The sequence below is a fragment of the Collinsella aerofaciens genome (genome assembly GCF_028209395.1).
In the GTDB taxonomy this organism is placed as follows: domain Bacteria; phylum Actinomycetota; class Coriobacteriia; order Coriobacteriales; family Coriobacteriaceae; genus Collinsella; species Collinsella aerofaciens_AZ.
On sequence record NZ_JAQLDQ010000013.1, the window covers coordinates 1 to 56,688 of the forward strand.

55 protein-coding genes and 2 tRNA genes (1 of these 57 only partly in view) are annotated in these 56,688 nt (G+C 58.2%); 40 read left to right on the forward strand and 17 right to left on the reverse strand.

Annotation, left to right across the window (positions count from 1 at the left end; all coding sequences use genetic code 11):
* Positions 1-258: 258 nt before the first annotated feature.
* From PMW67_RS06165 to folB, 8 genes are all read left to right on the forward strand, one after another.
* On the forward strand, positions 259-1,992 hold the full coding sequence (locus tag PMW67_RS06165) for a glycoside hydrolase family 13 protein (RefSeq protein WP_271739126.1): 1,734 nt from the start codon (positions 259-261) through the stop codon (positions 1,990-1,992).
* A 143-nt stretch (positions 1,993-2,135) separates the two neighbouring features.
* Positions 2,136-2,211 (forward strand) — tRNA-Gly (locus PMW67_RS06170).
* 3 nt (positions 2,212-2,214) lie between these two features.
* Positions 2,215-2,289, forward strand: a tRNA-Val gene (locus tag PMW67_RS06175).
* A gap of 680 nt (positions 2,290-2,969) precedes the next feature.
* Positions 2,970-5,192, forward strand: a complete 2,223-nt coding sequence (gene nrdD / locus PMW67_RS06180; protein ID WP_117583876.1) for an anaerobic ribonucleoside-triphosphate reductase — start codon at positions 2,970-2,972, stop codon at positions 5,190-5,192.
* Between the two features lie 426 nt (positions 5,193-5,618).
* Positions 5,619-6,200, forward strand: coding sequence for an anaerobic ribonucleoside-triphosphate reductase activating protein (gene nrdG / locus PMW67_RS06185; protein ID WP_118256421.1), 582 nt, complete (start codon positions 5,619-5,621; stop codon positions 6,198-6,200).
* 66 nt (positions 6,201-6,266) lie between these two features.
* A complete protein-coding gene (gene folE, locus PMW67_RS06190) occupies positions 6,267-6,824 on the forward strand; it encodes a GTP cyclohydrolase I FolE (protein WP_118256422.1) in 558 nt (185 codons plus the stop codon).
* 2 nt (positions 6,825-6,826) lie between these two features.
* On the forward strand, positions 6,827-7,408 hold the full coding sequence (locus PMW67_RS06195) for an HD domain-containing protein (protein ID WP_271739131.1): 582 nt from the start codon (positions 6,827-6,829) through the stop codon (positions 7,406-7,408).
* A 43-nt stretch (positions 7,409-7,451) separates the two neighbouring features.
* A complete protein-coding gene (folB, locus tag PMW67_RS06200) occupies positions 7,452-7,937 on the forward strand; it encodes a dihydroneopterin aldolase (RefSeq protein WP_117758571.1) in 486 nt (161 codons plus the stop codon).
* Between the two features lie 6 nt (positions 7,938-7,943).
* Here the strand turns inward: folB and PMW67_RS06205 are convergent, their stop codons facing one another.
* Positions 7,944-8,672: a M48 family metallopeptidase gene (locus PMW67_RS06205; RefSeq protein ID WP_158566310.1), complete on the reverse strand. Its 729-nt coding sequence runs from the start codon at positions 8,670-8,672 to the stop codon at positions 7,944-7,946.
* A gap of 137 nt (positions 8,673-8,809) precedes the next feature.
* Positions 8,810-9,823 (reverse strand): dipeptidase, encoded by a 1,014-nt coding sequence (locus tag PMW67_RS06210; protein ID WP_117758569.1) that lies wholly within the window; start codon positions 9,821-9,823, stop codon positions 8,810-8,812.
* A 120-nt stretch (positions 9,824-9,943) separates the two neighbouring features.
* Between PMW67_RS06210 and PMW67_RS06215 the strand changes: the two genes are divergently transcribed.
* The 3 genes from PMW67_RS06215 to PMW67_RS06225 all read left to right on the forward strand — a co-directional run bounded on the left by PMW67_RS06215 (position 9,944) and on the right by PMW67_RS06225 (position 11,835).
* Complete coding sequence (locus tag PMW67_RS06215) at positions 9,944-10,372, forward strand: FKBP-type peptidyl-prolyl cis-trans isomerase (RefSeq protein WP_035138874.1); 429 nt, start codon at positions 9,944-9,946, stop codon at positions 10,370-10,372.
* 3 nt (positions 10,373-10,375) lie between these two features.
* Entirely contained in the window at positions 10,376-10,954 is a 579-nt protein-coding gene (locus tag PMW67_RS06220; protein WP_271739135.1) for an urease accessory protein UreE, read from the forward strand.
* An 83-nt stretch (positions 10,955-11,037) separates the two neighbouring features.
* Positions 11,038-11,835: an HAD-IIB family hydrolase gene (locus tag PMW67_RS06225; protein WP_118094503.1), complete on the forward strand. Its 798-nt coding sequence runs from the start codon at positions 11,038-11,040 to the stop codon at positions 11,833-11,835.
* Positions 11,836-11,850: 15 nt separating this feature from the next.
* Here PMW67_RS06225 and PMW67_RS06230 read toward each other — a convergent pair whose 3' ends face one another.
* The 5 genes from PMW67_RS06230 to PMW67_RS06250 form a co-directional block, all read right to left on the reverse strand.
* Positions 11,851-12,231 (reverse strand): Fur family transcriptional regulator, encoded by a 381-nt coding sequence (locus tag PMW67_RS06230; protein ID WP_099431458.1) that lies wholly within the window; start codon positions 12,229-12,231, stop codon positions 11,851-11,853.
* A 61-nt stretch (positions 12,232-12,292) separates the two neighbouring features.
* Positions 12,293-12,703, reverse strand: a complete 411-nt coding sequence (locus tag PMW67_RS06235; RefSeq protein ID WP_117564442.1) for an acylphosphatase — start codon at positions 12,701-12,703, stop codon at positions 12,293-12,295.
* Positions 12,704-12,705: 2 nt separating this feature from the next.
* On the reverse strand, positions 12,706-13,812 hold the full coding sequence (locus tag PMW67_RS06240; protein ID WP_118094504.1) for a Gfo/Idh/MocA family protein: 1,107 nt from the start codon (positions 13,810-13,812) through the stop codon (positions 12,706-12,708).
* A gap of 73 nt (positions 13,813-13,885) precedes the next feature.
* Positions 13,886-14,371 carry a ribonuclease HI gene (gene rnhA / locus PMW67_RS06245; RefSeq protein ID WP_117564440.1) on the reverse strand — a complete coding sequence of 162 codons (486 nt, stop codon included), beginning with the start codon at positions 14,369-14,371 and terminating at the stop codon, positions 13,886-13,888.
* 99 nt (positions 14,372-14,470) lie between these two features.
* Positions 14,471-15,373 carry a LysR family transcriptional regulator gene (locus tag PMW67_RS06250; RefSeq protein ID WP_118259081.1) on the reverse strand — a complete coding sequence of 301 codons (903 nt, stop codon included), beginning with the start codon at positions 15,371-15,373 and terminating at the stop codon, positions 14,471-14,473.
* Positions 15,374-15,645: 272 nt separating this feature from the next.
* On the opposite strand from PMW67_RS06250, the gene PMW67_RS06255 reads away from it, so the two are divergent.
* From PMW67_RS06255 to PMW67_RS06265, 3 genes are all read left to right on the forward strand, one after another.
* A complete protein-coding gene (locus PMW67_RS06255) occupies positions 15,646-16,956 on the forward strand; it encodes an O-acetylhomoserine aminocarboxypropyltransferase/cysteine synthase family protein (protein ID WP_117583889.1) in 1,311 nt (436 codons plus the stop codon).
* Between the two features lie 312 nt (positions 16,957-17,268).
* Positions 17,269-18,045: a hypothetical protein gene (locus PMW67_RS06260; protein ID WP_271739139.1), complete on the forward strand. Its 777-nt coding sequence runs from the start codon at positions 17,269-17,271 to the stop codon at positions 18,043-18,045.
* Between the two features lie 186 nt (positions 18,046-18,231).
* Positions 18,232-18,438 carry a hypothetical protein gene (locus tag PMW67_RS06265; protein WP_118376920.1) on the forward strand — a complete coding sequence of 69 codons (207 nt, stop codon included), beginning with the start codon at positions 18,232-18,234 and terminating at the stop codon, positions 18,436-18,438.
* 108 nt (positions 18,439-18,546) lie between these two features.
* Here PMW67_RS06265 and PMW67_RS06270 read toward each other — a convergent pair whose 3' ends face one another.
* Positions 18,547-19,461, reverse strand: a complete 915-nt coding sequence (locus PMW67_RS06270) for a ketopantoate reductase family protein (protein ID WP_271739140.1) — start codon at positions 19,459-19,461, stop codon at positions 18,547-18,549.
* Between the two features lie 122 nt (positions 19,462-19,583).
* Positions 19,584-20,354: a cyclase family protein gene (locus PMW67_RS06275; RefSeq protein WP_271739141.1), complete on the reverse strand. Its 771-nt coding sequence runs from the start codon at positions 20,352-20,354 to the stop codon at positions 19,584-19,586.
* 163 nt (positions 20,355-20,517) lie between these two features.
* On the opposite strand from PMW67_RS06275, the gene PMW67_RS06280 reads away from it, so the two are divergent.
* The 5 genes from PMW67_RS06280 to PMW67_RS06300 all read left to right on the forward strand — a co-directional run bounded on the left by PMW67_RS06280 (position 20,518) and on the right by PMW67_RS06300 (position 25,921).
* Positions 20,518-21,708 (forward strand): aldo/keto reductase, encoded by a 1,191-nt coding sequence (locus tag PMW67_RS06280; protein ID WP_271739142.1) that lies wholly within the window; start codon positions 20,518-20,520, stop codon positions 21,706-21,708.
* Positions 21,709-21,803: 95 nt separating this feature from the next.
* On the forward strand, positions 21,804-22,670 hold the full coding sequence (locus tag PMW67_RS06285; RefSeq protein ID WP_271739144.1) for a deoxyribonuclease IV: 867 nt from the start codon (positions 21,804-21,806) through the stop codon (positions 22,668-22,670).
* Between the two features lie 147 nt (positions 22,671-22,817).
* Entirely contained in the window at positions 22,818-23,678 is an 861-nt protein-coding gene (locus PMW67_RS06290) for an ABC transporter substrate-binding protein (RefSeq protein WP_117716549.1), read from the forward strand.
* A 116-nt stretch (positions 23,679-23,794) separates the two neighbouring features.
* A complete protein-coding gene (locus tag PMW67_RS06295) occupies positions 23,795-25,156 on the forward strand; it encodes an amino acid ABC transporter permease (protein ID WP_271739147.1) in 1,362 nt (453 codons plus the stop codon).
* A gap of 12 nt (positions 25,157-25,168) precedes the next feature.
* A complete protein-coding gene (locus PMW67_RS06300; protein ID WP_117629740.1) occupies positions 25,169-25,921 on the forward strand; it encodes an amino acid ABC transporter ATP-binding protein in 753 nt (250 codons plus the stop codon).
* 117 nt (positions 25,922-26,038) lie between these two features.
* Here the strand turns inward: PMW67_RS06300 and PMW67_RS06305 are convergent, their stop codons facing one another.
* Positions 26,039-26,458: a flavodoxin gene (locus PMW67_RS06305; RefSeq protein WP_271739149.1), complete on the reverse strand. Its 420-nt coding sequence runs from the start codon at positions 26,456-26,458 to the stop codon at positions 26,039-26,041.
* A 46-nt stretch (positions 26,459-26,504) separates the two neighbouring features.
* Entirely contained in the window at positions 26,505-27,209 is a 705-nt protein-coding gene (locus PMW67_RS06310; RefSeq protein ID WP_117716551.1) for a DUF3793 family protein, read from the reverse strand.
* Between the two features lie 174 nt (positions 27,210-27,383).
* Here PMW67_RS06310 and PMW67_RS06315 point away from each other — a divergent pair, with 174 nt between their 5' ends.
* The gene (locus tag PMW67_RS06315; protein WP_117716552.1) at positions 27,384-27,767 is read left to right on the forward strand and encodes a heavy-metal-associated domain-containing protein; all 384 of its coding nucleotides are present in this window, start codon (positions 27,384-27,386) and stop codon (positions 27,765-27,767) included.
* A 26-nt stretch (positions 27,768-27,793) separates the two neighbouring features.
* Here PMW67_RS06315 and PMW67_RS06320 read toward each other — a convergent pair whose 3' ends face one another.
* Positions 27,794-28,219 (reverse strand): hypothetical protein, encoded by a 426-nt coding sequence (locus PMW67_RS06320; protein ID WP_271739151.1) that lies wholly within the window; start codon positions 28,217-28,219, stop codon positions 27,794-27,796.
* On the reverse strand, positions 28,212-29,738 hold the full coding sequence (locus PMW67_RS06325; RefSeq protein WP_416378094.1) for a Y-family DNA polymerase: 1,527 nt from the start codon (positions 29,736-29,738) through the stop codon (positions 28,212-28,214). Before PMW67_RS06325 ends, PMW67_RS06320 begins: the two co-directional genes overlap by 8 nt.
* Before the next feature lie 200 nt (positions 29,739-29,938).
* Between PMW67_RS06325 and PMW67_RS06330 the strand changes: the two genes are divergently transcribed.
* The 10 genes from PMW67_RS06330 to PMW67_RS06375 all read left to right on the forward strand — a co-directional run bounded on the left by PMW67_RS06330 (position 29,939) and on the right by PMW67_RS06375 (position 41,093).
* Positions 29,939-30,466 carry an iron-containing alcohol dehydrogenase gene (locus tag PMW67_RS06330; RefSeq protein WP_161194847.1) on the forward strand — a complete coding sequence of 176 codons (528 nt, stop codon included), beginning with the start codon at positions 29,939-29,941 and terminating at the stop codon, positions 30,464-30,466.
* Between the two features lie 199 nt (positions 30,467-30,665).
* On the forward strand, positions 30,666-32,360 hold the full coding sequence (gene pgi / locus PMW67_RS06335; RefSeq protein ID WP_117564424.1) for a glucose-6-phosphate isomerase: 1,695 nt from the start codon (positions 30,666-30,668) through the stop codon (positions 32,358-32,360).
* Positions 32,361-32,597: 237 nt separating this feature from the next.
* Positions 32,598-33,440 carry a Cof-type HAD-IIB family hydrolase gene (locus PMW67_RS06340; RefSeq protein ID WP_271739154.1) on the forward strand — a complete coding sequence of 281 codons (843 nt, stop codon included), beginning with the start codon at positions 32,598-32,600 and terminating at the stop codon, positions 33,438-33,440.
* A 63-nt stretch (positions 33,441-33,503) separates the two neighbouring features.
* The gene (locus PMW67_RS06345) at positions 33,504-34,163 is read left to right on the forward strand and encodes an HAD family hydrolase (protein WP_334204046.1); all 660 of its coding nucleotides are present in this window, start codon (positions 33,504-33,506) and stop codon (positions 34,161-34,163) included.
* A 150-nt stretch (positions 34,164-34,313) separates the two neighbouring features.
* Positions 34,314-35,057, forward strand: a complete 744-nt coding sequence (locus tag PMW67_RS06350) for a GntR family transcriptional regulator (protein WP_271739156.1) — start codon at positions 34,314-34,316, stop codon at positions 35,055-35,057.
* A 218-nt stretch (positions 35,058-35,275) separates the two neighbouring features.
* Positions 35,276-36,739, forward strand: coding sequence for a YfcC family protein (locus PMW67_RS06355; RefSeq protein ID WP_117629750.1), 1,464 nt, complete (start codon positions 35,276-35,278; stop codon positions 36,737-36,739).
* Positions 36,740-36,748: 9 nt separating this feature from the next.
* Positions 36,749-38,332, forward strand: a complete 1,584-nt coding sequence (locus PMW67_RS06360; RefSeq protein WP_271739158.1) for an amidohydrolase — start codon at positions 36,749-36,751, stop codon at positions 38,330-38,332.
* Between the two features lies 1 nt (position 38,333).
* The gene (locus PMW67_RS06365) at positions 38,334-39,185 is read left to right on the forward strand and encodes a sugar phosphate isomerase/epimerase family protein (protein WP_271739159.1); all 852 of its coding nucleotides are present in this window, start codon (positions 38,334-38,336) and stop codon (positions 39,183-39,185) included.
* 61 nt (positions 39,186-39,246) lie between these two features.
* Positions 39,247-40,215, forward strand: coding sequence for an SIS domain-containing protein (locus PMW67_RS06370; RefSeq protein ID WP_117800382.1), 969 nt, complete (start codon positions 39,247-39,249; stop codon positions 40,213-40,215).
* Between the two features lie 14 nt (positions 40,216-40,229).
* Positions 40,230-41,093, forward strand: a complete 864-nt coding sequence (locus PMW67_RS06375; protein ID WP_271739160.1) for a PfkB family carbohydrate kinase — start codon at positions 40,230-40,232, stop codon at positions 41,091-41,093.
* Positions 41,094-41,372: 279 nt separating this feature from the next.
* On the opposite strand, the gene PMW67_RS06380 is transcribed toward PMW67_RS06375, so the two are convergent.
* Positions 41,373-42,155 (reverse strand): TatD family hydrolase, encoded by a 783-nt coding sequence (locus PMW67_RS06380; protein WP_271739162.1) that lies wholly within the window; start codon positions 42,153-42,155, stop codon positions 41,373-41,375.
* 14 nt (positions 42,156-42,169) lie between these two features.
* On the reverse strand, positions 42,170-42,967 hold the full coding sequence (locus tag PMW67_RS06385) for a tRNA threonylcarbamoyladenosine dehydratase (RefSeq protein ID WP_271739163.1): 798 nt from the start codon (positions 42,965-42,967) through the stop codon (positions 42,170-42,172).
* 179 nt (positions 42,968-43,146) lie between these two features.
* Between PMW67_RS06385 and PMW67_RS06390 the strand changes: the two genes are divergently transcribed.
* From PMW67_RS06390 to PMW67_RS06410, 5 genes are all read left to right on the forward strand, one after another.
* A complete protein-coding gene (locus tag PMW67_RS06390; RefSeq protein WP_271739165.1) occupies positions 43,147-43,425 on the forward strand; it encodes an autorepressor SdpR family transcription factor in 279 nt (92 codons plus the stop codon).
* Positions 43,418-44,122 (forward strand): SdpI family protein, encoded by a 705-nt coding sequence (locus tag PMW67_RS06395; RefSeq protein ID WP_271739167.1) that lies wholly within the window; start codon positions 43,418-43,420, stop codon positions 44,120-44,122. The genes PMW67_RS06390 and PMW67_RS06395 overlap by 8 nt, the downstream gene beginning before the upstream one ends.
* A gap of 184 nt (positions 44,123-44,306) precedes the next feature.
* Positions 44,307-45,986, forward strand: coding sequence for an energy-dependent translational throttle protein EttA (gene ettA / locus PMW67_RS06400; protein WP_055251458.1), 1,680 nt, complete (start codon positions 44,307-44,309; stop codon positions 45,984-45,986).
* A 279-nt stretch (positions 45,987-46,265) separates the two neighbouring features.
* Positions 46,266-47,393: a hypothetical protein gene (locus tag PMW67_RS06405; protein ID WP_148345610.1), complete on the forward strand. Its 1,128-nt coding sequence runs from the start codon at positions 46,266-46,268 to the stop codon at positions 47,391-47,393.
* Positions 47,371-47,763 (forward strand): hypothetical protein, encoded by a 393-nt coding sequence (locus PMW67_RS06410; protein ID WP_147327748.1) that lies wholly within the window; start codon positions 47,371-47,373, stop codon positions 47,761-47,763. Before PMW67_RS06405 ends, PMW67_RS06410 begins: the two co-directional genes overlap by 23 nt.
* Before the next feature lie 54 nt (positions 47,764-47,817).
* Here PMW67_RS06410 and PMW67_RS06415 read toward each other — a convergent pair whose 3' ends face one another.
* Complete coding sequence (locus PMW67_RS06415; protein ID WP_271739168.1) at positions 47,818-49,104, reverse strand: hypothetical protein; 1,287 nt, start codon at positions 49,102-49,104, stop codon at positions 47,818-47,820.
* Positions 49,105-49,240: 136 nt separating this feature from the next.
* Positions 49,241-50,191 carry a hypothetical protein gene (locus PMW67_RS06420; protein ID WP_271739169.1) on the reverse strand — a complete coding sequence of 317 codons (951 nt, stop codon included), beginning with the start codon at positions 50,189-50,191 and terminating at the stop codon, positions 49,241-49,243.
* 493 nt (positions 50,192-50,684) lie between these two features.
* Between PMW67_RS06420 and PMW67_RS06425 the strand changes: the two genes are divergently transcribed.
* The 5 genes from PMW67_RS06425 to PMW67_RS06445 all read left to right on the forward strand — a co-directional run.
* Positions 50,685-50,966 carry a DUF2087 domain-containing protein gene (locus tag PMW67_RS06425; RefSeq protein ID WP_271739170.1) on the forward strand — a complete coding sequence of 94 codons (282 nt, stop codon included), beginning with the start codon at positions 50,685-50,687 and terminating at the stop codon, positions 50,964-50,966.
* Positions 50,944-52,128 carry an MFS transporter gene (locus PMW67_RS06430; RefSeq protein ID WP_271739172.1) on the forward strand — a complete coding sequence of 395 codons (1,185 nt, stop codon included), beginning with the start codon at positions 50,944-50,946 and terminating at the stop codon, positions 52,126-52,128. Before PMW67_RS06425 ends, PMW67_RS06430 begins: the two co-directional genes overlap by 23 nt.
* Positions 52,129-52,281: 153 nt before the next feature.
* Complete coding sequence (locus PMW67_RS06435) at positions 52,282-54,282, forward strand: NAD(+) synthase (protein WP_271739174.1); 2,001 nt, start codon at positions 52,282-52,284, stop codon at positions 54,280-54,282.
* 118 nt (positions 54,283-54,400) lie between these two features.
* Positions 54,401-55,564 (forward strand): pyridoxal phosphate-dependent aminotransferase, encoded by a 1,164-nt coding sequence (locus PMW67_RS06440; protein WP_271739176.1) that lies wholly within the window; start codon positions 54,401-54,403, stop codon positions 55,562-55,564.
* Between the two features lie 201 nt (positions 55,565-55,765).
* A protein-coding gene (locus tag PMW67_RS06445) for an L-lactate dehydrogenase (RefSeq protein WP_055309775.1) crosses the window boundary here: on the forward strand, positions 55,766-56,688 show its 5' portion. It continues 28 nt past the right edge of the window; 923 of the gene's 951 nt are visible here — the first part of the coding sequence; the start codon lies at positions 55,766-55,768; its stop codon lies beyond the right edge, outside the window.

Consider the following 56,688-nt stretch of genomic DNA (forward strand, 5'->3'; position numbering starts at 1 on the left):
GTCGCAGCCCCGACCCGCGGTCACGAGCGGGGGCTCCTATCTTTTTAGTGCCCTCGGATTGGGTCATAGTGTCTGTCGTGGCCGGGGGAGTAAGTCTTCCGTTCTTTTCACTAATCGATCGATTCGTCCCAGGAGGCTCGAGCCCGAGAGGGGGCGAGCGTTTGGGGCGTGGCTGCGGCGTTGATTGCCGTGAATGTCAGCTTTGGGCGTATCATCGTGGGCATCTCACAAAACCTCGTTGCAAGGGAGACACACCCCATGGCTACAGAAAAGTCCTCCTCGCGCTCATGGATGTCCGATGCCGCGATCTATCAGATTTACCCGCGCTCGTTTAAGGACTCGACTGGTTCGGGTTTGGGCGATATCGCGGGCATTACCCAGCAGATGGACTATCTTGAGCGGCTGGGTATCGAGGCCATCTGGCTGAGCCCGTTTTACCCATCGCCTCTTGTCGATGGCGGCTATGACGTGGCGGACTACTGCGATGTCGACCAACGTCTCGGCTCGCTTGACGACTTCGATGACATGATCGCCGCGGCTCACGCGCGCGGCATCAAGGTCATCGTCGACATCGTGCCCAACCATTCGTCCAACCAGCACCCCTGGTTCAAAGCCGCTCTTGCCGCCGGCCCCGGATCGCCCGAGCGCGCCCGCTATATCTTCCGTGATGGTCGCGGCGAGCATGGCGAGCTGCCTCCCACCAATTGGAATGCCAACTTTGGCGGCCCCGCCTGGACGCGTGTTGCGGACGGTCAGTGGTATCTGCACATGTTTACGCCCGAGCAGCCGGACTTTGACTGGTCATGCCCCGAGGTTCGCGCGTTCTTTTGCGACGTCCTGGCGTTTTGGAGCGATCGAGGCGTCGATGGCTTTCGCATTGATGTGGCGCACGGTCTCGCCAAGGATCTCGACCGCGATGATCTCGACCAGTGGCATCTCGCCGAGGGCGATGACATGGTTGACGACGGCACCCATCCGCTGTGGGATCGCAACGAGGTTCACGAGATCTATCGCGAGTGGCGCCGCGTGTTCGACCGCTATAATCCGCCGCGCAGCGCTGTTGCCGAGGCGTGGGTGCTGCCCGAGCGCCAGTATCTCTACGCGCGCCCCAGCGAGCTTGGCCAGACATTTAACTTTGAGTTCGCCAAGGCCACTTGGGCCTATGATGACATGCACGCTGCAATCGAGGAGGGCTTGAAGGCAGCCATCGAATCCGATTCCGCCTCGACCTGGGTACTTTCCAACCACGACGTGCCTCGTGTGGCGACGCGCTTCGCCCTGCCGCAGATCAAGGCGACGCGCTACCACCAGATTGCGCTCGACTGGCTCTTACGCGACGGGTCGTCTTATGACGAGGACCGTGAACTCGGCGAGCGCCGCGCGCGGGCGGCCCTTTTGCTTGAGCTGGCGCTTCCGGGCTCGGCATACGTGTATCAGGGTGAGGAGCTCGGCCTTTTTGAGGTGGCTGACATCCCGTGGGCTGCACTCGAAGATCCCACTGCGACCAATACGCACGGATCGAAGCGCGAGAAGGGGCGCGACGGCTGTCGTGTGCCCCTGCCGTGGGTGGCGACGGACGATCCCGCGCAGGGCGGATCGTTTGGATTTTCGCCGATGGACGCCGATGCGGCGCCCCATCTGCCGCAGCCTGCATGGTTTTCCGATTACGCTGCCGATAGGGAAGAGGCGGACCCGACATCGATGCTTGCGCTCTATCGTGACGCCCTCTGGCTGCGGCGCAAGCTGCGCGGGTGCGCTAACGATCTTGCGTGGCTCGATCTTGACGGGCGCACCGGCCTTGCGGATGGTGCCGAGGGCGCTGAGGGCGGCGTCATCGCCTATCGCCGCGACAACGGCTGGGCGTGTGTGACGAACTTCGGTGCAGCACCCGTGGAGCTGCCGGCGGGCAAGGTCCTGCTCACCTCATCACCGCTTGCAGACGGCAGACTTGCGCAGGACAGCTCTGCCTGGATCATGCTCGCTGAGTTGTAGGGGGCCTCTTGCGGCGAGTTTGCGTTTGCTCGCGCTTTCCGTGGTGGCTGATGTCTTCGCGAGGTTCGAGAGGGCGTCGCAAAACTTTTCAAAAAAAAGTTCTTGCATAGGATGCGGGTATCACGTAAGATTAATCCTCGTAAGCGGACATGGCTCAGTTGGTAGAGCACAACCTTGCCAAGGTTGGGGTCGCGGGTTCGAGCCCCGTTGTCCGCTCCATTTGGGCGTTTAGCTCAGGGGGAGAGCGCTTCCCTGACACGGAAGAGGTCAGAAGTTCAAATCTTCTAACGCCCACCAAATGTTCGCAGCCCAGAGGCTTAGCCTCTGGGCTGTTTTGTTTTGCTCGCCAAATGGGTCGCCAAATACGTCACCAAATTTCGAGTTTTTTGATCTTCTGGGATGCTTCTCAGTAGTCATCCGAGAAAACTCTCATCTTCTCTGTTTGCATACACATATCTTTCAAGGATTCGTGCCGCGGTTACATGGGGCTCGGCAAGGCACGACCGCAACATGTTGGTCAAGCATAATCTTTTGGATTCTTTTGGCGTGAGCGGCTTGGTTTTGGTAGGATTTGTCAGCGGCTTGACTAAGGGGGTTTTATAACTGCCATGCAGGTAGCCGTGTTGGTAACGTTTTACCGACTTGCCAAGAACCCCTCATAATTAATGCGTCTGCAAAATGACCAATTGCTTTGACCTGCTGAAACACTATATGTTGTGTTTGAACTAAAAAAAGAATACAGGATATAGATGCCTCTTTGTCGTATGATAGATGGCGGACAGAGAACGAGGACCTTATTTGCCCCATTTGGATAGATCTTTGAGCCGCTTGATCGGCCGCGAGGATTGTCCGCATGAGGACCTATGGTTTATCGAGAACACAGATTGCGCGACGGCGCCGCAAGACAGGGGCAAGCCCTGCCGGGCATCGTTTGGCTCTGAAGCGCAATGAGACTACGACGCGAAAGAGGCAAGAGGATGAAGATCATCAAGCGCAGCGGCACCGAGGTTGTCTTTGACATCGATAAGATCGTCAATGCGATTCGCGCCGCAAACTTGGAGGTCGAGGAGAGCTCTCGTCTAACCGACCGCCAGGTGGTTTATGCGGCGCAAAACGTCGCCGAGGCATGCGAGAACGCGGGCCACACCGTTTCGGTCGAGGAGATCCAGGATTTGGTCGAGGACGAGATCATGCGTCTCGACTGCTACGAGGTCGCCCGCCACTACATCATCTATCGCTATGTTCAGAGCCTGAAGCGCCAGAAGAACACGACCGATGACAAGATCCTGTCGTTGATCGAGTGCAATAACGAAGAGGTCAAGCAGGAGAACTCTAACAAGAACCCGACCGTCAACTCCGTTCAGCGCGACTACATGGCCGGCGAGATTTCCAAGGACCTGACTCAGCGCGTGCTGCTGCCCCAGGAGATCGTGGATGCCCACAACGAGGGCCTGATCCACTTCCACGATTCCGACTACTTTGCCCAGCACATGCATAACTGCGACCTGGTGAACCTGGAGGATATGCTCCAGAACGGCACCGTTATCTCGGGCACGCTGATCGAGAAGCCGCATAGCTTCTCGACTGCCTGCAACATCGCGACGCAGATTATCGCCCAGGTTGCTTCTTCCCAGTACGGCGGCCAGTCTATTTCGCTGACCCATCTCGCCCCCTTTGTTGAGGTGAGCCGTCAAAAGATTCGCGGCGAGGTTGCCCGCGAGCTCGAGGAGCTCGGTGTTTCGGCATCTGCCGAAAAGGTCCGTGAGGTCGTTGAGGACCGTCTGCGTGACGAGATCCGTCGCGGCGTCCAGACGATTCAGTATCAGGTCGTGACCCTTATGACCACCAATGGCCAGGCGCCGTTCGTGACGGTCTTTATGTATCTCAATGAGGCCCGTACGCCCCAGGAGAAGCACGACCTTGCCATGATCGTGGAGGAGACGCTTCGTCAACGCTATGAGGGCGTTAAGAACGAAGCCGGTGTGTGGATTACCCCGGCATTCCCCAAGCTTATCTATGTACTCGAGGACGATAACGTTCACGAGAATTCCCCGTACTTCTACCTGACCCAGCTTGCTGCCAAGTGCACCGCCAAGCGCATGGTGCCCGACTACATCTCCGAGAAGAAGATGCGCGAGCTCAAGCTGTCGAAGGGCGAGACCGCCGGCAACGGCGATTGCTACACCTGCATGGGTTGCCGCAGCTTCTTGACGCCCGACCGCTCGGGCAACGGCTTTAACAATGTCGCCAACGCGCTGAACTATGACCCGACCAAACCCAAGTACTATGGCCGCTTTAACCAGGGTGTTGTGACCATCAACCTGCCCGATGTCGCGCTGAGCTCGCATCAGGACATGGACAAGTTCTGGAAGATCTTCGACGAGCGCCTTGAGCTGTGCCACCGTGCTCTGCTGTGCCGTCATGAGCGCCTGATGGGCACGCTTTCGGATGCCGCGCCGATTCTTTGGCAGTACGGTGCCCTAGCGCGTCTGAAGAAGGGCGAGACGATCGATAAGTTGCTCGTGGGCGGATACTCTACCATCAGCCTTGGCTATGCCGGCCTGTATGAGTGCGTCAAGTACATGACGGGCCACAGCCACACCGAGAAGGAAGGCACGCCGTTTGCCATGGCCGTCATGCAGCGCATGAACGACAAGTGCGCGGAGTGGAAGGCCGAAAGCGATATCGATTTCTCGCTGTACGGTACGCCGTTGGAGTCGACGACCTACAAGTTCGCCAAGTGCCTGCAGCGCCGTTTTGGTATTATCCCGGGCGTGACGGACAAGGGCTACATTACCAACAGCTATCACGTCCACGTGTCCGAGGAGATCGATGCCTTCGATAAGCTTAAGTTTGAGGGCATGTTCCAGCAGCTTTCGCCGGGCGGTGCTATCTCTTACGTTGAGGTTCCCAACATGCAGGACAACCTCAAGGCTGTCATTCGCGTGATGCAGTACATCTACGACAACATCATGTACGCCGAGCTCAACACCAAGAGCGACTACTGCCAGGTGTGCGGCTACGATGGCGAGATCAAGATTGTTGAGGACGATGGCAAGCTGGTGTGGGAGTGCCCCAACTGCGGCAACCGCGACCAGGAGAAAATGAACGTCGCTCGTCGTACGTGCGGCTACATCGGTACCCAGTTCTGGAACCAGGGCCGAACCGAGGAGATCCGCGACCGCGTGCTGCATCTCTAATAACCATCCCAGGCTGCCCTGTAGCGAGGCCCCGGACCTTTACTCGCTATTTCGGACAGTCCTGGCTCACGACGGAGGCGCCACTGGCGCCTCCTGTTCGTGCGGAACTCATATCGAGCAAAGGTCCGGGGCCTCGCTACGGGGCAGCCAAGTTGATGTAGCTGAGATGCAGCATGCGGTCTGCTCACTCTTCGAAGTTCTTAGCGGAAATGAGTTGACCTGCGACAACGGTCTGCTTGCGATAACGGTTGAGCTGCAGCATTGTTTTTATTGGACCTCGAACCCTATACTCGATGTTCGCTGAGTTCATTGAGTATCGCTCGCGAGGGGTCTGGAGTATATCGTCCCGCCCGCAGTTTCGCAGGCCGAAGGCCGAGAATGTTTGAGGACGGGATGATATACTCCAGACCCCCAGGAAGGTTACCTATGAACTACGCGAACATTAAGTATTTCGACATTGCTGATGGAGAAGGCGTTCGTACTTCTCTGTTTGTAAGCGGGTGCCGTCGTGGGTGCAAGAATTGCTTTAACTCTGTTGCGTGGGACTTTGCTGCGGGTGAGCCGTTCGATCGTGCCGTCGAGGACAAGATTATCAAGAGTCTCGATCATCCCTTTATCGATGGTCTGACGATTCTGGGCGGCGAGCCCATGGAGCCCGAGAATCAGGCGGGGCTCGTTGAGTTTGTCGAGCGTGTTCGCGCGGCCTATCCAGTGGGGTCGGGGAAGACCATTTGGTGCTTTACCGGTGACGTGCTCGAGGAGCTTATGCCGGGTGGTCGTCATCATACCGAGGTGACGGACCGCATCTTTGCCTGCCTCGACATGTTGGTGGACGGCCCGTTTGTTCAGGACCTGTACGATATCACGCTGCGCTTTAGGGGCTCGAGCAACCAGCGCGTGATCGATATGAACGCTACGCGCGCCCGTGCTGAGCGCGAGGGCGTTGCGCTTTGTGATGCGGTTGAACTTTGGCGCGATGATCCGGTCTATTCGACCCATACTATGTAGCTTGTGGTCGATGCCGGAGGGCGTGGTACCATAGTGCGAACGTGAAATCGGAAAAGTGAGGCCCAGATGGTCGATCAGGAAAAAGTCGAGGCCGCCATTAAGCTGTTGCTTGAGGGCATAGGCGAGGATCCAACTCGTGAGGGCCTGCTGGAGACCCCGGCGCGCGTTGCCCGTATGTATGGCGAGATCGCCGGCGGTGTGGACCAGAGTGCCGAGGAGCACCTGTCCAAAACCTTTGCCGTCGCTTCGAACGATTTGGTTATCGAGCGCGACATCACGTTCTACTCGCTGTGCGAACATCATCTGCTGCCGTTTTATGGCAAGGCCGCCATTGGTTATATCCCTAACGGTCGGGTGGCCGGGCTTTCCAAGCTTGCTCGCACGATTGAGGTTTATGCCCGCCGTCTGCAGCTGCAGGAGCAGCTGTGTGCGCAGGTTGCCGATGCCCTCATGGAGTATCTCGCTCCCCAGGGAGCGATTGTGTTGATGGAGGCCGAGCATATGTGCATGACGATGCGTGGCGTGCAAAAGCCCGGCACCAAGACCGTGACGCTCGCTCGCCGCGGCGTCTTTGAGACCGATCCCGCGCTCGAGGAGCGTTTCTTTAGGATGCTGGACCGCTAACCATGAGAGTCGTCAACGACTTTACATCGAAGACCGATGAGGGGACGTCGCGTCGCGGCTTTATGGCTTCGGGCCTGGCCCCCTTTGGCGCCATGCCTCGCATTGATTACATTTGTACCAACGGGCTGTTCCGGCGGCACCTGGGCAACATTGCACAGTTGGAATCGGGGCGCATCTTCTGCCGCCACGGTATTGACCATCTGCTCGATGTCGCTCGCATTATGTGGATCAAGAATCTCGAGGAGCAGCTCGAATTTGACCGCGAGGTCATCTACGCCACGGCACTTCTTCACGATATCGGCAAAGATGAACAGTATGAATCGGGTATATCCCATGATGTTGCAAGCGAACGCGTCGCTGATGCGATCCTCGGTGGCATGCCCGATGACATGGCGTTTGAGCCGGCCGATGCCGCAGCCATTAAGACGGCCATTCTGGGCCATCGAAAGCTGCGCGTGAGCAGCCAACCGCTTGAGCGTCTGCTCTATGCAGCCGACAAAGCGTCGCGCGCCTGCTTTGCATGCCCCGCGCGCAATGCTTGCAACTGGAGCGATGATAAAAAGAACCTGTCGATTCGCGTGTAGTTGATTTGCGCGGTCGGGGTTCTAAACGAAGGAGACGATCGCGATGAGTAACAAGAAACTGCCCGAGAATGCCACCAAGACTGAAGGCGCCGAGCTCGCTCGCCGTGGAAGGGGCGAAATATCCACCGCAACGGCGGTGCCTCACGTGAGCTATGACGATCTGCGCCATGCCGATCGTATTGCCATTGACGGCCTTGAGGTTTTTGCCAACCATGGCGTGTATCCCGAGGAGAACGCGCTGGGTCAGAAGTTCATCGTTTCTCTGGTGCTCTATGCCGACCTGCGCGCGGCGGGGGAGCACGATAACCTGGATGCCTCGATTGACTACGGCTCGGTGTGCCACGATGTTGATGGCTATCTGCGCGAGCATACGTTTAAACTCATCGAGGCGGCAGCCGAGGGGACGGCCCAGATGCTGCTGCGCCGTTATCCCTCGCTGCTTGGTGTGCGCATAAAGCTCGATAAACCGTGGGCGCCTGTCGGCTTGCCGCTGGCAAGCTGCGGCGTCGAGATCGAGCGCGTGCGCTAGTCGACGCTAGAGCTTGTTGAGGGGTGGCTGCTTGAGCCGCTGCGACAGAGCTCTATTGTTAGGGCAGTACGTGTCGAGCAGGGCGTGAAACCGCTGGTTGTGGCTTGGCTCGAGCAAGTGGACGAGCTCATGGGCGACAACCATGTCGAGGCATTCGACGGGGTAGGCGGCGAGCTCGCGCGCGATGCGAATGGCGCCGGTTTTGGGTGTGCAGGAGCCCCAACGCGTTTTCATGCTGCGCACGGAGACGCGGGCCACGGTGACGCCCATTGCGATTTCGTACGCGTGCACGATGTCGCGTAGCGCTGCGGTGACCTCGGACGCGTAGAGCTGGTCGATGTGGGCTTGGAGCTCGTCGGACGTTAGGCCGTCGAGGATTGCGCGCCGCTTGGCCTGTGGGCTTTCGTCCGATTCGTCGGTACCCATAAAACTTGCGAAGGTGGCCTGCTTGGGTCGCGGTGCGGGCGATGCAAAGTTGTGATCGAGTGCGTCCTGTACCGTGATGGGCTTGCCCCAAAGTGCAATGATGGACGATGGGCTGAGCGGCTCTCGCGCTGTCGCCTGACGTTGCTCACGTTGGGCAAGTCGGCTGATAATCCAGGCGCTGTTGCGCTTCACAAACGCTTCGATGCGCTCGCGACCGGCACCGAGCGGTGCGCTGGCGTGGACCTCACCGCTCGATGTGACGCGTAGGTTGAAGTTCTTGACGCGTTTTTTGGTAACGATGACGGGCAAGGCCGTCCCATCCGGTCGGGATACGGAAATCGTAAATTGCTGCGTCAAATGTGATCCTTCAGATTGGGGGGGGCGGGCCGGCATGTCGACCGCTCGGCATGCCGGCCCGCTCAAGGGATGCGAAAATAATTGCGCTCTTAATAACGCTCAAAGAAAGCAAGCGCGTTGTCGCTGCAGAGCTTCTGCATCACGGTCTTGCCAAAATGCTTGGAAAGCATGTTCTGGAATTCGGGCATCTTGCTGGCATCGGAGAGGAAAGCGGGCACCGTGGCGCCGTCCCAGTCGCCGCCGAGCGCGATGACGTCCTCGCCGCCCAGGTCGAGCCAGTGCTCGATATGTGCCGCCAGCTGGTCGAAGGTGACGTCTGCGGCGGTTTTGTCGGTTGCGTCGTTGGAAAGGAACTCGCTGCAGTAGTTGAGGCCGACGATGCCACCCATGTCGCGAATGGTGCGGAACTGGTCGTCGGTGAGGTTGCGCTTGACGCCGCAGACGGTGCGGGAGTTGGAGTGGCTGGCGACGAAGGGGCGCGTGGCATGGGCGACAACCTCGTCAAAGCACTCATCGTTGAGGTGGGAGACGTCGAGCACCATGCCGGCGTGCTCCATCTGCGTAAGCGCCTCGATACCGGCGGCGGTGAGACCGGCGTGGGTGTCGTGGCCGCTCGCGAGCGGTCCCTGCGCATTCCAGCTGAGTGACGACATGAGTACGCCCAGGCTCTTGAGCACCTCGATCAGCGCGGGGTCCTCGGCAAAGAACGTGGCGTTTTCGATGGTGTGGATGCAGGCGACCTTGCCGTCTTTGAGCGCGGGGCGAATGTCTGCGGCGTTGCGTACGTTGACCATGCGGTCGTGGTTGAGCATTGCTTGGCCGCTCATGTGTGCCATGATCTGCGCCTGGAAGCGCGCGGCGTGGGCGGTGGGAATCTCGTCGGGGACAAACGTGGCGAAGCACTGTGCCCACGGCGTGTTGCCGATCTTTGCGAGCGAGATGGCGCAGGCGTTGCCCTCGATGAGGTCGAAATCTTGCGGATGCGTTTCGTCGCCGGGGAAATAACCGTCGGTGCCGGCGGTAAAGCGCAGGTCGAGATCGAGCGTGGCCCAGCCGATGCGGTCGGCGGTGTCGCAGTGTAGGTCAAATACGGGATATGCCATGGTTCCTCCGGTTGCAGCGTTTCTTTGCAAACTGTCCTTGAATTGTATGACTAGGGTATAGTTAGCGCCATATGTTCACGGCGGCCCGCGTTGTGCGCCGCCCTTATCACGGAGGTTACCATGTCCAACCAGGGCAAGAAGGTCAAGACTCATTATCGCGGCACGCTCGACGACGGCACGCAGTTCGATAGCTCCTACGATCGCGGCGAGCCGCTGGAGTTCACCTGCGGCGCCGGCCAGATGATCAAGGGCTTCGACGCCGCTGTTGTCGACATGCAGGTGGGCGAGAAGAAGACCGTGCACATTCCTGCTGCCGATGCCTACGGCGAGCACAATCCCGAGATGGTTCTGACCTTCCCGGCCGAGCAGGTTCCCAACATCGAGCAGATCGAGAAGGGCATGAAGCTCTTCCTGTCCACGCCGAGCGGCATGCCCGTTCCCGCCGTCGTCATTGACGTGACGCCCGAGGCTGTGACGCTCGACGCCAACCACGAGTTGGCCGGCAAGGACCTCAACTTTGATATCGAGCTCGTTGAGGTCGAGGGTTAGAGTATGCCTGAACGCCTGGTTTCGACGACATGCTTGGGAAATCTCAACGATCCGTCCTATGAACTCCTGCTTCGCCGGAAGTCGGGCGGCGTCTTTGAAGTTGACGAGCTGCTGCTCGATTGGGACCAGGCCGATGTATGCGCGTTTGTGGGCGTGACGGAGCTGGGGCGCACGATTGATGTTCGGCTGGATGCTACCGACGGCGGTCGTCTTGCCGATGGCGACGTGCTCGCCATTGACCGTTCGGGCATGGTGCCCGTGGCGGTTGTCGTGCGCCTGCGCAGCGCCGAGGTTTATTTGGTCGAAGTCGACCGCATGGATCCGATTGCGCTCGCGCATGCGTGCTGGGAGATCGGCAACATGCATGCGCCGCTCTTCCGGGGCGACTCGGACGAGCATACCGTGCGCATGTATACGCCGGTGCAGCCTGTTTTGGGCCGTATGCTCCGGGGTGTCGAGAGTGTTCGGCTCTCGGTGGTTACCCGCGAACTCGATGCGGACCGACGCTTTGCATCGAGCGCGGCGGATGTCGTCGTGAGCATGGCTCCCGACTTTACCATCGTAAAAAAGACGCGCGGCTAAGCGCGCGTATGCGCAAGACGGGCTTTGAGGGGCGACCAATCAAAGTCCGTCTTGCTGTTGATAGGAGGCTTTGGGGGAAGCATATGGGTCTTGAGGGAATCAAGCTGATTGCATGCGATTTGGACGGCACGTTGCTGCATCCGGGGGAGCGCGAGCCGCGTTCCGAGGCCTTTGAGCTCATTGATGAGCTGCATCGTCGCGGTATCGTGTTTATGCCGGCGAGCGGCCGTCAATATGCGAGCTTGCGCTACCTGTTTGCCCCGGTGGCCGATGAACTCGCCTATGTATGCGAAAACGGAGCCCTGGTGATGAGCGAGGGGCGTGCCGTTGTCAAGCGTTCCATGGAGCGTAGCCTTGCTATGGATATCGCGAATGCCGTGGTTGCGTATCCCCATGCCGACGTGACCCTTTCGTGTGAGGGGCACCTCTACACCATGGGCGGCAACGATGCGTTTGTTGACCACCTGCGTTATGAGGTCCACTGCGATGTGGCGGTAGTCGACCGTCCCGAAGACATCGACGAGGACGTCATTAAGATTGCCTTCCAGACGCCCGAGGCGGAGCAGCAGGCGGCGCTGGAGTATTTCGAGCGCCACTTTAGCGATCGAGTCGATGTCATGACATCGGGAACCGAATGGACGGACTTTATCGGTTTCGATTCGGGCAAGGGCTCCGCGCTTGCCGATTACGGTCACGCCCTGGGGATTTCGCCCGATGAGATGATGGCGTTTGGCGACAATGAGAACGATCGTGACATGCTCAACGTGGTGGGCCATCCCTATCTGATGGAGAGCTGCAACCCCAGCATGCGCGGCATCAACGACCGCGTCCGCTACGCGCGCACGGTCGAAGAAGAACTGCGTCGTCTACTTGCTGTGTAGGCATGTCCCAAACATCTACCGGCAGTCGGGGCAGAGACCCTCGAAGATGGTGTAGTGCGATGTGACGTGCCAGCCGATTTGCTCGGATGCCTTGGCGTCGAGCTGGGCATCGAAGGGGAGCGGTACGTCGATGACGCGGCTGCACGAGGTGCAGATGATATGTGCGTGCGGCTCGATCGTGCGATCGAAGCGGCTGCCGCCCGGCGTCTTGATGGAGAGGATCTCGCCGGCGTCGGCCAAGAGATTGAGATTGCGGTAGACCGTACCACGGCTGATTTTGTCATCCTGCGCGCGCACGACGTTGTAAATTTCGTCGGCGGTGGGATGGTTATAGCTTTGGCGCACGGCGTCGAGAACCAGCTTTCGCTGCTTGGTATTCCTTCTTTGCACCGCCATGCGCCTCGCCTCTTTTCTATCAACGGTCGTAGGTAAATGATACCGTATTTAGCACACAATACTAATAACGAGGAATGAAACCGTCTTCATTGGCAAGTGGGGCTCGGGTCTGGGCGTCTACGAGGCGAAAACGCGTTCCCATGCGCTCGTAGGAGGCATGAAGCGCCTCGAGATGAGATAGGATGTTTGCCGGAGCCCCCTGTATCTCCATCTCGACTGAGCCGTCTTCCATGTTGCGCACCCAGCCGGTGAGTGCGCGTGCCTGCGCGAGGTTGGTGTTGGTAAAGCGAAAACCGACGCCCTGGACTTGCCCCTCCCAGCGCAGGAAATAGCGCAGGGGAGCGTCTTGAGTGGCCTCGTCGCTTGCGAGCACAGTAAGCCTGCGGCGCAGCTCGAGCTCGACGTTTGATGGTTTTTGAGGCTCTCGACTGCCACCGGTGACGCTGGAGAAGAACGTATCGAAGAGACCCATCGCTATGCCTGCTTGCCTGCATCGGCCGGGAAGGTTATGCCGGCCTGCTGGCGCACGGCATCCATGATGCGCAGTGAGACGAGCGTGACATCGCGGTAGTGGCCAAGCTCGTGGCGTCCCGCCGGGGTCTCCCAAATCTCTTCCTTAACGTTATCGATGCCGCCGATGGCGCTGATAAAGTCTGTGAGTTCGTATTCCATAGTGTTGCTCGATTCGGGCAGGTCGAGCACGCGGCCGTTGTCGCCCTGTTCGCGCGGTGCCTCGGTCGCCGAGCCACGTACGACGTCGCCGCGGTAGTCGATGCGGACGTTGCGGGGCGTGGACAGATGATCGATCTGGATAGTGCCACGCTCGCCTTCGATCTGCGAGGGCAGCAGGTCATTCGTAATTTTGGAGTGCGCGAGCTCGACGGAGATACGGCCACCGCCGTAGCTGGCGAGGATGGATCCGCAGCCGTCGATGGGGCCGTGCGTGAGCTGTCGCGTGGTGGGGTCGAGCAGAGTAATCATGCTCGTAAGGCCGGAGGGCATGCCGAAAATCTCGACCATGGGCTCGACGGTGTAGACGCCAATGTCCATGAGGGAACCCGATGCCATATTGCAGTCGAAGATATTGGTGGCGCGTCCCGCGAGAATCTCGTTGTAGCGCGAGGAATATTTGCCAAAGCGCAATGAGGCGCGGCGGATGGGGGCGATCTCGCCCAGGGCGTCCTCGATGGCGTGGAAGGCGGGATCGTGGAGGGGACGCATGGCCTCGAGGGCCACGACACCTGCTGCCTCGGCAGCGCGGAAGACTTCCAGCGCCTGCGCTTCGGTGGCGCAGAAGGGCTTCTCGACGATGACGTGCTTGCCACCGGCGATGCAGGCAAGGGCCTGCTCGTAGTGAAGTGCGTTGGGGCTGCCGATATAGACGGCGTCGACGTCGGCGGCTGCCGCAAGCTCATCGAGTGAGGTAAAGTTTCGCTCGCCATCGCGCTCGGCGGTAAAGGCAGCACCGCGATTGGCATCGCGTGAAAGCGTGCCCACAAACACGGCTTGGTCGTTGGCGTTGACGACTTGGATAAAGTCGTCGGTGATCATGGATGTGCCGATGGTCGCGATGCGCAGCATACGTCCCCCTTGCGTTGTTTGGTCTACAGGATGAGTGTAGCGCGTGGGGATATAAAGCTGTACGAAAACGCTATTACAGGTCGCTCTCGTTAAAGCCGGTGTCGATATCGAGGTTGCTGCCGTCGGCCGCCGTGGTGGCGAGCTCATCGCAGCGCTCGTTGAGCTCGTGGCCGGCGTGACCCTTAACCCAGATGAACTCAACCTTGTGCTTGCTTTTGGCGGTGAGTAGGCGCTCCCACAGGTCGCGGTTCTTGACGGGCTGCTTGTTGGCGGTTTTCCACCCGCGCTTTTTCCAGCCGTCGATCCAGTGCTTGTTAAAGGCGTTGACGACGTACTGCGAATCGGAATGGACTTCGACCTCGCAGGGGCGGTTGAGTGCCTCGAGCGCCACGATAACGGCCATGAGCTCCATGCGGTTGTTGGTGGTCTTGGCGTAGCCGCGCGAAAGCTCGGAGGTAAAGGTCTTGCCGGCGGGGTTGGTGTATTTGAGCACGGCGCCGTAGCCGCCGCGTCCCGGATTTGATCGGGCCGAGCCGTCGGTATAGATGATGACCTTCACGGGTTTCCTTTCTTTGAGTGCATTTCATGTGAGTGACCATTGTAGCGCCATGCCCGCCGGGGGCCAGCAATCTACGATTTCTGCCCCGTCTTCCGACTGTTAGCTGGCATGGATGATGCGGTTGAGCTCGTCGAGGTATTGCTGCAAGAGGAGAGAGGGCTTGCGCTCGTCGTGCATGATGTAGCCAACGTGCATCGTTGGGGCGTCTGCTAACGGGATCGATGCCATGCCCCATTGCATTTCATTGGAGAGGACACCGGTCGACAGGGTGTAACCGTTCGACGTGATAAGTAAGTTGGTAAGTGTTCCGCGGTCCGAGATTCGTATGTTGCGGTCGCAAGGGATATAGCTAAAGGGTTCCTCGGCGTAATAGAAGGAGTTTGAGGTTCCCTGCTCAAAGCTGTAGCGCGTATAGGGCGTGAGGTCGGCAAGGGACAGTTGAGGGCGGCGTGCGAGCGGATGGCGTTCGCTGACGAAGACGTGGACCGTCGCGTCGAAGAGGGGATGGAAGCTTGCGCGGGCATCGGCGAAGGCCTTCTGCAAGACACGGGTATTAAAGTCGTCCAGATAGAGGATGCCGATGTCGCTGCGAAACGCGCGCACGTCGTCGATGATCTGCGATGTGGTGGTCTCGCGCATGATGAACTCGAACTTGCTGTCGCGGCAGCGCTCGACTACGTTGACAAAGGCCTCGACCGAAAAGGCGTAGTGCTGGGCGGAAATGGCGAGGCGGGCTTGCGGGGTGCCGCCGTCCTCGTAGCGTGCCTCGAGCATGTCGGCCTGCTCTACGACCTGGCGCGCATAGCCCAAAAGCTCGGTGCCGTCGTTGGTGAGCGTGACGCCGCGGCTGGAGCGCGTAAAGATCTCCAGATGGAGCTCCTGTTCCAGGCTTTTGACGGCGTTTGAGATGTTGGACTGAGCAGTATAGAGGCGTTGAGCTGCGGCGTTGATTGAGCCGGACTCTGCCACGGTGATCAGAAAACGAAGCTGCTGAAGGGTCATCGACACCATCCTTTCGATAGTTATCTATAAAACAGATAACAAGTTAGCGCTTTTAAGTGATTGACCGAGGGGGACAATGCCCGTACTATTCAAAACACACAAAGGCGGTAGGTTATTAAGCCGACCACGGAATCGGGACGCGAAAGGAGGCCCGCATATGAATTGCTTACCAAGACGAATGCCGGGCTCCTGTTTGCGCCCGTCGGCGTGATCAGGAGACAGCGACTTACTTCTCTCTTTTTACTTACTTTCGTTCGATCAAGGAGATCATCATGAGCCAGTTCATCAACAACCCCGAGCACACCTTTGGTTTCGATACCCTGCAGCTGCACGTTGGCCAGGAGAGCGCCGATCCCGCATCCGACTCCCGTGCCGTGCCGATCTACCAGACCACGAGCTATGTGTTCCGCAACTCCCAGCACGCCGCCGACCGCTTTGGTCTTGCCGACGCCGGTAACATCTACGGCCGTCTGACCAACTCCACCCAGGGCGTCTTCGAGGACCGTATCGCCGCGCTCGAGGGCGGAGTGGCAGGTCTTGCCGTCGCCTCCGGCGCTGCTGCCATCACCTATACCCTGCAGGCTCTTGCCCAGGCTGGTGACCACGTGGTGGCTCAGAAGACCATCTACGGTGGCTCCTACAACCTGCTGGAGCATACGCTCTCCCAGTTTGGCGTCGAGACCACGTTTGTCGATGCCCATAACCTGGAAGAGGTTGAGGGTGCCATCAAGGACAGCACCACGGTCATCTATCTCGAGACGCTCGGCAACCCCAACTCCGACATCCCCAACATCGACGCCATCTCCGAGATTGCCAAGAAGCACGGTCTGCCGGTTGTCGTCGACAACACCTTCGGCACCCCGTATCTGTTCCGTCCGCTGGAGCACGGCGCCAACATCGTCGTCCACTCCGCAACTAAGTTCATCGGCGGCCACGGTACCTCGCTGGGCGGTGTGATCGTCGACGGCGGTAACTTCGATTGGAAGGCGAGTGGCAAGTACGCCCAGATCGCTGAGCCCAACCCCTCCTACCATGGTGTTTCGTTTGCCGAGGCTGCCGGTCCCACCGCCTTCGCAACCTATGTCCGCGCTATCCTGCTGCGTGACGAGGGCGCCTGCATCAGCCCGTTCAACGCCTGGGTCCTGCTCCAGGGCACCGAGACTCTGTCGCTGCGCGTCGACCGTCATGTCGAGAACACCAAGAAGGTCGTTGAGTTCCTGGCTGGCGACAGCCACGTCGCCAAGGTGAATCACCCGAGCCTGCCTGAGCACCCCGATCACGAGCTCTATCAGAAGTACTTCCCCCGTGGCGGTGCTTCGATCTTTACCTTTGAGATTAAGGGTGGCCAGGAGGCTGCATGGAAGTTCATCGATCATCTGCAGGTGTTCTCGCTGCTCGCCAACGTGGCCGACGTCAAGTCGCTCGTCGTGCACCCGGCTACCACCACGCACTCCCAGCTCTCTGCCGAGGAGCTCGCCGAGCAGAACATCACGCCCTCCACGATCCGTCTTTCCATCGGTACCGAGAACGCCGAGGATATCATTTGGGATCTGAAGCAGGCCTTCGCCGCGCTGGACGAGTAAGGCGACTTGTGCAAGGACCCCTTGCGACTCGATAGGTATAACTGCATAAAATGCCTGCTCAAGGCGCCTGTGCGAACAACGGCTGCACAGGCGCCTTTTTTGCATAGAGAGGGTGCAAAAACAGGGTTTTTGACACGCTTTATGCATTCGAGTTGTGGAAAACTCCTGTTGAGAGGATGTGAGTTTTACGCAATTGACGTGCGCCTTTTGAGTAAAACCGCAGGTCGCGATTTGCTTGGGGTACTATGCAGCGCGATCGAATCACACGCAGCTCAAACGCAGCAAAAACGCACTACGGAGGTTTCCAGCTACATGAGGATCGATTCACGAAAACCGAAAGCCGCCGCCCTTTCCGCCGCTCTGACCGTGGCACTTTTGGCGGGCGCCGGCGCAACTGATGCCCACGCGGCAACACTATCCGATACGGTCGGATCTACGCCGTCCGAGGCGACGCTGATGCAGCCCGTCGACTACCGCGGCGACGGTTATGGCTCTATGCAGGAGTGGAACGCCTCGATGGGGGCAAAGCGCGACTCCCTGGAGATGCGCGCTCAGATCATTATGAATATGTATGGCGACTATGCTACCGATGACGAGCGCGCTGTGTTGCAGAGTTGCATCGACGGTGCGGGTAGCCTGTTGACGATGGGGGAGGTCGACGCCAAGTCGACCGAGCTCGACGAGCTTCGCTCCACGCTTGAGGATGCCAAGCGCGAGGCGCTCGAGGCTGCCGCAGCCGAAGCCGAGGCCGCTGAAGCCGTTCAGGCTTCGTATTACAACGCCGGCTCCGGCTCGTCTTACGCGCCTGCTGCGTATTACGCGAACGGTTCGGGCCTGACGCGCTCGAGCGGCGTCAATAACTATAACGGTCGTCGTGAGACTTATTACAGCAGCAACGTGTTGTATCACCACCGCACGGGCGAGTGGACCCAGGATTCCGAGGGCTTTTGGCGCGATTCCGATGGCTACTACGTCGTTGCCGCGGGCGATAAAGCCCAAGGCTCCACGTTTACCGGATCCAAGGGCGAGTGCAAGGTCTATGACTCCGGCTGCGCAGCCGGAACCACCGACTACTACACTGGCTGGTAATTTTTCTGCAACACGGATATTTGGCGGATGGGCGTCTTTACCGAGCTTTAGGGCAACGTAAGGACGCCCGTTTTTTGTGCGTGCTTGAGTTAACAGAGCGCTTACCGTGGCAGTACGCCGCGCATATGGGCGCGGGGCACACTAAGTCATGAGAAGCAAGGTCTTTCCCGTGGAGGAAGTGGTCTTATGAACGCTCGAGATATCGCTATTGCCGCCGTCGCACTTGCACTTGGTTGTCTTGGTCCTACGGCCGCGCTTGTCGCGGGCATGCAGGGCTTGTGCGGAGCTGCTCCTATCGTTGTGGGGGCCCTGATTGCTGTCGCTGCGCTGGGAAGCGCCGGTGTCGTCCTTTGCCGTGATGATGAGGATGGTGTGCGGGGCTCGCAACTCTAACAGCTGCGAAGCTGGTTTTAGCTATAGATGAAGAAGGAAACCGCCACAAGGGGAGTGTCCCTTGCGGCGGTTTTGCTGTTGAGGCTGTTGACTGCGGTATGTCGAGCGCTACCAGCTTGCCTCGATATCGCGAATGCGCGAATAGAGCCATTCGTTTTGCGGCACTTGGATATCGTGTTTGGCGGCTAGGCGGCAGATGGTGCCCGCAAACTCCTCGACCTCGGTCTTGCGTCGTGCGATGCGGTCCTGCGCCATCGAGGGCATACCGGCGGGGTCGATTCCCTCGATGAGGTACACCATCTGCGTCAGGTCTGCCTCGGTCAGCTCAACGCCCTCGGCATTGGCGACCGCAAGCGTTTCGCGCATGGCGGAAACAAAGCAGCGGAACTGCTCGGATCCCTGCTCCGTGGCGCTTCCGTAGGTACCGCCGTAGGCCATGCAGGTTTGGTTGATGCCGTCGTTGAGCATGAGTTTGGCCCACATGCGGTGCGCAATGTCGCTCTCGACGGTATGGGCGATGCCGCAGCGCGTGTAAAGCTCGTCGATTGCGGTGATGGTTGCGGGGTCCGTACCGGCCGCCGCGCCAAAGCGGATTTCGCCAGTGTTGGTAAAGGTGAGCTCTCCGTTGAGGAACACGGCGTCCATACCCTGGCAAATCCCAAGAACGGTATGCTTCCAGCCAAAGCGCTCGGCAATCTTTTGCTCGCTGGTGATACCGTTGCAAAGGGATGCGATGAGCGTGTCGGGCCCTACGATGTGTTCCATAGTCTTGAGCGCCTGGTCGAGTCCGGTTGTCTTGACCGCAAGAATGACCAGATCGGCGGGCGTTGCCTCGCTGACGCGGACGGATTTGAGTGCACAGGGCTCGCCGTTGACCGTAAGGGCGTCGCCTGCGTGACGCTCAAAACGGGCGTCATCCATAACGTATTCGACGGCGTCATTGCCGAGGGCCTTGGCAATCATGCTGCCGTAGAGCAGGCCGACGCCGCCCTTGCCGATAAAGGCGACCTTGTTGATCTGCATGTGAATCATCTCCTCACAAAAAGGCGCCCGCATATGGAGCGCCTGATGGATTGTATGTCGCCGGGGCGTTTGGTGAGCGCGCGGGGCTGCTGTTATGAAAAAGAAACTATTGCGCTGTGCGCTTATGCCGCGGGGCAGACCGCAAAAACGCGCGCGGGGTATCCGACGCCATCGCGGACCTTGGGGAAGGTGCAGAAGATGACAGCGCCCGTGGCGGGAAGCTCGTCTAGATGGTCCATGACCTCGATCTGGTAACGGTCGACCGAGAGGATGTACTGCTCGCCGGGGTAGGGGTAGGCGTCCTCACGTGTGGTCACGGACGCGGGGTCGGTGTCTGCCGGCTCGTGGCCGATGGCGCCGATGTTGCGCTCTTCAACGAGCCACTTGATGGCGTCGAGGTCCCAGCCGGGGTAGTGGGGCTGGCCGTCCTCGTCCTTGTTCTCGAGATTGGCGAGTTTGGACCAGTCGGAGCGGAAGGCGACAAAAGCGTCTTTGGGAATGCGACCGTGCTCATCCTCCCATGCTTTGAGGTCCTCGACGGTCAGGACGAAATCGGGGTTTGCGGCGCACTCCTCGTGCTTGTCGATTACGCAGAGCGGATGCATAAACTCGATAGGTTTAATCTCGCCAAGGGAACGGCCATCGACATGGAAGTGGCGCGGTGCGTCGACGTGGGTGCCGTACTGCGAGGCGACCGAATACTGGAAGCAACGCATGGGCGCGAGCATGTCTTCGGACGTGCCGGGCAGGTAGTCGAAGAGCTTGGTGGACTCAAACGGCTTAAAGCCAAACCAGTGTGGGGTGTCGCACGAGAGCGTGTGGGTGAGGTTGACCCAGCGATAATCGGTGCTTTTGAGCTGGGATGCGAGGTTCCAAAGGTCGAGCGCGGGCATGGGTGGCTCCTTTCATCGGGCTTTTTGCTGATGTTAAAGCGCTGGCGTGACGGCTCGATTTCTGCTGCGTTACGATACGTTCTCGATTGCGATTCCACGATGTTTCGGCCGCATGACCGTTGTGTTTCGCCGTGCCGGGGCGCTGATGGCGAAGGGAGGGGCCGTGCAATACCGCGTTGACCCCAAAAGTGGTAACCGAATATCCGCTCTCGGTCTGGGCTGCATGAGGTTTCCCGGTGCGCCGGGCCATCCGGACGCTAAGGCAGCCGACGCCATCATTTCCCATGCGGTGGAGCGGGGGATCAATTATCTGGATACCGCGTATCTCTATCCCGGTAACGAGGCATGCGTGGGCGCCTCACTTGAGCGCTTGGGGCTGCGCGACCGGGTGTTGCTGGCGACTAAGTTGCCGCACGCTTCGTGCAAATGCGCGGAGGATTTCGACCGGTTTTTCGACGAGCAACTGCGTCGCCTGCGGACCGACCATATCGACTACTACCTTATGCACAACATCACCTCGCCCGCCCAGTGGGAGCGCGTGGTGGCGTTGGGCATCGAGGACTGGATTGCGCACCAAAAGGCTGCGGGGCGTATTCGCCAGATAGGTTTTTCGTACCACGGCAGTGCGGCGGACTTCCTCACGATGCTTGACGCGTATGACTGGGATTTTTGCCAGATCCAGTACAACTACGCTGGAGAGCGATATCAGGCGGGAACGGCGGGGCTCATGGAGGCTGCGGATCGCGGGCTCGCGGTGTTTGTGATGGAGCCGCTGTTGGGCGGGCGTTTGGCGGGCAAGCTGCCGCCGCGGGCCCGCGCCGTGCTCGATGGCGCCCATGACCCGCGCCTGCGCACTCCTGCCGCCTGGGGGCTTTCGTGGGTGTGGAACCATCCTCAGGTCACGATGCTGCTTTCGGGAATGACCGATACCGCGCAAGTGGATGAGAACGCGGCGCTGGCCGACCGAGCCCTGCCGGATTCGATGACGGGCGCTCAGCTCGATACCATTGCGCGCGTGCTGACGGAATTTGAAAAATCGAATCGCGTGCCCTGTACGGGATGCGGCTACTGCATGCCGTGTCCCAAAGGCATCAATATCCCTGGGTGTTTTGCCGCCTACAATGCAAGCTATGCGCACAGCTGGTTTACGGGTCTATCGCAGTATTTTACGGCGAGCGCGGTGCGGACGAGCGAGCCCAAGTTGGTGAGCAACTGCGTTAAATGCGGCAAATGCGCGCGTCACTGCCCGCAACACATCGATATTCCCGAGCGTCTCGACGATGTGCGCCGACGTTTCCAGCCTGGCCCCGTAACGGCCGCGCTTAAAGCCTTCCGCATAGCGCGCTCCTCATGACCCTTTTATAACTTGCGGTGGAATAGTTCCTGTTTGCGGCAGAATAGGGGCCAAACAGGAACTATTTCACCGCAACTGATGAGGGGGAGCTGGAGATGCTGACGATTGGGTGCCATCTTTCGACGACGAAGGGCTATCGGGCGATGGGGGAGACGGCGCTATCCATTGGCGCCAATACCTTTGCATTCTTTACGCGCAACCCGCGCGGCGGCAAGGCGAAAGATCTTGACATGGATGACGTGGCGGCCCTGCGCGAGCTTATGGAGCAAAACGACTTTGGCCCGCTCGTGGCTCATGCCCCGTATACCTATAACCCCTGCTCGGCCAAAGAGCGGGCGCGCGAGTTTGCCCTGGAGGCAATGGCCGAGGACTTGCGGCGCATGGAAGCGCTGCCCGGCAACTACTACAACCTCCACCCCGGCGCGCATGTGGGGCAGGGCTCCGACGCCGGCATTCAGATGATCGTCGACACCCTGTGCCAGGTGATGTTTGAGGGCCAGCAGACGACGGTACTGCTCGAGACCATGGCCGGCAAGGGCACCGAGGTGGGCCGCAGCTTTGAGGAGCTGGCGCGCATTATCGAGGGTGCTGCTGCCAGGCGTCCAGAGCTATCGGACAAGCTGGGCGTGTGTCTGGACACCTGCCATGTGAGCGATGCCGGCTACGACATCATCCATGATCTGGACGGCGTACTCGACGAGTTCGACCGCGTGGTGGGTATCGACCGCTTGCGTGCCGTACACATCAACGATTCGAAGAACCCCTGTGGCGCCCATAAGGACCGCCACGAATGCATCGGTAAAGGCTACCTGGGTAGTGAAGAGTTTGGCGGCGGTATGCAGGTTATGCAGAATATTGTATCGAATGGCCGCTTGCGCGCATTGCCATTCATTTTGGAGACACCGAACGAACTTGCAGGTTATGCGGCTGAAATCAAACTGTTAAGGTCATTGCAGCAGTAATGACTGTCATAAAGTGGAGTGTTCCATTCACGTTATGGGTTTGTTTCAATCAGTTTTCTAATTGCGGATTCTTCCAAACGGGCGCATAATATCCAACAGTTTTTGCAGACCTCTGAATCAAACGGGGTCACCGGAAGGAGACTGATTATGAAGCTGAAGAAGCTTGGCGCATTTGCCGCCACGGGCGCCATGGCACTCGCCCTCGCACTGACGGGCTGCGGCTCGTCCAACGCCACCTCTGGTTTTGATGCCGGTTCCAGCAGCTCTGACGACGCTAAGGTCGAGAAGGTCGACGGCTCCAAGGAGTACGCGCTCGTCAAGGACGGTACGCTGACCGTCGGCACCTCTGCCGAGTACGCTCCGTTTGAGTACAAGGATGACAACGGCGATTATCAGGGCTTTGACCTTGAGCTTATCAAGGCTATCGGCGACAAGCTGGGCCTGGATGTCGAGTACGTCAACAATGACTTTGACACGCTGGTTCCGGGTGTCGCTTCGGGCGCCAAATATGACGTTTCCATCGCGGCTATCACCGACACGCCCGAGCGTGAGAAGGAAGTCACTTTCTCCGATTCCTACTACATGGACGATCAGGCTATCGTGACCAAGGTCGATAACACCGACATCACGGCCGACAACTACAGCGAGAAGCTCAACAACGCCGACGCTACCATCATCGTCCAGTCTGGATCGACCGCCGAGGCCTTTGCTCAGGAAAACTTCCCCAAGGCTAAGATCGTTCCCTACAAGGACGCCACCGAGTGCTTCAGCGCCCTGCAGTCCGATAAGGGCGATGCCGTAGTCACCAACCGCTCCGTTGCCAGCCAGCTGACCGCCGAGCAGTTCAACACCTGCCAGACCATCAAGCAGGTCAGCACCGGCGAGGAGTACGCCATCGCCATCAACCAGGGCAACACCAAGCTCAAGGACGACATCAACCAGGCCATCAAGGACCTGACCGACGACGGTACCGTTGATGCCCTCATGGCTAAGTACAACATCAAGTAAATTAATGCTTGATTGCGCGCGGGCCCTTTCCGTTTTGCGGAGAGGGCCTTTGCGCCTCTCTTGACGGAGAGCGTTTCCGTCTCGTTTTGTCGGCAACTTCTACGATAGGAGCCACCTTGTCTCGACTGAACAAAGGGGCCACGGAGCAGCGTTTTTCACTGCCCGCCTTGCTCCAAAAGCTAGCCTGCGTCATGGCCGTGGCGCTCGCGCTGGTGTGCGCGGGGGCATATGCGCCCACGACCGCCCAGGCGCTTGAGACCGCAAAGATTACTGCCCGACCCAACACCGGTTCGGGCAGCGCTGTGGTCGGCGGCACCGAGACGCGCATTACCTGGGAAGTTCAGGCCGATGCCGACGAGGAGCTGAGCGGTCTTTCGCTGACGTTTGTCGACGGCACGACGTTTGGTACCGATGACACGCGATTGACGATGCTCTCGGGCGAGGACCTCATGGATCGTACGCCCATGAAGCCCACGTGCAAGGCTGACGGCCAGACGCTCAAGATCGACTTTGGCGAGACGGCGCCTGCCGGAGGCTTTTTCCGTGTCGAGGTTTACGGCGTGACGTTTCCCGTCGAGGGCGGCGATGAGGCCTTCAGCGGCGCCTATACGCTCGCCGACGGTTCGACCAAGAAGATTTCTAAGATTCCTTCCGTCGAGATTAAGGGCGTGACGGCATTCGATAACTTCCTGGCCGACCTTAAGGAGCAGCCGTGGGTCGAGGCATGGAATTCCAACATGTTCCTTCGCCTGTTCCTGAACCCGGTCATTTTGGTCCAGAGCCTGCCGATCGTCTTCAGAGGCTTCCTCATGTCGCTCTCGATCGTGCTCGTGGCGTTTCCGCTGGCAATTCCCTTTGGCTTTGCCTTGTCGCTCATGCGCATCTCCAAGTCGCGCATCCTGCGTTGCCTTGCCGGCATCTATGTGAATATCATCCGCGGTACGCCGGCGTTCCTGCAGATCTACATCGCGTTCTTTGGCCTGCCGCTGGCCGGCGTCAAGGTTGACGATTATGTGCTGGGCGTCATCGTCATGGCCATGAACTCGTCTGCGTACCTGTGTGAGATCTTCCGCGCCGGTATTCAGTCGATCCCCAAGGGCCAGAACGAGGCCGCGCGCTCGCTGGGCATGAACGCCTTCCAGACGCTGCTCTACGTGATGATTCCGCAGACGTTCCGCAATGTTCTGCCTACGCTGACCAGCGAGTTTATCCTGCTTTACAAGGATACGTCGCTGCTCGCGGCCGTGGGCGTGGTCGAGATCGTCATGAACGCCCGTACCATCGTGGCCACGACGGGTTCCATTACGCCGTATGTGGTTGCCGCGCTGTTCTACCTGGTCATCACCCTGCCGCTTGCTCGCTTGGTGAGCGGTCTTGAGGCGAGGCTTCTGGGGACGGCCGAAACCAAGAAGAAGCGTCCCGCCAAGAGCGCTGGACAGGTCGTCGCGACGCCCGCCGACCACATCGCCGGTCTGTAAGGAGGTCCTATCATGAGCGAAACCAATAACTCGAACGAGGTCGTCGTCAGCATCAAGAACCTCCAGAAGGCCTTCGGCGATAACGTGGTCCTGCGCGATATCGATCTGGATGTGCACAAGGGCGAGGTCGTCGTAGTCCTGGGTCCTTCGGGCTCGGGCAAGTCGACGATGCTTCGCTGCATCAATCGTCTGGAGCATCCCACGAGCGGCTCGATCGTCGTTGAGGGCGTGGACGTTTGCGCCAAGGGCGTCGACCTTAACAAGGTACGTACGCATCTGGGTATGGTGTTCCAGCAGTTCAATTTGTTCCCGCACCTGTCAGTCAAAAAGAACGTCATGCTCGCACAGCAAAAGGTACTCAAGCGCAGCAAGGAAGAGGCCGAGAAAATCGCTATCGAGGAGCTGACCAAGGTCGGTCTTGCCGAGCGCATCGACTTTATGCCGAGCCAGCTCTCGGGTGGCCAGCAGCAGCGCGTTGCCATCGCCCGCGCCCTGTCGATGAACCCTCACGTCATGCTCTTTGACGAGGCCACGTCGGCGCTCGACCCCGAGCTGGTTCGCGACGTTCTTGGCGTTATGCGCGACCTGGCACGTGACGGTATGACCATGATCGTGGTGACCCACGAGATGGGCTTTGCTCGCGACGTCGCCGATCGCGTCGTCTTTATGGACGGCGGCGTTATCGTGGAAGAGGGTACGCCGAGCGAGGTCTTCGACCACCCCAAGAGCGAGCGCACCAAGGCGTTTTTGGGCAACATCTCGTAGCCGCTTTATGTGACTGACATAACAGAAAACGGGAGCTGGATGTGATCCGGCTCCCGTTTTTGTTGGGACGCGAATGTGTTTTGGTGCAGATCGCGTTACAGGCGGAGCTCATTGCCGCTAGGCAAGCTCGGCGCCAAGGGCGCGGCAGGTAGCCTCAGACTCCTCGTCGGGCGCATCGTAGCAAATAACGGAATCGACGACGTTGACACCTGCCTCGTCGGCGTCTGCCTTCCAGTTGTCCATCCATTCGCCCTCGGCCCACGAGTAGGAACCAAAAAGGACGACCTTCTTATCGCCGAGGACTTCCTTGACTTCGTCCCACATCGGCTGGAACTCGTCGTACTCAAGCTCTTCGGAGCCCATGGCGGGGCAGCCGAAGGCGAAGGCGTCATAGTTGGCGACCTTGTCGGCGGAGAAGTCGGCGCAGGGGATGACCTCTGCCTCGGCGCCGGCACCGGTTGCGCCCTCGGCAACGAAGTTTGCCATGGCCTCGGTGTTGCCCGTGCCGCTCCAGTACACGACTGCGATCTTGCTCATATGTTTTCCTTTCGGTTGTGCGGCGTGCGGCCGCGTTTTGTATGCTCTATCGGGTTGCCTGGACAAGTTGTCCCAGGGTGCAGCCCTGTTGATAGATGTAGGTGAGGTATTGCGTGCATGCGCGATAGGAATCGAAGGTCGTGAGCGCCTGCTCAACGTTTGTGTATACCTTCCATGCGCCAAAGACCTTATAGTTTTCGCCGCGCTGGACGATAAACTGATGGACATCTTCGTAGGGATAGCCCAAAAAATAGCCAATTTCGTGGGGGAACTCGCACATGCACCCCGTATCGCAGTGCCTATTTCGCGCGAGTGCGCAGACGTTGCCGTCATAGGCGCTTTCTGCGGCATTGCTGCTTGCCAGCGTGATGCGCGCGGCGAGATGCACCAGGGACGCGGACAGGTTGTGGACATCGTAACCTTCGGCGGCAAGTGCCGTCGTAGCGCGGGGGTCGGAGAGGTATCGCATGAGGTCCGCAGGGCGGTACACATAGATGAGCGCTCCGCAGGGGCGCCAGACCAAAACGCTCATGTGGATCCCGAGTGGCTGGAGCTCGCGGTTGCATTGGGCTATGACGGCGAGCAGGCGAGAGCGTCGCTCTTCGATATGGGCGGCGCCGGATTTTCCGTTTTGGTTGGCGTAAACGCCGGGATAGGTAAAGAGCGAAGCCGGCTTGATACCTGCGAGCGTAGGGGAGCAGTTGCGCACGACAGCCGTTTGGTATGTTGGGATGTCAATGGTTCGAGTCACGGCGCTCCTTACGGATCTAAACTGTTAGCCTAGGAAAACTTATACACGAAAGTAAGCCCTGGTCAACTAAAAAGTAAGAAAAGGGAAACTAATTGATCGAACGGACATGGTTTTGGGTTAAGATGGGGACACCCCATGGGGGTATCTATATAGGGCTACTTGAAAGGGGAACGCATGAGTGACTTGCTCAACCCTGCGAATCTCATCGTGCTGGCCGTCATTGCCGTCGGCATGTTTTTTGGACTGCGTCGCATTGCCGCTTCGACACACGGGAAGAGTTGTTGCAGCGATGGTGCGAGCGGCAAGAAGGCCAAAAAGGTTGTTGTGACGGATACCGATGCGTCACACTATCCCTATAGCGATGAGCTGCTCATCGGCGGCATGAGCTGTGACGGCTGCGCTCAGAACGTAGCCAATGCCCTCAATGCGCTGGATGGCGTGTGGGCAACGGTGACGTATGCGGACCACACGGCACGCGTGCGCTCTAAGCGTCCGGTTGATCGCGGTGTCCTCGAGACGGCCGTGAAAGACGCGGGCTACTACGTCATGACGTTGTAAGCGCCGCCCTGGATGCGCTTCCTTGGCTAGGCTCGTCCGCGCAGTTCGATGTCTTGGATGTCGTCGAAGTCGATGGCGATATCCTTGAGCTTGAGCAGTTTGAAGGCGGGGAGCACTTCGTCAAGGATGCCCGTGCGAGCGCGATAGCCGTACGTGTCGTAATAGGTGACGCGGACCAGGTCGCCACGTTTGAGGCCCTCGAGCTTATGCGAAAGCTCGAGGGCTTTTTCTTCCGTGAGTTCGCATTTGGGCTCGACAGTGATTTCTTGCTTGCGTACGAGCTCGTAGTATCCCGTGAGGGCGGCAAAGGGCATAAACTGTGCGGCGCGGTTGGCGCGCACGGCACCGTTGGCGGTGAGTCTGGGGTCGGCGGCGCGGTGTCTTCCCTCGGGGTCCGCTAGGCGTTCAAAAGGTGTCGGTGGCCGCATCGGCTGCTGTTGGAGCTTAGGCACGATGTCCTCCTACCTGGTCGTTGCGTTCGCGTGCGGTGGCGCCGGCGGTAAAGCTCAGCCCCTTGACGAGCGCGTTTTTGCCGTATTTACCCTTTACGGCCAGGACGGCACGGGCCAGGTCGCGCTCGCGCTCATCGGCCTCGACGTCGCTAAACAGATCGATGGTGGCAAATTCTTCGGGTACCAGATTGCCAAATCCCAGGTTGATGCGCTTGACCGGTCGTTTGGGATCGACAGTCTGCGCCCAGAGCTCATCGAAATAGCCCATGATCTTCTTAAACGAATTGGTGCGCTCGGGCAGCTTGCGCGAGGCGTTGGAGTGCGCGAAGAGTGCGGCATAGCCACCGCGCGGTTTGCCGCCGTGTTCCCCCACAAAGATGCCGTCGATTGCCTGCGCCTCGCGCACCAAGCGGCGCCGTTCGTCATTGCGCTGGACGGGCTTGGGCGCACGGGGCGCGAGCTCGGGGCCGGCGGTTGCGGTGGGTTCGATACTCGACGTGCTCGAGCGTAGGTGTCCGCATCCGTCCACATATTGCGCTGTACCGCTGGCGTCGAGGCGGCGTATGTCGGCTCGTTCGCTCGCATAACCCACAAAGAGCGAGATGCTGTCGCAGACCACGTGCTTATCGACCAAGTCCAGTACGGCGTTGTCAACCATCTCGCGCAAGACGGTGTAGGCCTGCTCGTAGGCATAGCCCTTCGAGAGCACCTGTCCTGTGGTGGTTGAGGTTGCCTGCGGGCGATAGGCTTGGATATCGGCGATGGTTGTCGGCTCGCGCCCGAAGGCGTGGTCGATGAGATATTCGGCATTGACGCCGAGCTCATCGTAAAGCAGGTTTTCGTCGAGCGCGGCGACACCCATCAGGTCGTAGACGCCGTACTTTTCGAGCCGGGCTGCCACACCGGGGCCGATACCCCAGATGTCGGTGATGGGTCGATGCGGCCAGATCTCCTTGCGAAAGGTTTCGTTATCGAGTATGCCGATGCGGCTGGGTACGTGCTTTGCGGTAATATCGAGCGCTACTTTAGCCTGGAATAGGTTGGGGCCGATACCGACGGTGGCCGTGATGCCGGTGCGCGCGAGGACCTCGTCGCGCAACATGCAGGCGAACCCTTCGGCATCGGTGTGGTAGAGGTCTAGATAGGGCGTCACGTCGATAAAGCACTCGTCGATTGAATAGACGTGAATGTCTTGCGGGCTCACGTATTCCAGATAGATGCCGTAGATTTTCGCCGACACCTCCATGTAGTGCTGCATGCGCGGTATGGCCTTGATGCAGTCGATGCCGTCAGGAATCTCGAACAGACGGCAGCGGTTGTGTATCCCGAGGTCTTTCATGGCCTGCGTGATGGCGAGGCAGATGGTCGTGCGTCCGCGCGATTCATCGGCAACGACCAGGCACGTGGTGAGTGGGTCGAGCCCGCGGTCGACACACTCGACGCTGGCGTAAAACGTCTTAAGGTCGATGCAGATATAGGTATGCTGCTCGTGCCCCACGCGTCCTCCCATCAAACACATGTTCTTATCGAATACCTGTTCGATAATACCTGCTTGCGCGGACACCGTCAAAACCTGCCAGGAATGGACAGGTTTGTTTTGGTCGGTTATGAATTGGGTTTTAACGCAGCCCTAAAGAGCGCGAAACAGCTCGGAAAAGCTCCCTTCGTAGCATGAGCCTAACGATCGATACGGCCTACATGCACGGAAGGGTTGTGGGAATGATGGTCAACTATGGGTTTGGTATGCCGACGCGCCTTGTTGCGGATGGAGACGTGGCTCGCTGGTGCGGACGATTGGTTGCCCACTATGGCGGCACCAAGGCGCTGGTCGTGTTGGGCGGCGACAAGCATACGCGCGATGAACTTGTCTCGGCGGCACTTGGCTCGCTTGATCGAGCCCTACTCGAGCGTGTACTTTTCCGCTGCGGCTCGGTTGAGGGTGCCGGGGGAGACGAGCTGATCGACGAAGCCGTGGCCCTGGCGACCGACGAAGGCGTGGACTTTGTCCTGGCGATTGGCGATGCCGATACTGCCAGCTTTGCGCGCGAGCTCGCGCGTCGCATGGCGGCGCTCGATGCCGGCGAAGACGGCTTTGTCCCTTATGGATGCATTGTCTCGGAGGGCAAGGTGCCTGTCGTCGTGGGCGCCGGCGAGGTTCCCGTTTTTGCCATCATCGCGCCCGAGCTGCTGGAGGGCATCGGGTCTCCTCTGCGTGAGTTGCTCGGTAGCGTCTGCGCCGCGGCCTAATATTTGGCATAAAGGGATAGGTTATTTTTGATTGGTAAAGCGTTTGACCTGCCAAATTAAACCTGTCCCTTTTTGGTCGGTTGCCGTTTGGGGGCCGATTGGCAACGCTCGCTGATTATAGTCTTGACCTGCGCTAGAATAGTGGCATCTGAATGTCCGGGCGCATGGAGGCGTGCGCCCGTATGCTGAGGAGGACTCTATGGCAACTGTTGCCGCACCTATCGATGCTACGTCGACTGCCGCTTGGAAGGCGCTCGAGGCCCATCAGGAGAAGCTCGAGGCCGAGGGTATCGACCTCAAGGCCTGGTTCGCCGCCGATGCCGAGCGCGTGAACAAGCTGAGCTTTGACGCCGGTGACCTGCACTTCGACCTGTCCAAGAACCTGGTGACTGATGAGACCGTCAAGCTGCTGTGCGATCTTGCCCGCGAGGTGAAGCTCGAGGAGCGCCGCGACGCCATGTTCTCCGGCGAGCACATCAACACCACCGAGGACCGCGCCGTCCTGCACACCGCGCTGCGCCGCCCGGCAAGCGAGAAGGGCCAGCTCATCGTCGACGGCCAGGACGTCGTCGCCGACGTGCACGAGGTTCTCGACCGCATGTATGCCTTCGCCGAGCGCGTGCGCTCCGGTGAGTGGAAGGGTGTTACCGGCAAAAAGATCGAGCACCTGGTGTCCATCGGCATCGGCGGCTCCGATCTGGGCCCGGTCATGGCCTACGAGGCCCTGCGTCCCTACGCCGACGCCGGTATTGACTGCCGCTACATCTCCAACATCGACCCCAACGATCAGGCAGAGAAGCTCAAGGGCCTCGATCCCGAGACCACGCTCGTGATTATCGTCTCCAAGACTTTCACCACGCTCGAGACCCTCACCAACGCTCGTGAGGTCAAGACCTGGATGCTCGAGCAGCTCAAGGCTCAGGGTGCCATCGACGGCTCCGATGAGCAGAACGCCGAGGCCGTGGCCAAGCACTTTGTCGCCGTTTCCACCGCACTCGAGAAGGTCGAGGCCTTCGGCATCGACCCCGCCAACGCTTTTGGTTTCTGGAACTGGGTCGGCGGCCGCTACTCTGTCGACTCCGCCGTGGGCCTGTCGCTGATCGTCGTGCTCGGCCCCGAGCGCTTCCAGCAGTTCCTTGAGGGCTTCCACGCCATCGACGAGTACTTCTGCAACACCCCGCTCGAGAACAACGCCGTCGCGCTGATGGGCCTGCTCAACGTCTGGTACGTCAACTTCTTCGGTTCCAAGAGCCACGCCGTGCTGCCGTACTGCCAGTATCTGCACCGCTTCCCGGCCTACCTGCAACAGCTCACCATGGAGTCCAACGGCAAGCACGTCCGCTGGGACGGCAGCGCTGTGACCTCCGATACCGGTGAGATCTTCTGGGGCGAGCCCGGTACCAACGGTCAGCACGCCTTCTACCAGCTGCTGCACCAGGGCACCGTGGTGGTCCCGGCCGACTTTATCGCTTTCGCCAACACTGCCAACCCCGCAACCGACAGCGGCCAGGACGTCCACGAGCTGTTCCTGGGCAACTTCCTGGCCCAGACCAAGGCGCTCGCCTTTGGTAAGACGGCCGACGAGGTTCGTGCCGAGGGCACGCCCGAGCAGATCGTCCCGGCTCGCTGCTTTGAGGGCAACCGCCCGACGACCTCGATCTTTGGCGACACGCTGACCCCGTTCGCGCTCGGCGAGCTCATCGCCCTGTACGAGCACATCACGTTTGTCGAGGGTACGGTCTGGGGCATCGACTCCTACGACCAGTGGGGCGTTGAGCTGGGCAAGCAGCTTGCCAAGCAGATCACCCCTGCCTTCCACGACGACGCCGCCAAGGCCGAGCAGGACGCTTCGACCCAGGCGCTCATCGAGTTCTATCGCGCGCACCGTAAGTAGGATTCGCTGCGAAAACTAACGCATAGCCGACAAGGGCCCGTATCCGTTGGGATGCGGGCCCTTTGCTATCTGGATAGAATGGAATGTATCGGGAGGCGCCTCGACGGGCATCGCAATCGTCGAAGGCGCGCCGTTCATGTTTGGGACAATATGACATTTTTCCCGTTGCAAACAGCGCCGCCGTGGGTGTTCTGTATGATGGCTCAGACAAGGTTGCTCAATGACAGGGAGGCACATATGGCAATCAAAGCCATCGCAATGGATATCGACGGTACGCTCACCAACGACCAAAAGGTCATCAGCTCGCGTACGCGCGAGAAGCTGCTCGCGGCGCAGGAGTCGGGCATTAAGCTCATCTTGGCTTCGGGCCGTCCCGCATGGGGGCTGCACGCCTTGGCGCAGGAGCTCGACCTTCAAAACCATGACGGTCTGCTAGTTGCCTTTAATGGCGCGCACGTCGTCGATGCCCAGACCGACGAGGTGCTGTTCGATCAGGCTATGCCTGCCGACGAATTGCATCGCCTGATTGATCACCTGCGTAATTTTGACGTGATTCCTATGATTTCGCTTGGTCGCGATTTGCACGTCGAGGACTCGTACCATTGCATGATCACGCTGCCTGGCGGCTCGCAGAAGAATATCGTCAAGTATGAGCGCGACGCGTGCGATCTTAAGATTCGCGAGGTGGAGAGCCTGCATGAGGTCGCTGATGCTTATCCCGTGGACAAGCTGCTGACGGCGGGCGATCCGACCTACCTGCAGGCGCATCACGAGGAGATGTACGCACCCTTTACCCAGACGCTGTCGGGTATGTTTACGGCTGACTGGTATTTTGAATATACGGCGCCCGGTATCGACAAGGCCCGCGCGCTCGAGGGTGCCCTGCCCAAGCTCGGTATCGATGCCAGCGAGGTCGTCTCGTTTGGCGATGGCCAGAACGACAAGTCCATGATTGAGTGGGCGGGTACCGGTGTTGCCATGGGCAACGCCGTCGATGAGGTTAAGGCGGTAGCCCAGATGGTGACCGCCAATAACAACGAAGACGGTATTGCAGTGGCGCTGGATAAGCTGCTGGGCTAGAATCGCCGATAATGCATGGTTCGGGCGCCTGCTTACAGGCGCCCTTTTGTTAGGGAGGGTGCCGTGTCCGCATTTCCGTTCGACGCCGTTATCTTTGACATGGACGGTGTCATTGTCGATACCGAGTATTACTATCTGGGCGAGACTGCCGCGTTTGCCAAGGAGCTTGGGTTGAACCTGACCCAAGAGGAGTTGAACGGGCAGGTCGGTACCTCGCATCAGTTCTTTCTCCACATGCTGGTCGATTGGTTTGAGCGTGCCGGTAAGGGACATTTTACTGGCGAGGAGGCGTTGGCCCGTTGGGATGAGTGGGCGCATAAACGTCCGCGCGACTATCAGACTTTGATTAACCCAGGCGCCGTGGATACGATTCGAGAGCTGCCGCGCCGCGGCGTTCGCGTGGCGCTTGCTAGCTCGTCGCCCATGGATAGCATCGAGGAAGTACTCAATGCGTGCGGGCTGTCGGATGCCTTTGAGTATGTGGTGAGCGGCGAGCAGTTTAAGGAGAGCAAGCCCGAGCCCGACATCTACCTGCATGCGCTTGACCTACTGGGGCTGCCCGCGAATCGCTGCTGCTGCGTTGAGGATTCGGTGCCTGGCATCACCGCTGGCAAGCGAGCCGGCCTGACAGTTATTGCCAAGCGCGAGGAGCGCTTTGGCTTTAGCCAAGATGCCGCGGATAAGATTATCGATCAGCTGCCGGAGCTGCTCACGCTTTCTTAGGAGCGCGGTAGTTGCGCGTTTTTCGGGTCTGATGAGTAAATAGCCAACATTTTGGTGCGACACCTAGCATACTTTAAGCTAATGCGGGCTTAAGGGCTTGTTGAATGCCCTTAAGCCCGTTTTAGAATTAATTGTGCTGGGAGAGGGTATATGCCACCGACTGAAGGGCCGACTGACGGTAAAGCAGCGATACCGCTGTACCAACAGGTCATTGATATCATTAAAAACGAAATCAACTCCGGCGCCTACAAGGCAGGCGCGCGGATACCCAACGAATTCGAATTGGCTGAGAGCTATAAAGTTGGCCGCGTTACCGTGCGACGCGCTATTGAGGAGCTCGTCCAGCAGGGCTATCTAACGAAGCGACAGGGGAAAGGCACGTTTGTCAATGCCCCCAAGCTCAAGCGCAAGATTCGCCAGAAGGATGACGTTCAGAGTTTTTCGGACGCATGCCGCGTTAACGGAATGGAACCGGGGGCGTGTGTCATTTCGAGAAAGATACTGCCGGCGGATTCCACCGAAGCACAGTTCTTTGGTGTTCCCGTTGGAACTGACTTGATTTGCGTTGAGCGCGTGCGCACTGCCGATGGCGTCCCTGTCATGCTCGAGAACAACATATATGTTTACGAGGACAACGCCTATCTATCAACGGCACCTCTATCTAACCAATCCATTTTTGAGTTCGTGCGCAACCGGACGGGCCGCACGCCCGCGTTTACCGACCCGTGCACGCTCGAGATCGCCTGCGCGTCGCCCGAGGTCGCTCGACTGTTGGCAGTTCCCGTTGGCGAACCCTTGTTTTATATGGAAGCCTTCTTTTTCGATGAGCAGCGGCGGCCGTTTATCATCGGTCGTCAGCAAATCGTTGGGTCTCGCTACGTTTTTGACATCTAGGACATTGCGAATGGAAGCGCCCGGTGGATCATCTCACCGGGCGTTTCCATACCGTTCACGGCGCAAACGCAACCGTTCAACCGCGTTGCGGCAATCAGTTTGAAATTATCTTGATGAAGGAAAAAGCTGCTGGTAATCTATAGAACGTCATAGAACGTTTGCATTGTGCAAACGTTGAAGCGAGATGCGATGCAGTCTCGAGTTCTTTGGAGGTATCTATGTCAGATACGAAGGCGAAGAAGACAAACAGACGTTTTAAGTTCAAATTACCGCATGTCTATACGATCATGTTCTTGCTGATCGTTGTCTTTGCGGTCCTGACTTGGATCGTTCCCTCTGGTCAGTATCAGCGCAAGACGATTTCGACAGCGGCGGGCGAGCGTGAAGTCGCCGTTGCTGGAACCTATGAACAGGTCGATAAGAACTACACCGATTCCGAGACCGGTGAGACCATCAATCTGGGCCAGGATATCTTCGCGGTCCTGCAAGCGCCCACCAAGGGTATCCAAGAGGCTGCCGACGTCGTTGCGTTCGTCTTATTGATTGGCGGATCGTTCGCAATCATCACCAAGACCAACGCTTTGAATGCCGGCATGAGCCGTGTGATTAAAAAGCTTAAGAACAAGGACATCCTCATCATTCCCATCACGATGACGTTGCTGTCCATTTGCGGCACTACGTTTGGTATGTCTGAGGAAGCCCTGCCGTTCTATGCCATCTTCATTCCCATCATGATGGGTATCGGTTATGACTCGATGACGGCATTCATCATCTGCTTCCTTGGCCCTAACCTGGGATATTGTGCCTCGACCATCGACCCGTTTAATGTTTTGATCGCCCAAGGCATCATTGGCATCGAGGGCAATCCGCAACTGTGGCTGCGCGCCGTTTCTTGGGTCATCTTCACTGCCGTCGGTATCGCATGGGCCATGCGCTACGCCATGCGCGTCAAGAAAAACCCCGAGTCGTCCATTACGTATGAGGACGATAAGCTCAAGCGTATCGAGTTTTCCGTGACCGATGCCTCCATTGAGGAAGAGTTCACTATCCGTCAGAAGCTCGTGCTTATCGATTTTGCTTGCGGTATGGGCATTATCGTCTGGGGTCTTGTTACCCAGGGCTGGTACATGAATGAGATTTCCGCCGTGTTCCTTGGCATGGGCTTGCTTGCCGGTATCCTGGGCGGTCTTGACCAGCAGACGATCGCTGAGGAGTTCGTTAAGGGTCTCGCCGACTTTGCGTACGCTGCCATCGTTATTGGTATCGCTCGCGGTATTCTGGTCATCGCCGAGGGCGGCATGATCATCGACACCATCCTCCAGGCGCTCGCTACTGCGCTCGCCGGTGCACCCGCCGCCGTCTACACCACGTTTATGTATATCGTCCTTGGCCTGCTCTCTTTGCTGGTTCCCTCGAGTTCTGGCCTGGCGGCGCTCACCATGCCTGTTATGGGCCCCCTGACCGAGCTTATGGGCCTCAATCCCGAGGCAGCCGTTACCGCGCTCCAGTTTGCTAATCAGACCATCAACACCATCAGTCCCGTGGCGGGCATGACGGTCGCCGGCCTTGCCGTGGCTAAGATTTCGTTTGGCCAATGGTGGAAGACCATTTGGAAGTTCTTCATTTTCATGGTCGTCTTTGGCCTGATCGTAACGGCAATCTCTGGCATGCTTCCGATGTAGGTGGTTGTGATGTCTGATCGTTTGACGGTCCTGACGTCTAAGAGCGTCTTTACCGGTACGGGGGACCTGCCGTTTGAAGGTTTCGTAGCGGTCCGTGGCAATCGAATTGAGGCTGTTGGCACCAAGTGTGAGGTAGCTTCGTATTTGACCCAAGCGGACGAGGTGGTTGACCTGGGCGACCGCACCGTCATGCCTGGCCTGATCGATGTGCATACCTTCTATACGGGCTGGGCGCTGCGGACGTTGGGGTCTGATCTATCCGGCGTCGCCGATGCCAAAGAGGCCGTGTCGCTCTTGCGTGCATGGAAAGATGATCATCCGGATTGTGCGGCGGCTTTTGGCCACAACATGCCCGAAACGTTGGCATCGGATGCCGAGAACGCAAATACGGCAGCTGTGTTTGACGATTGTTTTGGCGATATCCCTGTCGTCTGCTTTACACCGGGTGCGGAGACCTGCGTTCTCAATGCTGCCGCCAGTGCGCGATACGGCTTTACACCCCAGGCGTGCTATGCCGAGAAGATCTGGCGCATGATGAGCGATTTCCTCGCGCTGCCCGAGGTGCGTGCCGGGTATTCGGACTACATGAGCATGCTTAACGAGCGCGGCGTTACCGCCATCAAGGAAATGGCGTTTGATGACTACTACGGCTTTGCCGACGAAATGGCTCGCCGTGAGGAATCTGGTGAGCTGACGGTTCGCGTCTCTATGATGTCGCAGCCGGTGGGCGCCGGTGCAAATCTGGCATATGCCCGCGAGGCGCGAGAGCGCTTCCGGGGACCGTTCGTTCGTTTTTCTGGCTTCAACCGTATGACCGATCGCGGCGTATGGGCGGGGCTTGCCGAGATGATAGACCCCTATGAGGACTCGGCCGATGCGGGCGCTGCCGGCAAGACGGTCGTCGAGGAGCCAGAGTGGGATCTGATTGAGAACGAGCTGCGTGCAATTGATGCTGACGGCTTCCGATATTCCTTGCATTGCCAGGGCGATGGCGCCGTTCGTCGCACCGTGGCGCTCTATGCCTCGCTGCCTCGAGACGAGCATGGACGGATGCTTCGTCGCCATGCGATTACCGATCTCGAGAACTCTGACCCGACCGATCTTGTCAAGTTTGGCAAGTTAGGTGGAATTTGCGAGGTCTATCCGCAGATTCTGACGCTGGACCGGCGCGAGGATTGCCTGTCGATGATGCGTCGACAAATTGGCGAGACGCGACTTTTCCACAGCTGGAATCGCCGCGGCATGGAAGATTCCGGATGCACAGTGTGCTGCGGCACGGATTTGCCGCTGTTGATTCCGAGCTTGGGCGAGTCAATCTACAGTGCGTGCGGCGGATACTTCGACGACGGACTGCCCGTGAATGAGGTCAACACGCTGACGCTTGTCGAGCTCTTGTGCGCTTGGACTGCCGGGGGCGCGTACGACCTGATGCGCGAAGACGAGCTGGGTACGCTTGAGGTTGGCAAGCTTGCCGATATCTGCGCGCTCGATCGGGATGTGTTCGACCTCGATTATCGCGACGCACGTGATCTTGCGGTTGACATGACGATGTCGGACGGACAAATCGTGTTCGATCGAAATAAGGAGGCATAAGATGCCTGAATCCAAACCGACGCTGCGCCGCGAGCAGATTGCGGGCATGAATATCCACTACATCATGTGGTCGCTCGATTACTTCCTTGATGTGCAGCAGCGCTTGGGCTTTGAGTCCATTGAGCTGTGGTGCGCGGAGCCGCATGTGACACTCGACCACACGGGCTACTTTGAGGCTGAGGTCCTGGCGAAAAAGGCTGCAGACCGTGGGCTTAGGTATCGTACTCTGTGCCCCGAGAATGTTGTCTATCCTTGGCAGTACTGCGCACGCAAACCGCTGCATGAGCAGCGCAGCCTGGCGTACTTTAAGCACGGCATTGAGCTTGCCGAGGTACTTGGGTGCGACCGTATGTCCGTCAACTCGGGCTGGGGCGACTGGGACGAGGACCGCGAGGAAGCCTGGAAGCGCAGCCGCGAGCACTTGTCCATTCTGGCGGAGTATGCCGGCGAACACGGTCTGGTGCTTACGATGGAAAGCCTGCGTCCCGAGGAGAGCAACCTTGTGACGACGGTTTCCGATGCGAGGCGCATGATTGACGAGGTCGCGAGCCCGTACTTACAGCCCATGGTTGATACAACCGCGATGGGCGTTGCAGGCGAGACGCTCGAGGACTGGTTTGCCGCCTTTGGTGATGGGGCAATTCACGAGATGCACTTTATCGACGGTGACCCGTATGGCCATCTGGTGTGGGGCGATGGCAAGCACGATATGGACGCCTTCGTCGCCACGCTCAACGCCCATGGTTTCGACGGCATGCTGGGCCAGGAAATCACGGACGGTCGTTACTACGATGATCCGGCGGCGGCAGATGCCAAGAACATGGCCGCATTCGAGAAATATCTGATTGACTAAAACAACTATCGGCCACGCAGCCAACGTCATTGATTGCGGCCAAACAAGAAAGGAACTGGATATGAACGCACACGATCTGATCAAAGAGGCAATTGCCGAGAAGGGCAAGTTCGACAGCGTCTACTGGATTGCTTGCGGTGGCTCCATGATCGATTTGATCCCGGCCCATGAGCTTTTGCAGCGCGAGGCAACCACCTTCACTTCGTATATCTATACGGCTCGCGAGTTCGATATCATGCGTCCGCGTCGTCTGGGCGAGAAGTCCCTGGTCATCGCTTGTAGCCACAGTGGCAACACCCCTGAGGTCGTCGAGGGCTGCGAGATTGCCCTTGCTGCCGGCGCTACGGTGATCGCCCAGACCGACAACGCTGGATCTAAGATCGACACCGGCAAATGGACCACGTGGGTCTACCCGTGGGGCGAGGGCGTGCCGCAGGCCGAGGTCCCCGCTGGCATTTCGCTGTCGCTTGCGGCAGAGCTGCTCGATCAGCAGGAGGGTTACGCCGATCTTGCCGATATGTATGCCGGTATCGCCGAGATGGATAAGATTCTTCCCCCGGCACGCGAGAAGGTAAATGCCGAGCTGGGCGATCGCTTTGCCAAGCTTTGCCAGGAGCACGAGTTCTTCTATATTCTGGGCAGCGGTCCCAACTTTAGCCAGACCTACGGTTTCGCTATCTGCTCTCTTATGGAGATGCAGTGGCAGCATTGCAGCTACATCCACTCTGCCGAGTACTTCCACGGCCCCTTCGAGGCTACTCAGGATGGCGTTTTTTACTTCCTGCAGATGGGCTCCAGCGAGTGCCGTGCTATGGACGAGCGCGCCCTGGCGTTCCTTAAGACGCATACCGATACGCTGATGGTGCTCGATGCCAAGGAGTACGGTATGGAAGCCGTGCCGGCGAGCGTTCGTGCCTATCTGGACCCGGTGCTGTTCTACGCCATGAACTGCGAGCTGCGTGCTGCACGCGGCAAGGTGTTTGATCACGATCCCGATTTCCGTCGCTATATGGGTGTTGTCGAGTACTAGAAGGGACAAAGGCCATGGCATTTAACGTTAACGCGCTCGGATTTGGCGACAACGTCGTCGATCGCTACGAGCATATCCACACCATGTATCCCGGCGGCAATGCGGTGAACTTCGCCGTTTATGCCAAGAAATGCGGTGCCGCACGCTCCGCATACATGGGCATTTTTGGCAATGATGCCGCTGCCGAGCATGTCATTGCAAGCCTCGAGGATGAGGGTATCGAGCTTGACAAGTGCGAGCAGATGATTGGCGAGAACGGAGCGGCTCGCGTGACCGTCGTTGACGGTGACCGTGTCTTCCTTGGCTCCAACGAGGGCGGTATCCGTGGCGATGCGCGCTATGTCCTCGATCGCTTTGACCTTGCGTACATGAAGCAGTTCGATGTGGTTCATTCGGGCAACTATTGCTTCACCGAGCGCGAGCTGCCCAAGTTGAAGGCTGCGGGCGTCACGGTCTCTTTTGACTTTTCGGACGACTCCACCGACGAGTACTACGAGCAGATTGCGCCCTACGTCGATTTCGCTTTCTTTAGTGCGGCGGATGCCGCGAGTGAGGACGAGATTCGCGAACGTCTGGCATGGGTGAAGGGCCTGGGTCCGCGTTTTGTGTCGGCTACGGCGGGCGCCGAGGGCTGCATTGCTTACGACGGCGAGCGCTATTACCGCCAGCTGGCTAAACCGGTAACGGACATGAAGGACACCATGGGGGCGGGCGACTCGTTCCTCACCTCGTTTTTGATGTGCTATCTCGATTCCGCCAAGCGTGGTGAGGATGGCGCCGAGGCCATCGAGCGCGCGCTCGAATTTGCTGCCGGGTTTGCCTCGACCGTGTGCGGCATGGAAGGTTCTTGGGGCCACGGAGCGCCGATCGCCGAATAGCCGAACGGTCACAGGGAGGCGCATTGGCGCCTCCCTGTGACTCGGTGGTCAAAAAATGCCAAATATGAGTACTGTGACTAATTTAGTCGCAGCATAATTGACCCCTTCAGACGTGATTTAAGCGTTTGGAGGGGTTTAAACTTGCGAAAATGTAGGAGGAATGACTGTAAAAGTGTTAGTTAATGGACAATCGTAGATCATTCTGGTGATCGGAAAGCTCAAAGTAATGTATCCGTTTCGGTAACAGTACTCATATTTGACATTTTTTGACCACAGGGGTTAGCGAAGGCTAAAAACAGAGTGCGCATTTGCTAAAACCGCCGACTCGATGCGCTTTGCGTCACAGTTTTTGAGTGAGGCAATGCGCATCGAGGTCCTTGCGAGCGATCTGATGAGCGACTGCGCGCTTGTTTCTGTGTTTGCCTCCGCCGGCGCATCGGTTTCGAGCAGTAAACGATCGAGTGGAATCTGTCGTGCGTATTCGCGTCCTCGTTTAGACGCGAGCATACGTTCGTTGACGGAAAAATAGCAGCCCGCATTACGCGCGCGGACGAGTTCGTCCGAAGTACCGCTAAACCAGTGGAAGATGATAACGGGGGAGTCGGGGTTTGGGATGAGTAGTCCATGCGATTCGAGGACGTCCAGTACGGCTCCTGCCGAACGAACGGCGTGAATTGATATCACGCGCCCGGTAAGAGGATGCTGCACGAGCGCATCGCAGAGCCGGTTAAGTGCCTGTATTTGTAGCGGCTCACTTCCAGCAAAGCGCGCGGAAAAGTCGAGTCCGACTTCGCCGATGTAGCGTTCTTGGGCAGCAACTTCGCAAAGCAGATTGACTTCGACAAAACCGCAGTGGCCATCGGCGAGCCACCAGGGGTGAAGCCCAACGCCGGCGATGATGCCTGGTTGGCGACAGGCGCGCTCGTTTGCGGCCGAAAAGTCGCGCGGATTGACGCCGCAGTCAAATAGACCCAAACCCAGCGCCGTCGCCTCATCGGCAACGGCGTCCGGGTGAGCCATTAAATCAAGATGGCAGTGTGCATCAAATAACCGGGGCTCCATCTCGGTGCGCTCCGCTAGTCCAGACGTTGGCCATCGGAGCGTACGCGCTCAGTGCCGCGGCCGCTGATCTGGCGGATAACCTCGCCGGCAATCATCTGGCCCATGATGGGCGGCATAAAGCTGGCGGTTCCCAGCTCGGTGCGCTCGTGGATGTTGGAAGGGTCGCGGGGCTGTGTCTTAACCGATTCCTCGCAGCTAAACAGTACATGCAGGCTCTTGATTCCGCGCTTCTTGCATTCTTTGCGCATGATGCGGCTCATGGGGTCACGTACCGTATCGAAAATGTCGGCAAAGCGGAGGCACTCGGGATGGAGCTTGTTGGCCCCGCCCATGGAGCTAACCAAACGAATGTCGTGGTCCTGAGCATATTTGGCAATGGTGAGCTTGGCCGAGATGGTGTCGATGGCGTCGACGACGTAGTCGAGCTTGCCGTCCGTCTGCTCCAAAACGCTCGCGAAGAAATCATCGATGTTGTCGCTCAGCAGGTATTCGGTGCGCTTGATGACGGTAGCGGTAGGGTTGATGTCGTGAATCATAGCCTCCATGACGTCGACTTTGCGCTTGCCGGCGGTGCTGTGAAAGGCGATGGCCTGGCGATTGATATTGCTGGGCGCGATGATGTCCTTATCCAGAACGACGAAATGACCGATGCCGCCGCGGGCGAGTGCCTCGCAGCAGTTGGAGCCCACGCCTCCGCAGCCGAGCACCAGCACCGTAGCATCGGCGAGCTTATCGAGTGCCTCGCGGCCCATGATAATCTCGAGCTTGGTGTCGCGTGTCTCGATGGGAGTTGCGGCTGTGGTTTCGGTCATAAATATCCTCCGATGGGGAAGCAGGTCGTGTTTTAGCTATCGCCATTATAGGTAATCGCCCATAGGTTGCGATGGCGTTTGCTTTGATGTGGTTTGAAGCATTGCGATTAAATAGTTAGACAAACATCTAAATATTGAGTATAGTGTGCACGTCATGAGAGATGATGAGAGGAGGTCTTATGCCGGGAGAGGGTTTTAAGGCGCTGGCCGATCCTACGCGGCGACGTATTTTGGAACTGCTGCGCGAGGGCAGTTGCACGGCCGGGGAACTTGCCGAGCATTTTGACATTAGCAAGCCGTCGCTCAGCCATCATTTGGCGACGCTCAAAAACGCCGGGTTGGTGACCGACGAACGCCATGGTCAAAACATCGTATACAGCTTAAACACCACCGTCATGCAGGACTTGATCGGCTGGTTTATGGGCTTTACAGACACCGAAGGAGATAAGGATGAATAACGAAAACAAGGGCATTCACGCCACGGGGGTATCGCCACGCGTGTGGATTGCGCTGATCGCTCTGTGCATCGCCAACGTCGCAGCGCACCTTATGGTGATGCCGAGCCTGCCGGCGCAGATTCCCACGCACTGGGGAGCGAGCGGCGCCGTTAACGGTTGGGGTCCCAGCTGGATGGCATCGGCGCTCGGCGCGTTGCCGCTGGTGCTTCTCGCGATGTTCTACATCGTGCCACGCATCGACCCTAAGGGCGAGGCGTATCGAACCTCGGGCAAGTTCTATCAGGGCTTCGTAATCGCCTTCACCTTGTTCATGTGCGCCATAAGCTGGCTGGGAGAGCTTACGGTCTGGGGCGTGGTGCCGGCGGTCGGTTCGGTCAACGTGCTGACTTCCGGTGCTGTCGGTTTGCTGCTCATCGGCGTAGGCAACTACTTGCCGCGCGTAAAGCAGAACTACACGCTTGGCATCAAGACGCCCTGGGCGCTTGCTGATCCCGAGAACTGGCGCCGTACGCAGCGTTTTGGCGGCGCCTGCTTTATGGTGCTGGGTGTTGGTGTGATTGTGATGGGCGTGGCGGGTAGCGTGCTTTCGAGTGAAGTCGTCGCCGCGGTGATTGCGGTTCTGGCGTTTGGTTCGGGCGGAGCTGCCTACGTCTACTCGTATCTTTTGTGGCGTAAATCGCAGCGGGCCGTTCGCTAAGGTTGCGGAAAACTAGCGTACGCAGTTCATAGCATGTTCTGGGGGACTTTTCCCAGGTAGTATTAGGGGGTGTGGGCAACCACGCCCCTTTTTTGTTACGTTTCAGAGCTGGTTTTCTCATTTCGTTTCCACTAAAGCGAAACAAGAATAGGGAAACAGCAGGTAGAAAGGATAAAACAGGCAAATGGCAGAGTTTATCTACCAGATGTATCAGGCTCGCAAGGCCCATGGCGACAAGGTGATCCTTGACGACGTGACCCTGAGCTTCTACCCCGGTGCCAAGATCGGCGTTGTGGGCCCCAACGGTATGGGCAAGTCGACCCTGCTCAAGATCATGGCCGGTATCGAGGAGGTCTCCAACGGCGATGCCAGGCTCACTCCCGGCTACACCGTGGGCATCCTGCAACAGGAGCCGCCGCTCGACGACGACAAGACCGTCATCGAGAACGTGCGCATGGCGTTTGGCGATATGATCGCCAAGGTCGATCGCTTCAATAAGATCGGCGAGGAGATGTGCGACCCGGACTGCGACATGGACGCCCTCATGGCCGAGATGGGCAAGCTCCAGGACGAGATCGACGCCGCCGACGGCTGGGATATCGATTCCAAGCTCGGTCAGGCCATGGACGCCCTGCAGCTGCCCGATTCCGACATGCCGGTTAACGTTCTCTCTGGCGGCGAGCGCCGTCGCGTGGCCCTGTGCAAGCTGCTGCTCGAGGCTCCCGACCTGCTGCTGCTTGACGAGCCTACCAACCACCTGGACGCCGAGTCGATCCTGTGGCTCGAGCACTTCCTGCATAACTATCAGGGCGCGGTGCTTGCCGTCACGCACGATCGCTACTTCTTGGATAACGTTGCCGAGTGGATCTGCGAGGTCGACCGCGGTCACCTCTATCCCTACAAGGGCAACTACTCCACGTATCTGGAGACCAAGGCCGCGCGTATCGAGGCACAGGGCAACCGCGACGCCAAGCTCGCCAAGCGCATGGAGGCCGAGCTCGAGTGGGTGCGCAGCTCGCCCAAGGCCCGTCAGGCCAAGAACAAGGCCCGTCTGGCTCGCTACGAGGAGATGGAGGCCGAGGCCCGCGCAAGCCAGAAACTTGACTGGACCGATATCCGCATCCCTGTGGGCCCGCGTCTGGGCAACAAGGTGCTCGAGGCCCATCACCTGCACAAGGAGTTCGATGGCCGCGTGCTCATCGATGACCTTTCGTTCACCCTGCCGCGCAACGGCATCGTGGGCGTCATCGGCCCCAACGGCGTGGGCAAGACTACGCTCTTCAAGACCATCGTGGGTCTGGAGCCGCTGACTTCGGGCGAGCTCGAGGTGGGCGAGACCGTCAAGATCTCCTATGTCGATCAGAACCGTTCCGGCATCGACCCCGACAAGAACCTGTGGGAGGTCGTCTCGGACGGTCTGGATCACATGATGGTCGGCGAGACCGAGGTTCCGAGCCGCGCGTACGTGGCGAGCTTTGGCTTTAAGGGCCAGGACCAGCAGAAGCGCGCCGGCGTACTTTCCGGTGGCGAGCGCAACCGTCTGAACTTGGCACTTACGCTCAAGCAGGGCGGCAACCTGCTGCTCCTCGACGAGCCCACGAACGACCTCGACGTCGAGACGCTGTCCTCGCTCGAAGCGGCGCTGCTCGAGTTCCCGGGCTGCTCGGTGGTCATTAGCCACGACCGTATGTTCCTGGACCGCGTCGCCACGCACATTCTGGCGTGGGAGGGCACCGACGAGAATCCGGGCAACTGGTATTGGTTCGAGGGCAACTTTGAGGCCTATCAAGCCAACCGTATCGAGCGCCTGGGCGAGGACGCAGCCCAGCCGCATCGTATCCACCGCAAGCTGACGCGCGACTAGTAGCAAGTAGAAAGGCCGCCACCAAGGGCGGCCTTTCTTGTAGCGATTGCACTGCAGCTATGCCCTGGCTGCTGGTTTGATTCATAATCAAAGTCATCTCTTTGGGATTAAAGCCCGTTTTTGCTATGAGTGATTTTCTAATTCCGTTTAAAACGTAAAGACGCATTGGGTTGCAAGGACATAAGCAAATCGAATTGAAATATAACCAGTGCTGTAACGTTAAAAAAAGATTATAGAATAGGAGTACCTTATAAGTCGCTTCTCTAGAAAGAAGAACATATGCTTTCGCGTCGTCGTTTTCTGCAACTTGTCGCGTCTTCAATTGTCGCCTTAGCCGCACGTCCGAAAGAGGTTTTTGCTTCGACGGGCAATATTGATGGTGAGCAGATACAATTTACTTCTGAAATTGCGCAAGAGCTTGCCGATAAATATATAAAGGGACTCCTCGGCTATTCGTATACGCCTTCTGACCCTATTCCTTTTGTAGATGTTGATGGGTCCCCGCTTGGTTACATTGTTCCGGTTGTGACATCCAATAGAGCCGCGGGCTATTTGGTTTTAGATGCTTCAGATGATGAAATACTTACGGGATATCGTTTTGGAGATGGCTTAGTCAGCCCTATGGATCGGGGAGGAGATCTTGGTGTCGAGTCTTATTCGTTCAATAACCCAGTCGTAATGATCAATCCATTCGAATTCGGCGTGCAATCTTTGGACGGTTCAATAACAACAAATTGCGGAAGAACAATCCCGGCTGTTTCCATAGAAGGACGGCCTGTCGTTTTATCGAATAAACCTTCAAGCTGGAACGATGTTGTAATTTACGCAACTCAAATGCAGGATTACACAGTATCTGGATTTCGTTCCATTTCTCAGTTTATGTCATATGATGAAAGCGAGATTAAGAGGCTTACCGCCCACTATGCTTGTATGGTGACAGCTTTTTCGAACGTTGCGGAACTGTATGGCATTGCCAATTTATATAGCGACCCTTCGCAATATATGCAGATATGGAATTACACCAATACCCATGCTCTTTCCGATGAAGAACAGACTGTTCCCGGCGTTGTTTTGGGTGGAACGCCGATATCAACCTGTGCAACGGGGTTTACAAATTACTGCGCAAGCAGAGGAAGTACTCTTATCGCCCGCACTGTCTCCTCTCCGGCTATCGCGAGCATTCAAAATGAGATTAACTCTAATAGACCGAATGTTTTACATGCGAGTTTGTACAACGGATCAGCCCATTCTGTAACAGCGGAGGCTTACGCCACACTTACTGGTAAGAAAACTGGAGAGACAAGGCAGATGATTGGCATAGCGGACGGCTGGAATTCATCTTTATCCTTCCTGAAGTATGATCAGAGCTATTATGCGTGGACTTATGGAACGACTTTTTCGAAGTAGGGCGATTCGTCTAGCTCTGTCTTTGGTGCTGATGGCTTCATTGGTGGGCTGTTCAACAAAGGAAGAGATATCGCGCGGAGGTTCCGGAGAAGTGACTGCGACAGACTCAGGTTCATTAGAAATAGCTGGCGGGCATGCCGATGTGATGTTACAAGGAAAAGGCGTGCTTAGGTCGATTGATGCTGAAGACGCTGTCTGCTCAATAGAGGATTTGAAGACAGGTGAAACTGCATCGTACCGAGTTTCAGATAATGCTGCGAATATGATTGAGTCGATACCGACTGGAGCGCAGGTTTCTTTTAGATACTTTGCTCCGCAACTTGAGGATGAGCTCGCTTCTCTGGTGTCTATATGCGCCGATGACAACTAAAAGGCCTGAATTCAAACGGCCTCGGATGGTCAATTGGCTATCCGAGGCCGTTTTTTACTCGACCGGGGCTTCGACCTTGTCGATGGTCCAGGCGGCTCCGAGACCGCCTGTGGTGTTGCGGCGAATGCGCACGGTAACCTCGCGGCGCTCGCCGGCCTGCGTGTAGCGCAGGGGGAAGCTTGCGCGGTTTCGCGCGGCCTCGATGGTGCCGCGTTCGCGGGCGATCCAGTAGTACTCGCCGACGATGCCGAGCGTGTCGGCGCCGTAGGGGAGATAGGTCGACAGCTGGTGCAGAAGCGGGCCGGGGCAGAAGACCTCGGTTGCGAAATCGACGGGGAAGTCCTCGGGGATGGCGGGCGCTGCAGATGCGGGGGTTGGGGCCGCAGTGGGTGCCGAATCCGGCGCGGGTGCGGGAATTTGGTCGCAAGCAGAGGTGGGCGCGGATTCGATGACGGGTGCGGGCTCCGGCGTCGCTTCCGGCTTGATCGTGGAATCTGCGGCCTTCAAGGTGACGGATGCGTCTGCAGCTGCAGTTTCAACCTCAACCTGCGTCGCGTTCTCGTTCTCGACGCTCGACTTTGCCTCGATGGGCGTGGATGCCATGGTGGTGATGCCGGCGTTGGCGTTCTCGGGGTCGTAGACGACCGTAAGCGAGATGGCGGGCTCCGGCGTCTCGGGCTCCGGCGTCGACTCGGAAGCGCCTTGATCGGCGGGCTGATCGTCCTCGGCCTCGTCGCCAAAGACATCGCTGTTTTGGAACGCAGACGTCTCGGGTTGGTTAGCGGCTTCTTCGGTTGTCGACTTGGGAGCTTCGTTGAGCTCAGCAGTGACTTCCTGCTCGGATATGACTTCGGGATCGGTCGTGGCGGCGATTTCGGTTTCGGCTTCTGCCGTTACCTCAATAGCGACTTCGATCTCGGGCTCGGGCTCGGGCACAGCTTCAACTACGGGCTCGGGACGCTTAACGTGCTTGGGGCGCACGGCCTTCAGGTCCTTCTCGCCGCGCTTCTTCTTTTTGTAGGACTGCTTGGCGCCCTTGGCGGCCTTGAGCTTGTCCTCGCCCTTGGCAAGGGCGGCATCCCAGGCATCGTTGGCGATGACGGTGGCATACAGGCGACCGCCCTTAAAGACGGTCAGCTTAATGCAGTCATCGAGCTCCTCGAGCAGCTCGCGCGTGGACTCGAAGCCCAGGTCATAAGCGGCCATGTCGCCCGCGGCGAGTGCCTCCTCGACCTGCGTCATAAACGTTTGCTTGCCGCACCCAATCGCATCGCGCAGCAGGCGATACAGGTAGATGTGGTTGCCCAGCGATAGCGTGGGCCTAACTATTGTCTTGCTCATGGCAAATCTCCTCTTTACACACGTAAAGCATCTTACCATCGCATAGCGTTTGCCATGGCGGCACCCAAGGCAAACGGGCGCAAACCGATATCGATTCGCGCCCGTTGTACAGGCTGCCTATCTGGGGATGCAGCGCCTAGTTGCCCGATGTCGTGCCTTGGCTTGAACTGTCAGATGTCGTGCCCGATGTGGTGCCACTCGAATTGCTGTTGTTGCTGTCTGCTGTGCCCGTTCCCGACGTGGTGTCGCTCGTTTGGTCGCCCGTGCTCGGCTGCGAGCTGTCAGTCGTTTGGCTTGAGTCGGTCGTGCCGGATTGCGTGCCGCTGCTGTTCGTAGAGGAATTGGCGCCCTGCGATTGGTTTTGGGTGTTCGATGACGAGTCGGCAGAGGTAGAACTGTCTTGCGTGCCGTCCGTCTGTGCCTGCTGGTCTTGCGAATGGGTGTTGCCATTTGCATCACTTTCCGTCGTTCGCGACGACAGAATCGGCTCGGGGCGCTCGCCCAGACCCTCACCGGCGGTGGTGATAAGGATGGCGCCGGCGCAGGCGATGACCGCGACGATGGCGATGGCGATCGAGAAGACGATGACCTTCTTTTGCGTCTGGCTGCGCTCTGCCGCCGCCTTGGCGCGCAGGCTGTCGGGGGCGACGCGCGCCGTGGTCGCGCGCCCTGCAATCTGGCGCATCTCCTGCGTAGTCGCGGCGCCGCCCAGGTGCTCCTCGGCATTAAACTCAACGGGCTCATAGGCGCCGGCGGGGTAGTCGACGGCGGCGTGCGTACCTTTGAGGGCTTCGGCGCTGGCAGAGATAAAGTGGCGGTAGACCTGCGAAGACACAACGGTGATGACCGAGCTCACGGCGGCGCCGATTACCGATCCGGCGATACCGATCTTGGAGGCAAGCGCGACGCTCGTGGCGGCAGCTGCGGCGCCGGCGATGATCTGGGGAATTGAAATGTCGTCGAACAGGCCCTTTTTGGGCGCGATGGCCATGGTCTGTCCGATGGAATGGTTTTCGTGCACGCCGTTGTTGAGCGATGCCGGTGTCATGACGCGCGTGCGCGGCGCGTCGGTGTACTTGGTTGTCATACGGGGTCCTCCCGGTGTAAATCTGCTTCGTTTCGTGTAGCCATCAGGGTACCCACCAGATGTGAATCGTACGTGACATTTAGCAGATACCATCAACTCATCAAGGGGGCTTGCTGTCTTTGGTGCAATAGCTTGATGCTAAACTGGATTTACGATTGCGGGGTGGTTTACGTGATGTACCCGTATATGACATTCGAAGACGGTACCGAGGTCATTCATTCTGACCTGATTACAGATGGCGATACCGAAAAGGTTATCGTGCACTTTGAACGACTGACGGCAGAGGGCTTCGACTCCGCTCGTTGTGAGTTGCCTTCCTGTTCGTGGACTGACTCGGAAGGGCATTTTACTCAGAGTGAAAAACGAGCTTTCGAAGAGTGTTTGAGCAAATATTTTAGATTAGTTCGAGTTTAGTTCGAATAAAAAAGCCGAATGCGATGACCTAAAGCGTATGCATCTTTAGTATTAGATGCGTATGAAATGGAGGATGTGAATGGATGAGCTAATAGACTTTAAAAAACGATTTCTCAAGAATGGCGAGCTGGTTTCAATTCCAAAAAAGGAAAGCTATAAAAGAATCATGCTGCTATGGGCCGTCTCTTTCTTTGAATTAAATACAAGTTATACGGAGCTTCAGGTTAATCGTGTGCTGTCACAGCTCTATCCTGATTATGCCGTGTTGAGGCGGTATTTGGTTGATTATGGATTCCTATTAAGGGATGAACGAGGCCTGAAATACGAGGTTAATCGTAATGTTCACGGTATTGAGAGCTAGCCGTCCGGTTCGGGTCCTATATATTGCTAGAGGGATAAGCGAAATAGGCAATTGGTGTGCGAATATTGCTTTGCCAATGCTGATTTACGAGGTAACTCACGATGTTTCTGCAACTGCTTTGATGGTCTGCTGCAGATTTGCCCCCTCTCTGTTTTCAGTTGCGCTCGCGCAGCTGCCTCAGAAGATGGGTATCGGGACACTGCAGGCCATGAGATTGGCAGACTTAATTCGCGCGGGATTATTCGTTTGCTATATTTTTGTTGATAGTAAATGGAGTATGTTTGCTATTACGTGCGCGGTATCGCTTTGCCGAACGGTTGAAATGCCCTGCTTTTACTCGTTGTTAAGAGCCAATACGAATAGTATCAATCGCGACGTAATTAATAATTCGTTTGGGTTTCTGCAGAATTTGATGATGGTTCTGGGGCCAGTTGCCGGCGGTTTTGTTGTCGCTCAATTTGGGGCGGAGGCTGTTCTTGCATTAGACGCGCTTTCTTTTGCCGTGTCGTTCTGGTTGCTGCGAGATGTTCCGTCGGTTATCGAGGTTAATGATAAAGAGGGGATAAGCAAAAATGAAAAATACAGGACTGCATTTAGCGATCTTAGCGCGAAGCACTTGGCAATTGGTTTCCTATTAATCGATATTTCTAGTGGCGTGGCATTCGGCTCTCTGAATTCTCTTTTGCCAGCTATAGCGCAATTGCAATTTGACTCGTCATCGATACAATACGGATTCCTTCAGAGTAGTCTTACAATCGGACTGTTGTTCGGAAATACAATATATGGTCGTTTAATCAGTGGTTCCGATTGCGTTAAATCATATTGTTTTGTGACGTATCTTGCGCTCGGTGCGTATCTGGCGTTTGGCTATCGCTATGCGTCTGGGATATCGTTTATTTTCCTTTTTATCGTCGGTGCCGGAAACGCCATTCAAGATGTGCTTCTCATAACATCGCTGCAGGATTTGGCGAGAGACGGATCTGAATCGATAGGCCTGTTTTCAATTAGGGAGTCTTTGCAATCGGTTGCTGTTGTTATTTCAACACTCCTTGTTTCGCTGTTCACGAGCATCGCGATGTTCTCAATTCTCGTTACAGGACTTGGTGTATTTTCAATTATGATGGTAGTTGTGTTTCAATTGAATTATTTGCGAAAGATGTGACGTTGATATGCAGATGTGACGTTGATATGCCTTAATTTTGAAATACATGCTCTTAGCACAGGTTGGCCTCTCAGTAAACTGGGAGGTTGCTTTGGCTAGTTAGAGATATGTGAACGACCGTTAGACTGAATCTCAGGGTAGAAGGGGCCTCCAGTGTCCAGATCAACAAGGCAATGCTGCGTTTCGGCTAATAAGAACGATGGCTTTTTGCGTGTGGCGGCGGCGTCGCCGCAGATTCGCGTGGCCGATGTCGAGGGCAATGCCGAGGTTGCGCTGGCGGCTGTTCGCGAGGCTACCGAGCGCGGCGTTCGCGCGCTGGTGCTGCCCGAGCTTAACCTGACCGGCTATACCGCGGCCGACCTGTTCTATAACCGCACGCTGCTGCATGCCTGCGAGGCAGCGCTGGTGCACATCCTCGATGAAACCCGTGAGCTGCCGATCGTCTTTACCGTTGGCTTGCCCGTTGCGGTGGCTGAAAACATCTATAACTGCGCGGCCGTGTGCTGTGCGGGCGAGCTTTTGGGCCTCACGGCCAAGAAGTATCTGCCCAACTATGGCGAGTTCTATGAGTGCCGTTGGTTTGCTCCGGCGCCTGCGGATCCCGTGTGGGTCGAGTTTGCCGGTCAGGGTCCGGTTCCGCTGGGCTCGGGGCTTGTCTACCGCTGCTGTGATGAAGGTGCCGAGGATATGGTGCTGGGCGTTGAGGTCTGTGAGGACCTATGGGTGCCGGCGCCCCCTTCGACCGAGATGGCGCTTGCCGGTGCGACGGTGATCCTCAACCCGTCGGCCTCGGACGAGATTATCGGTAAGGCAGACTATCGCCGCAGCCTCATCTCCAATCAGAGTGCGCGCCTGTACTGCGCCTATGCCTACGCGGATGCGAGCGAAGGCGAGTCCACGACCGATATGGTCTTTGCGGGCGAGAACCTCGTCTACGAAAACGGCTCTAAGCTGGCGGCGACGAAGCTCCTTACCTGCGATATGGCGGTTGCCGATGTTGACCTCGACCGTCTGGTTGCCGAGCGCCGTCGCTCGACGACGTGGACGCGCGCGGACGATGCGCCGGAGGCCACGACCGTTGAATTTTCGTTTGAGGGCGTGCTGGCCGAAGAGCCTGTCCTGCGCGATGCGTTCGACATCGACCGCGTCTTCCCCCGCGCGCCCTTTGTGCCGGCCGACCATGGCGACCTGGCCGAGCGTTGCGAGACCATCCTCAATCTGCAGACTGCGGGCCTCAAGACCCGCCTTGCCCACACAGGTACCAAGGCTGCGGTCATCGGCCTTTCGGGTGGCTTGGACTCCACGCTGGCACTGCTTGTGACCGTGCGTGCCTTCGATGCGCTGGGGCTGCCGCGCACCGGTATCACAGCCGTGTCCATGCCTGGCTTTGGCACGACGCATCGCACCAAGTCCAATGCCGAGTCGCTTGCCCGCGACCTGGGTGTGAGCTTCCGCGAGGTTTCGATCCACGCGGCTGTGGAGCAGCACTTCAAGGACATTGAGCACGACCCGGCAGTTCAGGACGTGACCTACGAGAACAGCCAGGCCCGCGAGCGCACGCAGATTTTGATGGACTTGGCCAACCAGGCTGGCGGTTTTGTCATCGGCACGGGCGACCTGTCGGAGCTGGCGCTCGGTTGGGCTACCTATAACGGCGACCACATGAGCATGTACGCCGTCAACGCGAGCGTACCCAAGACGCTCGTGCGTCACTTGGTGCGCTATGCCGCCGATGTCTTTGGCGGGCGTATTGCCGAGGTCTTGCTCGACATCCTCGATACGCCGGTGTCCCCCGAGCTTCTGCCGCCCACGGGCGATGGCGAGATTGCACAGAAGACCGAGGATTTGGTGGGGCCGTACGAGCTGCACGATTACTTCCTCTATTACCTGCTGCGTTTTGGCTTTGAGCCGGGCAAGATCTACCGCATGGCGCTCAAGAGCTTCGAGGGCGTCTACGACGCCAAGACCGTCCACACGTGGTTGCGTACGTTCTATCGTCGCTTCTTTGCCCAGCAATTTAAGCGCAGCTGCCTGCCCGATGGTCCCAAGGTGGGCTCGGTGACGCTCAGCCCGCGCGGCGATTGGCGTATGCCAAGTGACGCCAGCTCACGTTTGTGGCTTGCGCAGATCGACGCGCTCAATGCAATTGACTAAGGTTGGCTAAATTGAACCAATACGGGGGTTGCAAGCGTTACACTTTTGCAATCTGATGGCCCGTATCGCGCGGCGCTCTTGTCGGAGCGCCGCGTTTTTCATATCGAAAGGTGGCACCATGCAGGCATCGCAGCGTCTCGACCGCTTTGGCGCGGAGGTCTTCGCCTCGCTCAACAACAAACTGCTCGCGCTGAAGGCTCAGGGCAAGACCATTTACAACATGAGCGTGGGCACGCCCGACTTTAAGCCGTACGACCACGTGGTCGAGGCGCTCACGCAGGCAGCCCAAGATCCCGAGATGTGGAAGTACGCCCTGCGCGACCTGCCCGAACTCAAGCAGGCCGTGTGCGATTACTATGAGCGTCGCTTTGGTGTCTCCGGCATTACGCCGTCCATGGTGCAGTCGTGCAACGGCACGCAGGAGGGCGTGGGCCATTTGGGCCTGGCCCTGCTCGATCCGGGTGACACTATTTTGGTTCCCGATCCGTGCTACCCGGTCTTTGAGGCGGGTGCCAAGATCGCCGATGCCAAGCTCGAGTACTATCCGCTGATTGCCGAGCACAATTACCTGCCCTATGTGGCGGGCATCGATCCCGAGGTGGCCGATCGTGCCAAGTACATGATCGTGTCGCTGCCCGCCAACCCGGTGGGTTCGGTGGGCACGCCCGAGATCTACGAGGAGATCATCGCTTTCGCCCGCGAGCACGACCTGCTGATCGTCCATGACAACGCATACTCCGACATCGTGTTCGACGGCGAGCCGGGCGGCAGCTTCTTGCAGTATCCCGGCGCACTCGAGGTGGGCGTGGAGTTCTTTTCGCTCTCCAAGTCGTTTAACGTCACCGGTGCCCGCATCGGCTTTTTGGTCGGTCGCGAGGATGTGGTCTCGGCCTTTGCCAAGCTGCGCGGTCAGATCGACTTTGGCATGTTCTTCCCGATCCAGAAGGCCGCCATCGCCTGCCTGAACGGTCCGCGCGATGAGGTCGAGGCGCAGCGTCTGAAGTACCAGGAGCGCCGCGATGCCCTGTGCGACGGTCTTGAGGGCTTGGGCTGGGAGCGCCCCAACGCGCATGGCTCTATGTTTGTGTGGGCCAAGCTTCCCGGTGGCCGCACCGATTCCATGGCGTTTTGCGAGGAGCTTATGGAGAAGGCCGGCGTTGTGGTGACGCCGGGCGCGAGCTTTGGTCCTTCGGGCGAGGGGCACGTGCGCATGGCGCTGGTCTTGCCGCCCGACCAGATCGCTTTGGCTGTCGAGGCCATTCGCGAGGCGGGCCTGTATTAGAAAGCTATTTCGCCTCGTCAATATATCGAAACCGATTTCGTGCAGTTATTTTACGAATCCTGCAAACAATTTCGGTAAACGGTCGATTTTTGGCTGCGAATAGGAGCATAATCAAAGTCCCGATTGGATGTATTGGGATTACGACAAGCCGCTCGGGTCGTTCCCGGGCGGCTTGTTTGTGGAGTGAGATGGGAGTTTCTAATGGTTAACGAGAAGAAGGTCGCTATTGTCGGCTGCGGTTTCGTCGGTTCGTCTTCGGCGTTCGCGCTGATGCAGAGCGGTCTGTTCTCCGAGATGGTCCTCATCGACGTGGACAAGAACCGCGCCGAGGGTGAGGCCCTGGATATCGCGCACGGCATGACGTTTGCCGAGCCGATGAAGATCTACGCCGGCGATTATTCCGATGTCGCCGACGCCGCCATGATCGTCGTCACCGCTGGCGCTGCCCAGAAGCCCGGTGAGACTCGCCTGGACCTGGTCAACAAGAACGTCAACATCTTTAAGTCCATTATCCCCGAGATTAAGAAGTCCGGCTTCGATGGCATACTGCTCATCGTCTCCAACCCGGTCGATGTTCTGACTTATGCCGCCATCAAGATGTCCGGTTTGCCCGAGGGCCATGTCATCGGCTCCGGCACCGTGCTCGACACTGGCCGTCTGCAGCAGATGCTCGGCGCCCACGTCGAGGTCGACCCGCGCGACGTTCAGGCTTACGTCATGGGCGAGCACGGCGACTCCGAGTTTGTCGCTTGGTCCAGCGCCCAGGTTGCCGGCGTGCCGCTGAACACCTTCTGTGAGCTTCACGGCCACCTGGAGCATGAGGCAGCCGAGAAGCGCATCGCCGAGGACGTCAAGAACTCCGCCTACACCATCATCGAGAAGAAGCACGCCACCTACTATGGCGTCGCCATGGCCGTCAAGCGCATCTGCACCGCCGTCATGCGCGATGAGCAGACCGTTCTGCCCGTCTCCTCGCTCATGGTGGGCGAGTATGGCCTGTCCGATCTGGCCATCTCCATGCCGACCGTCGTTGGCCGCGACGGCGTTGTCTGCCGCGTCCCCGTTCCGCTGAACGATGACGAGAAGCATGAGCTCACCGCCTCCGCCAAGGCCCTCAAGGACAT

Bases quoted from the DNA above. Each gene is read 5' to 3' on its own strand.
- PMW67_RS06165 (WP_271739126.1), top strand. From the start codon at position 259: ATGGCTACAGAAAAGTCCTCCTCGCGCTCATGGATGTCCGATGCCGCG.
- nrdD (WP_117583876.1), top strand. From the start codon at position 2,970: ATGAAGATCATCAAGCGCAGCGGCACCGAGGTTGTCTTTGACATCGAT.
- nrdG (WP_118256421.1), top strand. From the start codon at position 5,619: ATGAACTACGCGAACATTAAGTATTTCGACATTGCTGATGGAGAAGGC.
- folE (WP_118256422.1), top strand. From the start codon at position 6,267: ATGGTCGATCAGGAAAAAGTCGAGGCCGCCATTAAGCTGTTGCTTGAG.
- PMW67_RS06195 (WP_271739131.1), top strand. From the start codon at position 6,827: ATGAGAGTCGTCAACGACTTTACATCGAAGACCGATGAGGGGACGTCG.
- folB (WP_117758571.1), top strand. From the start codon at position 7,452: ATGAGTAACAAGAAACTGCCCGAGAATGCCACCAAGACTGAAGGCGCC.
- PMW67_RS06210 (WP_117758569.1), bottom strand. From the start codon at position 9,823: ATGGCATATCCCGTATTTGACCTACACTGCGACACCGCCGACCGCATC.
- PMW67_RS06215 (WP_035138874.1), top strand. From the start codon at position 9,944: ATGTCCAACCAGGGCAAGAAGGTCAAGACTCATTATCGCGGCACGCTC.
- PMW67_RS06220 (WP_271739135.1), top strand. From the start codon at position 10,376: ATGCCTGAACGCCTGGTTTCGACGACATGCTTGGGAAATCTCAACGAT.
- PMW67_RS06225 (WP_118094503.1), top strand. From the start codon at position 11,038: ATGGGTCTTGAGGGAATCAAGCTGATTGCATGCGATTTGGACGGCACG.
- PMW67_RS06230 (WP_099431458.1), bottom strand. From the start codon at position 12,231: ATGGCGGTGCAAAGAAGGAATACCAAGCAGCGAAAGCTGGTTCTCGAC.
- PMW67_RS06235 (WP_117564442.1), bottom strand. From the start codon at position 12,703: ATGGGTCTCTTCGATACGTTCTTCTCCAGCGTCACCGGTGGCAGTCGA.
- PMW67_RS06240 (WP_118094504.1), bottom strand. From the start codon at position 13,812: ATGCTGCGCATCGCGACCATCGGCACATCCATGATCACCGACGACTTT.
- PMW67_RS06250 (WP_118259081.1), bottom strand. From the start codon at position 15,373: ATGACCCTTCAGCAGCTTCGTTTTCTGATCACCGTGGCAGAGTCCGGC.
- PMW67_RS06255 (WP_117583889.1), top strand. From the start codon at position 15,646: ATGAGCCAGTTCATCAACAACCCCGAGCACACCTTTGGTTTCGATACC.
- PMW67_RS06260 (WP_271739139.1), top strand. From the start codon at position 17,269: ATGAGGATCGATTCACGAAAACCGAAAGCCGCCGCCCTTTCCGCCGCT.
- PMW67_RS06265 (WP_118376920.1), top strand. From the start codon at position 18,232: ATGAACGCTCGAGATATCGCTATTGCCGCCGTCGCACTTGCACTTGGT.
- PMW67_RS06270 (WP_271739140.1), bottom strand. From the start codon at position 19,461: ATGCAGATCAACAAGGTCGCCTTTATCGGCAAGGGCGGCGTCGGCCTG.
- PMW67_RS06275 (WP_271739141.1), bottom strand. From the start codon at position 20,354: ATGCCCGCGCTCGACCTTTGGAACCTCGCATCCCAGCTCAAAAGCACC.
- PMW67_RS06285 (WP_271739144.1), top strand. From the start codon at position 21,804: ATGCTGACGATTGGGTGCCATCTTTCGACGACGAAGGGCTATCGGGCG.
- PMW67_RS06290 (WP_117716549.1), top strand. From the start codon at position 22,818: ATGAAGCTGAAGAAGCTTGGCGCATTTGCCGCCACGGGCGCCATGGCA.
- PMW67_RS06300 (WP_117629740.1), top strand. From the start codon at position 25,169: ATGAGCGAAACCAATAACTCGAACGAGGTCGTCGTCAGCATCAAGAAC.
- PMW67_RS06305 (WP_271739149.1), bottom strand. From the start codon at position 26,458: ATGAGCAAGATCGCAGTCGTGTACTGGAGCGGCACGGGCAACACCGAG.
- PMW67_RS06315 (WP_117716552.1), top strand. From the start codon at position 27,384: ATGAGTGACTTGCTCAACCCTGCGAATCTCATCGTGCTGGCCGTCATT.
- PMW67_RS06325 (WP_416378094.1), bottom strand. From the start codon at position 29,738: ATGTGTTTGATGGGAGGACGCGTGGGGCACGAGCAGCATACCTATATC.
- PMW67_RS06330 (WP_161194847.1), top strand. From the start codon at position 29,939: ATGATGGTCAACTATGGGTTTGGTATGCCGACGCGCCTTGTTGCGGAT.
- pgi (WP_117564424.1), top strand. From the start codon at position 30,666: ATGGCAACTGTTGCCGCACCTATCGATGCTACGTCGACTGCCGCTTGG.
- PMW67_RS06340 (WP_271739154.1), top strand. From the start codon at position 32,598: ATGGCAATCAAAGCCATCGCAATGGATATCGACGGTACGCTCACCAAC.
- PMW67_RS06350 (WP_271739156.1), top strand. From the start codon at position 34,314: ATGCCACCGACTGAAGGGCCGACTGACGGTAAAGCAGCGATACCGCTG.
- PMW67_RS06355 (WP_117629750.1), top strand. From the start codon at position 35,276: ATGTCAGATACGAAGGCGAAGAAGACAAACAGACGTTTTAAGTTCAAA.
- PMW67_RS06360 (WP_271739158.1), top strand. From the start codon at position 36,749: ATGTCTGATCGTTTGACGGTCCTGACGTCTAAGAGCGTCTTTACCGGT.
- PMW67_RS06365 (WP_271739159.1), top strand. From the start codon at position 38,334: ATGCCTGAATCCAAACCGACGCTGCGCCGCGAGCAGATTGCGGGCATG.
- PMW67_RS06370 (WP_117800382.1), top strand. From the start codon at position 39,247: ATGAACGCACACGATCTGATCAAAGAGGCAATTGCCGAGAAGGGCAAG.
- PMW67_RS06375 (WP_271739160.1), top strand. From the start codon at position 40,230: ATGGCATTTAACGTTAACGCGCTCGGATTTGGCGACAACGTCGTCGAT.
- PMW67_RS06380 (WP_271739162.1), bottom strand. From the start codon at position 42,155: ATGGAGCCCCGGTTATTTGATGCACACTGCCATCTTGATTTAATGGCT.
- PMW67_RS06385 (WP_271739163.1), bottom strand. From the start codon at position 42,967: ATGACCGAAACCACAGCCGCAACTCCCATCGAGACACGCGACACCAAG.
- PMW67_RS06390 (WP_271739165.1), top strand. From the start codon at position 43,147: ATGCCGGGAGAGGGTTTTAAGGCGCTGGCCGATCCTACGCGGCGACGT.
- PMW67_RS06395 (WP_271739167.1), top strand. From the start codon at position 43,418: ATGAATAACGAAAACAAGGGCATTCACGCCACGGGGGTATCGCCACGC.
- ettA (WP_055251458.1), top strand. From the start codon at position 44,307: ATGGCAGAGTTTATCTACCAGATGTATCAGGCTCGCAAGGCCCATGGC.
- PMW67_RS06405 (WP_148345610.1), top strand. From the start codon at position 46,266: ATGCTTTCGCGTCGTCGTTTTCTGCAACTTGTCGCGTCTTCAATTGTC.
- PMW67_RS06410 (WP_147327748.1), top strand. From the start codon at position 47,371: ATGGAACGACTTTTTCGAAGTAGGGCGATTCGTCTAGCTCTGTCTTTG.
- PMW67_RS06415 (WP_271739168.1), bottom strand. From the start codon at position 49,104: ATGAGCAAGACAATAGTTAGGCCCACGCTATCGCTGGGCAACCACATC.
- PMW67_RS06420 (WP_271739169.1), bottom strand. From the start codon at position 50,191: ATGACAACCAAGTACACCGACGCGCCGCGCACGCGCGTCATGACACCG.
- PMW67_RS06425 (WP_271739170.1), top strand. From the start codon at position 50,685: ATGGATGAGCTAATAGACTTTAAAAAACGATTTCTCAAGAATGGCGAG.
- PMW67_RS06430 (WP_271739172.1), top strand. From the start codon at position 50,944: ATGTTCACGGTATTGAGAGCTAGCCGTCCGGTTCGGGTCCTATATATT.
- PMW67_RS06440 (WP_271739176.1), top strand. From the start codon at position 54,401: ATGCAGGCATCGCAGCGTCTCGACCGCTTTGGCGCGGAGGTCTTCGCC.